Annotated in this window: 59 protein-coding genes and 2 pseudogenes (1 of these 61 running past the window's edge); 43 read left to right on the forward strand and 18 right to left on the reverse strand. The window is 45.4% G+C overall.

Going from position 1 to position 57671, the window contains the following annotated elements:
* Positions 1-104: 104 nt before the first annotated feature.
* The 4 genes from dfrF to FGS84_RS19010 all read right to left on the reverse strand — a co-directional run bounded on the left by dfrF (position 105) and on the right by FGS84_RS19010 (position 2368).
* The gene (gene dfrF / locus FGS84_RS18995) at positions 105-599 is read right to left on the reverse strand and encodes a trimethoprim-resistant dihydrofolate reductase DfrF (RefSeq protein WP_002322211.1); all 495 of its coding nucleotides are present in this window, start codon (positions 597-599) and stop codon (positions 105-107) included.
* 307 nt (positions 600-906) lie between these two features.
* Positions 907-1386 (reverse strand): MGMT family protein, encoded by a 480-nt coding sequence (locus tag FGS84_RS19000; RefSeq protein WP_002322212.1) that lies wholly within the window; start codon positions 1384-1386, stop codon positions 907-909.
* A gap of 158 nt (positions 1387-1544) precedes the next feature.
* Positions 1545-1685, reverse strand: coding sequence for a hypothetical protein (locus FGS84_RS30955; RefSeq protein WP_171042677.1), 141 nt, complete (start codon positions 1683-1685; stop codon positions 1545-1547).
* 11 nt (positions 1686-1696) lie between these two features.
* The gene (locus FGS84_RS19010; protein WP_002322214.1) at positions 1697-2368 is read right to left on the reverse strand and encodes a helix-turn-helix transcriptional regulator; all 672 of its coding nucleotides are present in this window, start codon (positions 2366-2368) and stop codon (positions 1697-1699) included.
* Between the two features lie 496 nt (positions 2369-2864).
* On the opposite strand from FGS84_RS19010, the gene FGS84_RS19015 reads away from it, so the two are divergent.
* From FGS84_RS19015 to ltrA, 6 genes are all read left to right on the forward strand, one after another.
* Positions 2865-3926, forward strand: coding sequence for a replication initiation factor domain-containing protein (locus FGS84_RS19015; protein ID WP_276508187.1), 1062 nt, complete (start codon positions 2865-2867; stop codon positions 3924-3926).
* Positions 3926-4129 (forward strand): excisionase, encoded by a 204-nt coding sequence (locus FGS84_RS19020; RefSeq protein WP_002610247.1) that lies wholly within the window; start codon positions 3926-3928, stop codon positions 4127-4129. Before FGS84_RS19015 ends, FGS84_RS19020 begins: the two co-directional genes overlap by 1 nt.
* A gap of 78 nt (positions 4130-4207) precedes the next feature.
* Positions 4208-5401 carry a site-specific integrase gene (locus FGS84_RS19025; protein ID WP_009243571.1) on the forward strand — a complete coding sequence of 398 codons (1194 nt, stop codon included), beginning with the start codon at positions 4208-4210 and terminating at the stop codon, positions 5399-5401.
* Positions 5402-5688: 287 nt separating this feature from the next.
* On the forward strand, positions 5689-6195 hold the full coding sequence (locus FGS84_RS19035) for an RNA polymerase sigma factor (RefSeq protein WP_002595406.1): 507 nt from the start codon (positions 5689-5691) through the stop codon (positions 6193-6195).
* Positions 6185-7111 (forward strand): zf-HC2 domain-containing protein, encoded by a 927-nt coding sequence (locus FGS84_RS19040; protein ID WP_002595407.1) that lies wholly within the window; start codon positions 6185-6187, stop codon positions 7109-7111. The genes FGS84_RS19035 and FGS84_RS19040 overlap by 11 nt, the downstream gene beginning before the upstream one ends.
* Positions 7112-7956: 845 nt before the next feature.
* On the forward strand, positions 7957-9261 hold the full coding sequence (gene ltrA / locus FGS84_RS19045; protein WP_024739147.1) for a group II intron reverse transcriptase/maturase: 1305 nt from the start codon (positions 7957-7959) through the stop codon (positions 9259-9261).
* A 70-nt stretch (positions 9262-9331) separates the two neighbouring features.
* Here ltrA and FGS84_RS19050 read toward each other — a convergent pair whose 3' ends face one another.
* From FGS84_RS19050 to FGS84_RS19075, 7 genes are all read right to left on the reverse strand, one after another.
* The gene (locus tag FGS84_RS19050) at positions 9332-9736 is read right to left on the reverse strand and encodes a hypothetical protein (RefSeq protein WP_138309999.1); all 405 of its coding nucleotides are present in this window, start codon (positions 9734-9736) and stop codon (positions 9332-9334) included.
* A gap of 358 nt (positions 9737-10094) precedes the next feature.
* The gene (locus FGS84_RS19055) at positions 10095-10913 is read right to left on the reverse strand and encodes an IS3 family transposase (RefSeq protein ID WP_242828604.1); all 819 of its coding nucleotides are present in this window, start codon (positions 10911-10913) and stop codon (positions 10095-10097) included.
* Positions 10903-11250 carry a transposase gene (locus FGS84_RS31580; RefSeq protein WP_002595409.1) on the reverse strand — a complete coding sequence of 116 codons (348 nt, stop codon included), beginning with the start codon at positions 11248-11250 and terminating at the stop codon, positions 10903-10905. The genes FGS84_RS19055 and FGS84_RS31580 overlap by 11 nt, the downstream gene beginning before the upstream one ends.
* A gap of 266 nt (positions 11251-11516) precedes the next feature.
* Entirely contained in the window at positions 11517-11966 is a 450-nt protein-coding gene (locus tag FGS84_RS19060) for a hypothetical protein (RefSeq protein WP_002595411.1), read from the reverse strand.
* Positions 11967-12033: 67 nt separating this feature from the next.
* A complete protein-coding gene (locus FGS84_RS19065; protein ID WP_002595412.1) occupies positions 12034-12720 on the reverse strand; it encodes a DUF4367 domain-containing protein in 687 nt (228 codons plus the stop codon).
* On the reverse strand, positions 12713-13252 hold the full coding sequence (locus FGS84_RS19070) for a sigma-70 family RNA polymerase sigma factor (protein ID WP_002595413.1): 540 nt from the start codon (positions 13250-13252) through the stop codon (positions 12713-12715). The genes FGS84_RS19065 and FGS84_RS19070 overlap by 8 nt, the downstream gene beginning before the upstream one ends.
* Before the next feature lie 6 nt (positions 13253-13258).
* The gene (locus FGS84_RS19075; RefSeq protein ID WP_002595414.1) at positions 13259-13603 is read right to left on the reverse strand and encodes a helix-turn-helix transcriptional regulator; all 345 of its coding nucleotides are present in this window, start codon (positions 13601-13603) and stop codon (positions 13259-13261) included.
* A 205-nt stretch (positions 13604-13808) separates the two neighbouring features.
* Between FGS84_RS19075 and FGS84_RS19080 the strand changes: the two genes are divergently transcribed.
* Positions 13809-14054: a BhlA/UviB family holin-like peptide gene (locus FGS84_RS19080; RefSeq protein ID WP_002595415.1), complete on the forward strand. Its 246-nt coding sequence runs from the start codon at positions 13809-13811 to the stop codon at positions 14052-14054.
* A gap of 15 nt (positions 14055-14069) precedes the next feature.
* On the opposite strand, the gene FGS84_RS19085 is transcribed toward FGS84_RS19080, so the two are convergent.
* Positions 14070-14606 (reverse strand): sigma-70 family RNA polymerase sigma factor, encoded by a 537-nt coding sequence (locus tag FGS84_RS19085; RefSeq protein WP_002595416.1) that lies wholly within the window; start codon positions 14604-14606, stop codon positions 14070-14072.
* Positions 14607-14874: 268 nt separating this feature from the next.
* Between FGS84_RS19085 and FGS84_RS19090 the strand changes: the two genes are divergently transcribed.
* The 17 genes and pseudogenes from FGS84_RS19090 to FGS84_RS19165 all read left to right on the forward strand — a co-directional run bounded on the left by FGS84_RS19090 (position 14875) and on the right by FGS84_RS19165 (position 34345).
* The gene (locus FGS84_RS19090; RefSeq protein WP_038292831.1) at positions 14875-15270 is read left to right on the forward strand and encodes a hypothetical protein; all 396 of its coding nucleotides are present in this window, start codon (positions 14875-14877) and stop codon (positions 15268-15270) included.
* A gap of 796 nt (positions 15271-16066) precedes the next feature.
* Entirely contained in the window at positions 16067-16525 is a 459-nt protein-coding gene (locus FGS84_RS19095; protein ID WP_002595419.1) for a sigma-70 family RNA polymerase sigma factor, read from the forward strand.
* Between the two features lie 620 nt (positions 16526-17145).
* Complete coding sequence (locus tag FGS84_RS19100) at positions 17146-17523, forward strand: type II toxin-antitoxin system PemK/MazF family toxin (protein WP_002595420.1); 378 nt, start codon at positions 17146-17148, stop codon at positions 17521-17523.
* Positions 17524-17540: 17 nt separating this feature from the next.
* Positions 17541-17891 carry a hypothetical protein gene (locus FGS84_RS19105; RefSeq protein ID WP_002595421.1) on the forward strand — a complete coding sequence of 117 codons (351 nt, stop codon included), beginning with the start codon at positions 17541-17543 and terminating at the stop codon, positions 17889-17891.
* A gap of 32 nt (positions 17892-17923) precedes the next feature.
* Positions 17924-18064, forward strand: a complete 141-nt coding sequence (locus FGS84_RS30960) for a hypothetical protein (protein WP_157405761.1) — start codon at positions 17924-17926, stop codon at positions 18062-18064.
* A gap of 225 nt (positions 18065-18289) precedes the next feature.
* On the forward strand, positions 18290-19405 hold the full coding sequence (locus FGS84_RS19110; protein WP_002595423.1) for a tyrosine-type recombinase/integrase: 1116 nt from the start codon (positions 18290-18292) through the stop codon (positions 19403-19405).
* Between the two features lie 18 nt (positions 19406-19423).
* A complete protein-coding gene (locus FGS84_RS19115; protein WP_002595424.1) occupies positions 19424-21154 on the forward strand; it encodes a tyrosine-type recombinase/integrase in 1731 nt (576 codons plus the stop codon).
* 4 nt (positions 21155-21158) lie between these two features.
* Positions 21159-22670: a tyrosine-type recombinase/integrase gene (locus FGS84_RS19120; RefSeq protein ID WP_002595425.1), complete on the forward strand. Its 1512-nt coding sequence runs from the start codon at positions 21159-21161 to the stop codon at positions 22668-22670.
* Positions 22636-23019 (forward strand): DUF6262 family protein, encoded by a 384-nt coding sequence (locus FGS84_RS19125; protein ID WP_002595426.1) that lies wholly within the window; start codon positions 22636-22638, stop codon positions 23017-23019. Before FGS84_RS19120 ends, FGS84_RS19125 begins: the two co-directional genes overlap by 35 nt.
* 296 nt (positions 23020-23315) lie before the next feature.
* The gene (locus FGS84_RS19130; protein WP_171042678.1) at positions 23316-25076 is read left to right on the forward strand and encodes an ABC transporter ATP-binding protein; all 1761 of its coding nucleotides are present in this window, start codon (positions 23316-23318) and stop codon (positions 25074-25076) included.
* A 106-nt stretch (positions 25077-25182) separates the two neighbouring features.
* Positions 25183-25437: pseudogene (locus FGS84_RS19135) on the forward strand (ABC transporter ATP-binding protein); the annotation flags it as partial.
* Between the two features lie 15 nt (positions 25438-25452).
* Positions 25453-26322 (forward strand): DegV family protein, encoded by an 870-nt coding sequence (locus tag FGS84_RS19140; protein WP_138310001.1) that lies wholly within the window; start codon positions 25453-25455, stop codon positions 26320-26322.
* Complete coding sequence (locus tag FGS84_RS19145) at positions 26323-27792, forward strand: HAMP domain-containing sensor histidine kinase (RefSeq protein WP_138310002.1); 1470 nt, start codon at positions 26323-26325, stop codon at positions 27790-27792.
* Entirely contained in the window at positions 27789-28730 is a 942-nt protein-coding gene (locus FGS84_RS19150; RefSeq protein ID WP_138310003.1) for a GerMN domain-containing protein, read from the forward strand. Before FGS84_RS19145 ends, FGS84_RS19150 begins: the two co-directional genes overlap by 4 nt.
* A gap of 26 nt (positions 28731-28756) precedes the next feature.
* The gene (locus FGS84_RS19155) at positions 28757-31333 is read left to right on the forward strand and encodes a ComEC/Rec2 family competence protein (RefSeq protein WP_138310004.1); all 2577 of its coding nucleotides are present in this window, start codon (positions 28757-28759) and stop codon (positions 31331-31333) included.
* A 143-nt stretch (positions 31334-31476) separates the two neighbouring features.
* Positions 31477-32880 (forward strand): PTS transporter subunit EIIC, encoded by a 1404-nt coding sequence (locus FGS84_RS19160; RefSeq protein WP_138310005.1) that lies wholly within the window; start codon positions 31477-31479, stop codon positions 32878-32880.
* 49 nt (positions 32881-32929) lie between these two features.
* Positions 32930-34345, forward strand: coding sequence for a glycoside hydrolase family 1 protein (locus FGS84_RS19165; protein ID WP_347563857.1), 1416 nt, complete (start codon positions 32930-32932; stop codon positions 34343-34345).
* A gap of 44 nt (positions 34346-34389) precedes the next feature.
* On the opposite strand, the gene FGS84_RS19170 is transcribed toward FGS84_RS19165, so the two are convergent.
* Entirely contained in the window at positions 34390-34869 is a 480-nt protein-coding gene (locus FGS84_RS19170) for a low molecular weight protein-tyrosine-phosphatase (protein WP_138310007.1), read from the reverse strand.
* A 185-nt stretch (positions 34870-35054) separates the two neighbouring features.
* Here FGS84_RS19170 and FGS84_RS31585 point away from each other — a divergent pair, with 185 nt between their 5' ends.
* From FGS84_RS31585 to FGS84_RS19195, 5 genes are all read left to right on the forward strand, one after another.
* Positions 35055-35132: a putative holin-like toxin gene (locus FGS84_RS31585; RefSeq protein WP_227126363.1), complete on the forward strand. Its 78-nt coding sequence runs from the start codon at positions 35055-35057 to the stop codon at positions 35130-35132.
* Between the two features lie 882 nt (positions 35133-36014).
* A complete protein-coding gene (locus tag FGS84_RS19180) occupies positions 36015-36617 on the forward strand; it encodes a DUF3592 domain-containing protein (protein ID WP_138310009.1) in 603 nt (200 codons plus the stop codon).
* Between the two features lie 192 nt (positions 36618-36809).
* The gene (locus tag FGS84_RS19185) at positions 36810-37460 is read left to right on the forward strand and encodes a response regulator transcription factor (RefSeq protein WP_138310010.1); all 651 of its coding nucleotides are present in this window, start codon (positions 36810-36812) and stop codon (positions 37458-37460) included.
* Positions 37453-38889 (forward strand): HAMP domain-containing sensor histidine kinase, encoded by a 1437-nt coding sequence (locus FGS84_RS19190; protein WP_243130017.1) that lies wholly within the window; start codon positions 37453-37455, stop codon positions 38887-38889. The genes FGS84_RS19185 and FGS84_RS19190 overlap by 8 nt, the downstream gene beginning before the upstream one ends.
* An 84-nt stretch (positions 38890-38973) precedes the next feature.
* On the forward strand, positions 38974-41334 hold the full coding sequence (locus FGS84_RS19195; RefSeq protein WP_243130018.1) for a glycoside hydrolase: 2361 nt from the start codon (positions 38974-38976) through the stop codon (positions 41332-41334).
* Between the two features lie 62 nt (positions 41335-41396).
* Here FGS84_RS19195 and FGS84_RS19200 read toward each other — a convergent pair whose 3' ends face one another.
* Both FGS84_RS19200 and FGS84_RS19205 read right to left on the reverse strand, forming a co-directional pair.
* Positions 41397-42458, reverse strand: a complete 1062-nt coding sequence (locus FGS84_RS19200; protein WP_138310011.1) for a DUF4179 domain-containing protein — start codon at positions 42456-42458, stop codon at positions 41397-41399.
* A complete protein-coding gene (locus tag FGS84_RS19205; RefSeq protein ID WP_138310012.1) occupies positions 42455-42937 on the reverse strand; it encodes a sigma-70 family RNA polymerase sigma factor in 483 nt (160 codons plus the stop codon). Before FGS84_RS19205 ends, FGS84_RS19200 begins: the two co-directional genes overlap by 4 nt.
* Positions 42938-43070: 133 nt before the next feature.
* On the opposite strand from FGS84_RS19205, the gene FGS84_RS19210 reads away from it, so the two are divergent.
* From FGS84_RS19210 to FGS84_RS19230, 5 genes and pseudogenes are all read left to right on the forward strand, one after another.
* Positions 43071-44540: a hypothetical protein gene (locus tag FGS84_RS19210; RefSeq protein ID WP_138310013.1), complete on the forward strand. Its 1470-nt coding sequence runs from the start codon at positions 43071-43073 to the stop codon at positions 44538-44540.
* Between the two features lie 132 nt (positions 44541-44672).
* Positions 44673-45085, forward strand: a pseudogene (locus FGS84_RS19215) (GyrI-like domain-containing protein).
* 131 nt (positions 45086-45216) lie between these two features.
* Positions 45217-46197 carry a DNA polymerase III subunit delta gene (gene holA, locus FGS84_RS19220; protein WP_138310014.1) on the forward strand — a complete coding sequence of 327 codons (981 nt, stop codon included), beginning with the start codon at positions 45217-45219 and terminating at the stop codon, positions 46195-46197.
* Between the two features lie 20 nt (positions 46198-46217).
* Complete coding sequence (locus FGS84_RS19225) at positions 46218-46790, forward strand: TIGR01440 family protein (protein ID WP_138310015.1); 573 nt, start codon at positions 46218-46220, stop codon at positions 46788-46790.
* 57 nt (positions 46791-46847) lie between these two features.
* The gene (locus FGS84_RS19230; protein WP_138310016.1) at positions 46848-47432 is read left to right on the forward strand and encodes a cytidylate kinase-like family protein; all 585 of its coding nucleotides are present in this window, start codon (positions 46848-46850) and stop codon (positions 47430-47432) included.
* A gap of 89 nt (positions 47433-47521) precedes the next feature.
* Here the strand turns inward: FGS84_RS19230 and FGS84_RS30965 are convergent, their stop codons facing one another.
* The 3 genes from FGS84_RS30965 to rpsT form a co-directional block, all read right to left on the reverse strand.
* Entirely contained in the window at positions 47522-47674 is a 153-nt protein-coding gene (locus tag FGS84_RS30965; RefSeq protein ID WP_171042679.1) for a hypothetical protein, read from the reverse strand.
* Between the two features lie 23 nt (positions 47675-47697).
* Entirely contained in the window at positions 47698-47898 is a 201-nt protein-coding gene (locus FGS84_RS19235) for a hypothetical protein (RefSeq protein WP_330640836.1), read from the reverse strand.
* 113 nt (positions 47899-48011) lie between these two features.
* Positions 48012-48275, reverse strand: coding sequence for a 30S ribosomal protein S20 (gene rpsT, locus FGS84_RS19240; protein WP_138310017.1), 264 nt, complete (start codon positions 48273-48275; stop codon positions 48012-48014).
* Between the two features lie 247 nt (positions 48276-48522).
* On the opposite strand from rpsT, the gene gpr reads away from it, so the two are divergent.
* The 9 genes from gpr to glpK all read left to right on the forward strand — a co-directional run.
* Complete coding sequence (gene gpr / locus FGS84_RS19245) at positions 48523-49533, forward strand: GPR endopeptidase (RefSeq protein WP_138310018.1); 1011 nt, start codon at positions 48523-48525, stop codon at positions 49531-49533.
* Between the two features lie 77 nt (positions 49534-49610).
* Positions 49611-50984: a stage II sporulation protein P gene (locus FGS84_RS19250; protein WP_138310019.1), complete on the forward strand. Its 1374-nt coding sequence runs from the start codon at positions 49611-49613 to the stop codon at positions 50982-50984.
* Between the two features lie 72 nt (positions 50985-51056).
* Positions 51057-52871 carry a translation elongation factor 4 gene (gene lepA / locus FGS84_RS19255; protein ID WP_138310020.1) on the forward strand — a complete coding sequence of 605 codons (1815 nt, stop codon included), beginning with the start codon at positions 51057-51059 and terminating at the stop codon, positions 52869-52871.
* A 21-nt stretch (positions 52872-52892) separates the two neighbouring features.
* Positions 52893-54167 carry a coproporphyrinogen-III oxidase family protein gene (locus FGS84_RS19260; RefSeq protein ID WP_138310021.1) on the forward strand — a complete coding sequence of 425 codons (1275 nt, stop codon included), beginning with the start codon at positions 52893-52895 and terminating at the stop codon, positions 54165-54167.
* A gap of 21 nt (positions 54168-54188) precedes the next feature.
* Positions 54189-54926 carry a DNA alkylation repair protein gene (locus FGS84_RS19265; protein WP_138310022.1) on the forward strand — a complete coding sequence of 246 codons (738 nt, stop codon included), beginning with the start codon at positions 54189-54191 and terminating at the stop codon, positions 54924-54926.
* A gap of 132 nt (positions 54927-55058) precedes the next feature.
* The gene (gene ahpC, locus FGS84_RS19270; RefSeq protein ID WP_138310023.1) at positions 55059-55625 is read left to right on the forward strand and encodes an alkyl hydroperoxide reductase subunit C; all 567 of its coding nucleotides are present in this window, start codon (positions 55059-55061) and stop codon (positions 55623-55625) included.
* Positions 55626-55629: 4 nt separating this feature from the next.
* Positions 55630-56295 carry a thioredoxin family protein gene (locus FGS84_RS19275; protein ID WP_138310024.1) on the forward strand — a complete coding sequence of 222 codons (666 nt, stop codon included), beginning with the start codon at positions 55630-55632 and terminating at the stop codon, positions 56293-56295.
* 258 nt (positions 56296-56553) lie between these two features.
* On the forward strand, positions 56554-57123 hold the full coding sequence (locus FGS84_RS19280) for a glycerol-3-phosphate responsive antiterminator (protein WP_138310025.1): 570 nt from the start codon (positions 56554-56556) through the stop codon (positions 57121-57123).
* A 99-nt stretch (positions 57124-57222) separates the two neighbouring features.
* Positions 57223-57671: the start of a glycerol kinase GlpK gene (gene glpK, locus FGS84_RS19285; RefSeq protein ID WP_138310026.1), read on the forward strand. The gene runs 1048 nt beyond the window's last position; only the first 449 of its 1497 coding nucleotides appear in the window; the start codon lies at positions 57223-57225; its stop codon lies beyond the right edge, outside the window.

Genomic DNA, 57671 nt, shown 5'->3' on the forward strand with positions numbered 1-57671 from the left:
GCCAAAACTGCTTTTTCGTTTACCCCATCATTGATTCTAACCTAAAGAATTTGTCTTACAACAATTTATATATGCATAAAAAGCAATATATTTATGAAAACACCCTAAATCCAAAATCTACTCAATTCATTTTTCCTTACATAAAATGTTCTCGTATATTTCACTTCCTCACCAAGTGTTTCCCCTATCAAAACTTCAAAATCATTGATATCAAATTCTGGAAAGAATGTATCTCCATCTTCAATATTTAAATCTACTTCTGTGATATACATTTTATCTACTATTTGCAAAGCTTCCTTAAATAGTCCATATCCACCAGATATGTATACATCTCGTCCTTTAGCCAATAATAATGCATCTTCTAATGATTTAACTGAAACTAAATTATCTCCTTGATACTCTGTTGTGGTGGAAACAACAATATTCATTCTATTAGGCAACGGATGACCGATTTCTTCATAAGACTTTCGCCCCATAATAACCACATTACCCGTTGTTAACTCTCTAAATTGCTTTTGTTCTCCCTTTATTTTCCATGGTATATTACCATTCTTGCCTATAACATTATTCTTTGACCTCGCAACAATCAAACCTATCATCTATTTCATCCTCCATAATATGATGTCGTACCTGTGATTCCATCAAGTGCACCACATCTTAACAAACTCAAAATTATCTCGAACTAACCAGCTCGACAAATTCTAATTTGTCCGTTTCTTCATATCCACATTATATCATTTTCATATCTGCACCACAATAAAATTTTATGCACCGATAATCTTATTGAACAGCTCTAACAAACACCATTTCATCACTCCAATCTGAAATTTAGGTATGAAAAAAGCAGTCAATCCTAAGACTAACTGCTTTGTGTATAGAGATATGAAATTGTGAAATAGAATTTGCCTATTTCAAATCAAAAAGAGAATTTTCATAGTCCTTTACATAGTATCGTATATTTTTACGCCCCTTTTGAATAATGGTATGTCCCTCTGCTTCTAATTTTTCTTTCTGTGCTTCAATACCATTTGGATATTTAGCATTTAATTCTCCGTTTGCTTTTAATGTTCTCCAATAGGGTGTTTCATCTTCGGAACGCTGATAACTCGCCCACGCTACAATAGAAACAAATATACCCGCTGTAATCGGCTCTGTAAAATCTGCACCACTCAATTTTGCAAAGTGTTCTCGTATTTTTCCAACCGTAATCACTTTACCATACGGAACTTTTTTCATTACTTTGTCATAGTCAATCGGGGGAGCAAAATACATTTTGTTTCCACCATATTTCTCAATACTTTTCTGGTCTATGATAATTTGAAATTTTGGCATATCCTTACTATCATGCAACATAGCATTAAAATCTTTTTTATCTTCATTTGCCATTTGTGCCACCTCCTACTTTAAGGATAGTCTGTTTCTTATTTCCATGCAATGAGGCTGTTTGAAAATTATTAACACTTTCAAATTTGTCGCTTTCTTCATATCCATATTATAACAGTTCCATATATCCGCCACAATAAAAATCAGCATACCCTTAGCATTTATGGAACAAAAATGCACACTTTTTCTTTCTTCCTCTTGATTACCCCACAACAGAAAAGAAAAAGCCCTGTCAAGAGCCTTGCCACCATTGGTGGTGCTTTGCACTCTTTACTGGGCTTTTTGTTTGCTGTATCTTCCATGCAAGAGGAAATTAAAGACCTCTGTTCCATTTCGCCTTTAGATAATCTTCATAGTCTGCTTCATTGAAGTCTACTTGTGGAGAAGTGTCGGGAATGTTGTTTCTGTTGTCTATATCCGCAAGCTGACGAAATATCCAATCATCATAAGGGTCATGGTATTTATACTCTTTGGGCTGTTCTCTGTATCGGTCTAACCCTCGCATTTCCTTATGCACTTTTATCATGCGTTCCAGTTTTTGACGCTGTATCAACTGCTTGATTTCCATAAGTTCTTCCAACTCCGTAACCTCATTGGTAATGTAGTTATGGATATACTGTATGAGTTTATATGCCTTGTAAAATGTGCATTCTTTTTCATCATCGAAAAATTCATTTTCAGACAGGTAATCTAAGGAAACATTGAAGTCTTGTTCCCGTTTGATAATATCCATGATATAGGGCTCGGTGTGGTCAATATACTTCCATTCTCCCGACAATAATTCATTGGGCGTTACACCCAGCACGTCCATTATCTTCTCTAACGTATCAAAGGTAGGATAATTCACGCCACGTTCAATCTTGGAAAGGCTCTGCATATTGATACCGATTTTGTCCGCAAGTTCCTGTTGTTTCATTCCTCTGTGTTTTCTTATGGTCTGTATGTTTTCTCCTAAGAAACTGATTTTCTTTTCATAATGCTCCATAACTTAGTATAACCGCTCCTTTCGTTGCTTTTCTTGGTATTTATAAGCATATCATACTTAATCTATATCTAAAAGTCAACAAAAACTTCTTGACAAGTAATTCTAATGGAGTTATTATCGTATTAGACAGAGTGATTAAGCACGCTAGGGTCAATCACACGCTTGAGTAAGCATATAAAATATATATTTTCACTTTGATAGCATGAATAAGCATGGACTATCAGACCGAAAATAAGGTTTCTGACTGGGGCTGTTCCGTTTAGCCACGAGCCTTACAAGGCTCGTGAGCGTTAAGAACGGGGCAGACACAGGAAGAAAGGGAACGCCTTTAGGCGTTCGTAAAGGGCGTATATGTAACACCGCCCTGCGTATACATGTCATAGTACCTAGAAACTGTGATAAATAAAGGAAAAAACACAATTTTTACCCCGCAAAAAAACGGGGCATACGAAAGGAGAAATGCACTATAACTACACACAAAAATTTATCCGTTAAGATTGATTACATCAGCATTGTATTTGAAACGGCAACCGCTGAAGATGTAATCATGCACATTTTAGATTTACCGACTGACATTTTCAATGTTTATCCAGCAATGATAAAATTCAAGACTTATCAAGCACGCTGGCAGATTGGAGATATTTATGTATCGGGGGACGCAAGAAAGACAGAGGATAACCCACAGGGGCTAGGCTGTTATCTTGTTATGACTGGCAGAGGTTGTGATGATATTTTCCGTATTCTCGACAGTAGGAATTATACCTTTGGGGATATGTTTCGACGCTGTGAGCGAAGATACGGACTGGATAACTTTCATTTCACAAGACTTGATATTGCCATTGATGATAAGAACGAAAAGCCATTCTTTACCATAGAGCAGATAAAGAAGAAATGCGAAAAAGAGGAATTTATTTCTAATAGTGAGGGCTACCACTTTGACGAAAGCAAGTTTGATGATTTCGACACCGCAAAGACTGTTTATATCGGTGCTGGTAAATCGGGATTATCCTACCGCTTTTATGATAAGGATAAGGAAGTCTGTTCAAAACATAATAAGACACTTGATGAAGTCGGCAGTTGGAAACGGACAGAAATGCAACTGCGTGATGATAAGGCTCATGTTTTTGCCATGACATTCAAAGACAGACCGCTGGAACTTGGGGAACTGGCTTTCGGGCTATTAGCAAACAACCTACGCTTTGTCGTGCCAAACAGAAATGAAAGTAATAAGAGCAGATGGAAAACGTGTCGGTTTTGGGAACGATTTTTAGGGGCTGTGGAAGTCTTGAAACTGCAAGTACCGAAACTACATAATTCCCTTGAGGAAACACAGCAATGGCTCACAGAGGGTGGCGTGATTTCTGCTGTCAAAAGTTTTTATTTCTTAGAAGAACATGATGCATTAGGTGGACTGGAAAAAGTGGGAACTATGCTTGACAGGGCAAGATACAGCAGTTCCCTTTCCAGTAAATTAACCGCCCACTTACAGAGGATAGACCGCACCGACCTTATCCCCTATATCCAGTATGACACGAAACATGGGAAAGGGGGTATCTGATGAATAACAACGATATTCCCGTATGGGAAAAATACACCCTTACCATTGAAGAAGCGTCAAAGTATTTCCGTATCGGAGAAAACAAGTTAAGACGCTTGGCAGAGGAAAACAAGGACGCTGGCTGGCTCATTATGAATGGCAACCGCATACAGATTAAACGCCGACAGTTTGAAAAGGTCATTGACAAATTGGACGCAATCTAATGCAAATGAGCCTTGTATGTGTTATGATGAATACAAGTCATATCAAGGCTCTTTCCAACAAGGAAAGGAGCAGACACCATGAAAGAAAAAAGACGGGATAGCAAAGGACGTATCCTGCATACTGGAGAGAGCCAACGAACAGACGGGAAATACTTATATAAATATGTGGACGCATTTGGAAACACAAAATATGTGTATGCTTGGAGATTGACACCCACAGACCCGACACCAAAGGGAAAACGGGAAAAACCCTCACTTCGTGAACTGGAACAGCAGATAAGACGGGATATTGAGGACGGTATCGACAGCACAGGCAAGAAAATGACGCTTTGCCAACTCTACGCCAAACAGAACACACAGAGGGCAAACGTGAAGAAGAGCACACAGAAACAACGGGAACAGCTCATGCGGTTATTGAAAGAGGACAAGTTAGGTGCTAGGAGCATTGATACGATAAAACCCTCTGACGCTAAGGAATGGGCGTTACGCATGAAAGACAAAGGCTTTTCCTATAACACCATTAACAACCATAAACGCTCGTTAAAAGCGTCATTCTATATCGCCATACAAGACGATTGTGTAAGGAAAAACCCTTTTGATTTCAAGTTAAGTGAAGTTATAGAAAATGATACCAAAGAGAAAGTCGCATTGACAGAGGAACAGGAACAAGCCCTACTCTCATTCATCAAGGCGGACAATGTGTATCACAAGTATTATGATGATGTGCTGATACTGTTAAAGACAGGACTTCGTATCTCGGAACTGTGCGGACTGACAGTAGCCGATATTGATTTCAAGAATGAAGTTGTGATTATCGACCACCAGTTATTAAAGAGCAAGGAACAGGGCTACTATATTGAAACGCCTAAGACAAAAAGCGGAGCAAGGCAAGTGCCATTAAGCAGAGAAACGATACAAGCATTTCAACGGGTTATGAAGAAACGCCCAAAGGCAGAACCATTTGTGATAGACGGACGGGGCAACTTTCTATTTGTAAATCATAAAGGCAAGCCCAAAGTTGCGATTGATTACAATATGCTTTTTGTCCGTATGGTAGAGAAATACAACAAGCACCATAAGGACAATCCCTTGCCACATATCACACCGCATACACTACGCCATACGTTCTGCACAAGGCTGGCAAGTAAGAACATGAACCCAAAAGATTTACAGTATATCATGGGACATTCAAACATCAGTATCACAATGAACTGGTATGCTCATGCGTCCATAGATACTGCAAAATCAGAGGTTCAGCGTCTAATCGCATAGAAGTATTTACCACGATTTTAACCACGCTTGATAGCGAAAATATAAGAAGATAGACCTAGATATGTGAGGTTTACAACAAAAGCAAAATGCCCGTAGAGCCGATAAAATAAGGCTTTACGGACATTTAAGAAGATATAAAAAGATAGTCAAAAAGACATATATAATTTACAGGTAATGTTTTACTGTTCCGTGTTAAAACATAATAAAAATATATAGAGTATTCTGTAACAATATAATAACTTAATTGTCTTATTGGTGTATTTACCTTAAAATAGAAAGGAGTCGATATGGAAAACGAAACATTTAGTGAAATATATGAAATATATGCCAAGCAGGTATATCATTTCTTGTTACATCTAAGTGGAAATCATAATACCGCCGAGGAACTTACGCAAGAAACTTTTGTAAAGGCATATCTGAATTTGGATAATTTCCGAGGAGAATGCCGCTTATATGTATGGCTATGCCAAATTGGCAAAAATCTATATTTTAACTATATAAAAAAAGAAGCCCGCTATGCTCCAATAAGTGAGATAATCCATATGCCGTCTGAAGGTCAAAGTGTGGAAGATATGGTCTTGTCAACGGATTCGGTCAACGAACTTATGCGCGCAATATCAGAATTACCCGAACCATATCAATCCGTTTTTGTATACCATGTTTTTTCACAGATGTCTTATAATGAGATAGGAACTATGTTATTAAAAACAGATACCTGGGCGCGAGTTACATATTATCGTGCCAAAAAAAAGTTACAGTCAATTTTAAAGGAGGAAATGCGCTATGAAATGTGAAATTATAAAAGACCTGTTGCCATTGTATATAGAGAATTTATGCAGCGAGGCAAGCAGGATAGAGATAGAAAATCATCTGGAAACATGCAAGGAATGCCAACAGGAATATACACAATTACGTCAAGATTATATATCAAAAACCAGTAGCCAGACGACAGAAGATTTTCTTGAGGAAAAAGCCTTGTTTGATAAAAGTAAGCAGGAAATCAAAGAATCATTTGTAAACAAAGTCATTAAAAAATTCTTTACAGTAATATCTATATTAGGTTCGTTTATAAATGTGGCAATGGTTATTATAACTTTCATAATATATCAATATAAATATCCCAAACTTTATTTTAAAGAACTGGGGTCTACGCAGATATTGATATTGATTTTACCGTTTCTTCCTACAATATTAGCATTAATAGGAAGAACTATTATTTGGAAATGTAAAAAATATAAATTTTTATCCAAAATAGTTTTGGTTGGTACAATACCTGCTATTTTGGCAGGCGGTTTTTGTACACTGTTTTTTATGTTAATTCCCCCGGTTAGTTCTACGACAAAAAACTTGTCAAACTATATGAAGATTGACGGCGATACGGAACAGTTTGAAAGCTGTGTAAACAGTTTTTTCCCTAACCAAATACCAGTTAGTGCTAAGCAGGCAGATTATTTCTACCAAAGGTACTCATCTTTTTTTGAGGAAGAGGTCAATATGGAAGCTTCTTGGATTTTGACACCATTGGAATATGATACCATTAAACAACAGGCATTGGAACTCAGGCAATTTAAAAATAGTCATTTATCCGAAAGTGGGGGAAATGGAACCATTCTAGGTACACTACAACCTGAGAATGTTACGATTGTATTTGAATATAATGATAATATTAAAAAAGTTACTTATCGGGCGTACACAACTAAAAATTATTAGTCAATTTACGGACAGCAAGCTGCTTTCATGCAACATGCTGTCCGCTTTACTAAGTAATTAAGCTATCTCGGTTCAGCAGGTTTGCTTCAACAATGATTTGCTCACTCTCTTTTCGGGTTAGAAAAACCAGATATCACATTGTCCTTATATGAAATCGTAAAATATCTTTGCGAGCAGGCAAAGCAAACAGCCTGGGGATATTGTTGTATGTGCTGTCTATCCTGAAGGAGCATTGGCTGGTCAAGCAACTATCATTTTCGATTCAAACCGACAGTTAAAAAGCATTGCATATGAATAACCAAAAAGTTGTCACGGAGTCACCGTGGCAACTTTTTTGATTTGTGTGCCAAGCATGGCACTAATCTTGCTGGTGAAAGTCCAGCCACGGGTTTTTACCGCCAAGTGTAGCGAATCACAAGTCGGTATCAGTAATGATATAGATGGAGGAAGTGGTGTAGCAAAGTTCTTGAGCCTACGAACAGAAACTTGATAAGGCGATTAGGTGGGGAAGGCTGCAAACCAAGCCGAAGCCCAAATGGTAAACGTAAACCGAAGTTGTAAATCAAGAGGTTGTGGAATGAAAGATTAGTGTCTTACCTTGGGAGACCCTACCCACATATCGTAAGATATGGTCGAAAAAGGTTTGGGGAGGGAGTCAGATGAAGTCATAGTAGGGGTAAAAGCCGAAGGACTGAAACGATTTATAGTACGAATCGTTATTAAAAGAATGATGCATTAGCCAGAAATCAGATGGACTGGAAAAGTAGGAACGTAACCGAGGAATACTGTCTGGATCGAGAGGGGTGATGTGCATAAATTTTGTGATAATAAGAGGAGTAACAACAATGGAATTAATAGATGTGATTACATCAAAGGAAAATCTAAACAGAGCTTATAAGAAAGTAGCAGCGAATAAAGGGGCAGGTGGAGTTGACGGAATGAAAGTCGGGGAACTTGGTGCATACATCAAAGGAAACAAAGACGAAATTGTTCAATCAATCAGAAACCGAACCTATATGCCCAAACCAGTACGAAGAGTTTATATTCCGAAAGATAATGGAAAAATGAGGCCATTGGGGATTCCAACGGTTTTAGATAGAGTAATACAACAAGCGATTGCTCAGCCAATTATAGATATTTATGAAGAAATATTCAGTGAATTTAGCTATGGTTTCAGACCTGGAAGAAGTTGTCATGATGCCATAAAACAAGCACTGGAGTATCTGAACGAGGGATATGAATGGGTGATAGACATAGATATAGAGCAATTCTTTGATAAAGTAAATCATGACAAATTAATTCAAATTCTTAGAGAGCAAGTGAATGACAGTACCACATTGCACCTGATTCGGAAATATCTGAAAGCAGGAGCAATGGAAAAAGGGCTGGAAAAAGCAGCAATAAGCGGAGTGCCACAAGGTGGTCCCCTGTCTGTTGTGCTGTCAAACGTATATCTTGATAAATTAGATAAGGAACTGGAACAAAGGGGACTTCGGTTTACGAGGTACGCAGATGACACAATAGTATTCACTAAAAGTGAAAAAGCAGCCAACAGAGTAATGAAATCCATAACAGAATGGATAGAAAGAAAGCTGTTCCTAAAAGTTAATGTTACAAAAACGAAAGTAGTCAGACCAACAAGAAGTAAGTATCTTGGCTTCACTTTTCTCAAACATGGAGGGGAATGGAAAGTAAAACCCACAACAGGAAAGAAAAAGAAACTGAAACAGAAGCTAAGTGAATACCTTAAAAGAAATAAAGCGATTGCACGACCGCTGGCTGAAACAATAAAACGAGTGAATGAAATAGCGAGAGGGTGGATTAATTATTTCAGAATCGGAATGATGAAACAATTTATGGAAGAGTTTGGAGCATGGCTAAGGCACAAGATGAGGGTGATTGTTCTAAAACAATGGAAAGTGCCTAAGAGAATATACAAAAATCTGTGCTATTTAAACCAGAAATATAAGTGTGGATTTGACCATGAAGCCATATATAAGGTAGCAAACTCAAGGCTCGGTTGGTATAGACGAAGCGGAATGAATGTTGTTAATTATATAATCAGTCCGGAAGTACTGGAAACAAGAATAAAGGACGGAGCAGGACTGCTCAATCCTTTAAACTATTATCTAAGAAATGTTGGAATATAGGTTGTAGAGCCGTATACGAGACCCGTACGTACGGTTCAATGAGAGGGAAATAACACTCGCTGTTATTTCTCTACTCTATTAAATCTATATGAAACAATAAAAATACAGAAAGCGAAAATAGGTTTTCTTTTGATATAAGACCTTTTGCCTCAAAACCGGGAAGATACAGAAGCTCAGAAGTAGAAAACAGCCAAAATGTTCGGGCTCGAATAAAAAGAAAAATTTCTAATAAGGGCCTGATAATTCCGATGTTTCCAAAATATAAATACATGGTCATTGTTACATTCATGATTAAAACAAATAGCCAATAATAAAATCCAATTTTAAGAAGCAAATAGTTCTTTATTAAAATCAATAATACAGATTGGCTAATCAATGTTGTTACTGTGAAAAACAAAAGTAATTCTTTAGATTGAATTATATCTATCCAAAACACGTGACCAGATATATTCATTACGGCAACAAAAATAGCCACAGGAAATTACTCTCAAGTAATGAACAACTACCTACCCGATGTTCCTATCATGAATTATATTATGTTTAAGAGACTGGTACTCTTTTGCTATGAGGCAATTAGGGTAGCAGGGTGTCAGTTTTGGGAAGATGGGATATGATTGATCAGAGCATAACAACTCCTCATTAAACATGACTTGTACGTATTACAGACAAGCACCATAGCTATCGGTTTGAAATTACTATTGGGTAGACGATGGTGGTGTTTGGCGGAAACCGTAGAATACCACTGCTCTATAGTGGTTCAGTTGTCAAGACACAAATTTAATCTTTTTATAATGAACCGATATATGTAGTTGAGAAGGGGAATAATGCTCCCCTTAGGCTGCATAGTCAATCAACAGTGCTGGATAATAACAGGAGGCCGGAGTTTGGTTATTGATGGCGGAATGGCAACGTTCAAAATTGTAGGTATGTATATATTTGCCAACCGCTTTCCGTGCCTCGCGGATATTGGCATACTGGGTCAGATATGCTTCCTCATACTTAAAACTGCGGAACCATCTTTCAATCATGATATTATCTGCCCAACGGCTTTTTCCATCCATGCTCTGACGGATGTGGTTCTCCTTGAGAAAATTTATATATTCGTTGCTTGTAAACTGGCATCCCTGATCAGAATTCAGGATAACTGGTTTTGCTGTTTTAAACGCTTTTTCCAATGCATTGATAACCATTCTGGTATCCAGGGTATCATCGAATTCCCAGCCTACAATGCAGCAGCTGTACCAGTCGATTACAGCTGTCAGATACAGGAATCCACGCTTGATGGGGATGTAAGTGATGTCGATTGACCATGCCTGATTTGGACGGTCGATAACGGCATTGCGAAGCAGATACGGGCAGACTTTTGCCTGTTGCATACGCTTAGAAAGGTTCATTTTTGGATAGATAGGATCAATCCCCATTTCTGTCATGTAGCGGCGTGCCTTCCGGCGGCCAACTTTATGACCACGCATTTTCAGTTGTGAAGACATCTGACGGGCACCCCATGCCGGATTGTCTGTGTGTAAACGGTCTATAATTGCTTTACAGTCCAGTTCTTCCTCAGAGACAGGAGTTCCATTATAATATATGCTGGTGCGATTAATATCAAGCAATCTGGCACCTGTTTTGACCGGGAGTTCTTTAGACTTCAAAAGGTTTCGGACTAAATTTACTCTCGTAGTCAGGTTCAAGTGTTTCTTCAGATTTTTTTTTCAACCAATCCACCTGCATGGTGAGTTGGCCAACTTTTTTGGCATATTCGGCTTTTTCCCTGCGTTCCGAAGCCAGCTTCTCTTTCAGGTTATCTTCCCGTGTATCGTCAAAGACAACGGAAGCTTTATCAAGGAATTCTTTCTTCCAATTACGGAGAAGATTTGGTTGAATGTTATTTTCAGTAGCAATCGTATTTAAGTCTTTTTCTCCCTTGAGCAGTTCAATAACAAGCTCAGATTTGAATTTAGCAGAGAAATTTCTTCTTGTTCGTGACATAATAGTAATCCTTCTTTCTGTATTGGTTACAGTATATCAGATTCATTATAAAATGTCTCGGAAAGTGTCTTAAATTACGATACCATTATGCTCCAGATCTGGGTCATGGAGCGGTTTATAATTTGTGAATATGTAATCTGGTTTTATACCTACATTAAGTATGAAAAGGGCGGTCTCGTAATTTAGAGAGCCGCCCTTTTAAAGATGATTTTCCGTTATTATAAAATAAAATGGGTTATGATTTTTATGTTAACGCTATATTCTGTTTAATAAGAACCATAATTACGGATACTGATGGGTTCTGACCCGTCAGCCGCATACGCCGTACCTGTAAATTCTATTTTGTATTTACCAGAGCCACTGGATTTCAGATAACCAGTATACCAGATGTCATTGCCCTCTAATCGAAGGGATTCTGAATCGATTTTCGTATATGTTCCGGATGCTGTCTGCTTGTATAAAACTGCTGTACCGGATACAGAGACAAGATTAGGTCCCTGTATATTTAAATCATACTCAGTACCGGAGGCGCTTGGATACACACCAGTGTCAATTGACAGTACATAACGATAACGAGGGGTTACGGTTCTGTCATCAGTTTTAGAAACAGTCGCATAGTCATTGCCCGTACTTGCTAACGCAGTTGTTACGGGTATGGTGGCTGTCATAATGGTTATTGCAGCCATGGAAAGAGGAATAAAGTGTTTGATTTTCATAGTAAATCTCCTTTCAAAATGTATTGTCACTATTTATAAACACATTTTCCTACTTTTCTTCTACAAACTAATTTATATTTTCTGCAATTTTTATCAAGATATCCTTATCTAAAGAGGATTGAAGAAAATAATATCTATTTTCCGTATTCCAGACTATACAATTATCATATGCGCTATTTTGAGATTCAAAAAATGTTCCGGAATAATGTCCTATGCTGATTTCACTGATTAAATAGTGTTCGTTATCAACTTGAGTGGTTCTGTTTTGAAAATAATAAGATAATTTGATGGTTTCTCCAATATCATTTTCAAATTTGACATATGCTTCTCTTTCATTGGAAAATGATTGCGCCATATGAAAGCCTTCCGGTAGAAAGCCAAATTCAACAGGAACCGCTTCATTGTTGGAGGTCGGCTCATAATCAAATCGAATATATTTTTCATACACATAGGTGATTACATTACGGCAGGCTGCTCTCACCTCATCAGACTGTAACAGCAATGCAAAACTTATTCCCATGGCAATAATAATCCAAGAAGCAACTTTACGACTGGATTTTAAAATAGCCTTTGCTTTGGACTGAAAACGATAGCGTTTAATTAGCCTCCGCATAATCAGGTCATAGTGTTTGGGTAAGATAATTTTGTTTATTTCATCTATTGGTGGGTAGTCTTTTATTTGATTTAGACAGTTTTCCTCAACAGCAGCTTTCAGTAAGGACTCCCAAATCTCATCATTAAGATTATTATACATCTTCCAGCGCCTCCAATTGTTTTCGTAACATTATTCTTGCTCGATAAAGCCTCATTTCAACAGTCTTTTTCTTGATATTTAAAATCGAAGCGATTTCTTCGTCTTTGAAGCCATTCATATACTTCAGTTCCAGTACAGCTTTGTAGATGTCATCCAATTTTTGTATTTCATCGGATAATCGGTGGATTTGCTCTTTATTGATAATGTACTCTAAAGTATCATCTGAATCTGTGTGTAGATAAGGCTGGTCTTCCAATGATTCCTCCTGTCTTTTATTACGGCCTCGCAAATAATTTGAGCAGTAGTTCCGGGTTATGGTAATGATGTAATTTTGTGTCCTTTTAGTATTGCCCATATCAATATCGTCCAAATGATCAGCCAGTATAATGTATATTTCCTGAGACAAATCTTCTATGGTATATTCATCCAGGGAATAGCGTTTTAATGTATAATAAATTGTTTTTCCGTAAGCTTCATATATAGCAACAAATTTATCGCGTTCCTGTTGGGTATCAAATACTAAAATCAACATCTTCTCTTACCCCCTTTTACTATAGTAATCCAGTTCAATGGTGATGGCCGAATCCATAATATCTAGGATTCTCTGCTGTTCTTGCTCTGGTAAGGGGGTTAAGCGTTTTTCGATGTGTTTTAATTTTTCCGAGCTATATTTTTTCAGTTCCTTTCCTAAAAGAATATCTACCGATACGTTTAAAGTATTTGATATACTGATTAGGGTATTCAGACTGGGAGATTTTACCCCACGTTCAATATACGAAATAAAAATAGAACTACATCCAACACATTCAGCTAAAGTTTCTTGGCTATAGCCTGCCTGTTCTCTGTACTTTTGTAATTCTTTTCCAAATGCTTTCTTGTCCATTATTGTACAACTCCTGTTCGGTTATTAAAATATTACTCTTGGTATTATTTTAAAGTATACAGAAGTTGCACTTTTTATTGAAATAACCATTGATATTATAAATAGTACTATTAGTTGTGCTTATAAAAAATTATATAATGTTTAGTTTCTATATTTGTGTTTTTAAACTTATTTAATCTATGTATAGAGAGGAGGTCATATAAAATTGGAAGAAATTATAATTCAATTAATACAATCCCAGGGGATATGGGCTGTGCTATTTGTCTTTTTGCTATTATACACAATCAAGAAGAATGATAAGCTGGATGAACTTCAGAATACCAGGGAGAAAGAATATCAGCAGCTATTGCTAGAGCTATCTGATAAACTTATGATTGTAAACGAAATCAATAGCAAACTCGACAATCTTTACGCTCTATATACCAATGGAGTGAATGAACAATCTCAATAAGCCGCCATCGGCGGTTTATTGAGAACCGTCGGTATGTAATATTTTTTTCTTTTTGCGGTTAATATATTGCCGGGTGTATCCTAATTTTTCTCCAATTTCCTCATCACTATATCCCTGCATAATCAAAAATATTATATTACGCTCCATCGGAGTCTTCGTTTTTAAACTGTTTATCAAATCGGTATGAGATATGCAGTGTTCCGTTTCATATTCCGGCGAAATAATAATATTGCTATCACAGTCTAAACTGAAACTGTCTGCCTGATTCTGTTGGGTATCTACACTTAAATGGTATAACTTTGTAAATTTATGTATAATCGACTTCTTTATGTAAGAAATACAGGCATATTCATTATCTATGGTTTTCATCTTGCTAATGGCTTCAAATAATGAAATGCTCAATTCCTGAAGGCTATCTTCATAATCAAGATAGTATAGCTTCCGTGCGTAGGCTTTGAGTAACGGTGAAAAGCGCTCTAATAATTGCTCAAAATATTTTTCGTTTCCGGTATCTAAAAACTTATTGATAAGTAATGATACAGAGTCTTCCATTTTTACTCCTTTTTATTTTATAAAAAGGAATAAATGAGGAATATAGAAACTACTCCATATATATTTTTTTGTCTGACGGATAAGATTACTATACTATTTTTTCACTTAGTTGGTAAGTGTCAATATGGTGCCGGTAAAAGTGCCAATATGGTGTCAATATAAGATTCCTTGTAGAAATAATTTCCAGATTAGTGTTTATTACTGTAAAGAATAGACGGGGCTGTCTATCAGCTACTGCTGCCATAAATAATATATGGGAAGGAATAGGATGAGGATGATGACGGAAGCAGAGTTAAAAGAAATATTATGTGATTTTCACACAACAAAAACACGGGTTGGAATTTTAAAGAGCTGCTTAGATATTCGTTACGATGAGGACACATTAGAGAAATACGATAAATGGTCATTTCAAGTTGAGATTATTATGGATGCTATGGCTATATTGAGTGAGGTGGAGAACTTCGTAATTGATACTCATTTGGTATGCCATCATACATGGGTGGAAACTACAAAATTATTTTCAGAAAAGTATGGGAACAATAATGGAAAATCAGAACGAACATTAAAGCGGATTCAGAGGAAGGCATTAAGGGATATGTTGAAATTTATTAGCAGTTTACCTGTTGAAATTTATTTTAATGATATGCAAATGTTTGTAAAATAACAAATCAATTAGTGGGGGGTTACACAGTCTCACCATGAGTATTTTGAGACAGAGTTCTTCTGTTGCAAGTGAGCTTTAAAGAGTGCATTATGGCAATGCAGCAAGGAAAAGTCAGAGAGAACAAATCCATATTAAAAATTAGTTGGCAAGGCCGCCGTCTACTTATGTGACGACGGTTTTTGCTTTTGTCTGGAAAAGGGGGACGCACATGAAACGATGGATATTGACAGTTGACAATGACAAACAGAGACTTCATGAGGCGCAGAATGACTGCCAGAAATCTAGCGTCCTGCTTTGCGTGTACTGTCCCAAAGTTTTGAACAGCAAGCCGGGAGCGAAGTTTAGCTTGTTATACTTACAGGCATCAAATTGCATCCCCATTCTTAAAATCCTATCCTCTCACTTTTGTGTAATTAGACAGAAACGGGAAGCCACGGCAGTATTCCATGTAATGCAAGCTATGCAGAACGTAGTTTTTGCTTCTGAAAAAAGAGATAACGTGAGTTGTCAAACAACTTGATTGGATGACTGTCAGAGTACAGGGAAACAAACGGGAAAAATATAAGTATGGCATTCCATATTGGACTGTACTTCTTGTCAAGGGAAGTGCAGTCTTTTTTGGTTTGGTAAAACTTTTATTTTTCATCATTGCAAAATATATACTGAAAAAGCCGCCATTCGAAAGAGTCACAGTGAAAACTCCCCGCTCCATTCCAGAGTACCAGCCGCTGCGGTGTCGTAGTCCACCGCTTGTCCTTCGTTTTCATCGCACTTGAAAATGAAGGAGGACAAGCCTATGGCAAAGCCAAACCGAATCCCGGATTACAGAAAGCTGTATCCGGAGGCCAGCGAGGAAGTCATCGCTGTGCTGAAAACCACAGAAAGAAAAATGCAGTACCAAGAGTATGACCTCAAGGCGGAGCAAACCATCGTGGATCAGGATGGGCAGACCGTTACCATCATCCCCAGCCGTGAGGATTCCTATGAACGGCTGTTGGAGCAGGATGAGCAGTTTGCGGAGGAAACCGACAGCGTGGAAGAAATCGCAATCCGCAGCATCCAGTATCAGCAGCTACATAAAGCTCTATCCCTTCTCCCAGAGGATGAGCGTACACTGATTGAGCAGCTCTATTTTGAGGAGCGCACAGTGCGTGAAATCGCTGATGAGAGGGGCATTTTCCACAATGTTATCCAGAAACAGAAAAACCGCATTTTGGACAAGCTCAAAAAAAATTTAAAAAGATTTCAATTTTAGGGTGTACAAGATGCTCTGCCAACGTGGAAGTAAGTGAGGGGGAAAATATCTCTCCCTGTTGATCCTTGAAAAACACTGCCTCCACGGCAGTCATATCCAGCAGCTCAGATACGTTAGCTGTTCATCCCGAAAGGGAAAGCGGCAAGGAGGATACGCCAAGACCACCTGCAGGCAGTCAGAGTGCCTGTCAATAAGATAGCATCAAAGGTGCCGAGCGAGAACTGTCCGTCCAAATGCGGCCTATGGTAAGCCGCCCCGCAATGACCTGAACAGCCTACCATGATACTTCCGTCCAGTCACAGCCCCGCAGACGCGGGAACACGCAATGAGGGCGGCTCCGGGAGATCCCCGGAGGGGTGAGAATCCCATGACGGCCTGCGCCACACCTTAAGTGGCGTCAACCAGAGGCCGGTCTGTGCCTGCTGCCCATAGAGCGCATTAGGGCGCTCTGCTCCGGGAAGTAGTGTCGAATAGGAGCAGGAGAAAACGAAGAACAAATGATTTGATTTCATGATAGAAACTACGGTGGCAGCCAATAAAAGCTGCTTTATCTTCTGGTGTTCGCGGCCGATGGAGGCTGCCGCCGTCCTTGTGTCATGAAATGAAAGGAGGACTATTTTATGCATATTAAAAAAGGCGATATTTTTTATGCAGACCTGACGCCGGTCATCGGCTCCGAGCAGGGCGGTGTGCGTCCTGTGCTGATCATCCAGAATGATATGGGGAACCGCTTTAGCCCGACCGTGATTGCCGCGGCGATCACCAGCAGATCCGGCAAGCACCGGCTCCCTACTCACATCAAGCTGGATGGCAGCTTTCATGGGCTGCACCAGAATTCGATGGTTCTGCTGGAGCAGGTGCGGACCATTGACCGCGCCCGGTTGAAAGAATACATAGGCCGGTTGAATGCAGTCACTATGCAGTATGTGGACAACGCCATCGCGGTCAGCTTTGGGCTGGACGGCATACTGGAGCAGTACAGCGCTTCAAACATATAGCCATAAGGAGGACAGAAATGGGAAAAGGAAAACGTGCTTGGATTTATTGTTCCATAGATGCGCCGGAGGATACACATGGCGCTTTGAAGGAACAGTTTAAAAGCCTCATGGATTATTCGGAGCAGATGCGTTTTGAGGCGGTTGGCAGCTCCAGCGATATGGGGATGGAACCGCTTTGGGAGAGGGAGGGATTTTTACGTTTTATAGCAGCTGTGAAAAATGATGGTGTGGCTGTTCTGCTGATCGTAAGCCGGAACTGCCTGTCGCATTCGTCCCTGCAATTGGCGCAGCTTCAGGCGTTGGCCAGCAGCTATGGTCTGGAAATCTATTCTCCGGCAGAAGGCCGGTATAACCTGTCAATGTTTTAAGAGGAAAGCGAGGCGAAAAGCGATGAAGCAGGATGATATTGAGCCACCTGGCGCCCATCCAGACGGGAGAGAAATCGGCCGGGGAAATTCTGGCGGTGGACAGGGCCGTGGCAGACCAATACTTTGCCGAGGGAGATCAGGCAGTGGCAATGGCAGAATTCATGATGGGTTAGGCCATAGGAAGTGGTCCAGCCCACAGAAGGGAGAAAAAGGCATGGCTTGAATTTTAGGAATGGCGGTCAGCGTTGTCGGAAGCTACGAGACAGACTGAGAGCTGTTGTTGGTTATGCTTGGGTTTCACTCTGAAAATTCAGTGGTTTTTCAGTGGTCTTTGTGATAGCTATGAACGCCGTAACACGGTATACTGTGTATGGCGTTAGGAAAGGAGGCGAGGGAAGTTGAAGCGATATACGGTAGAAACAGCACTAGAGGGAACAAGAAAATACTTTTATATCATGGACTGCGAGACACTGGAAATCGCCTTGCTTCCCAGTAAATATTTAAAGCACAAGATTAAGTCCAATCTATCTCCGAACACGGTAAAGCGGTATGCATTTTCTCTCTGCTACTATCTGGAATATATGGCAGAAAAAGAATGGGACTTTTCTACGGTGTGTGAAATGGAGTATGAGGAACAGAGCAGTCACTTTACCCAGTTTTTGTACTGGCTGAAAGATGGCCGCCATACTGAAAAAAATCAAATAGGGGATACGGATAACGGAACCTGCAACGCATATTTAAAAGATGTGTTCAGGTTCTATCTTTTTCTGACAGAATGTAATTTTGTGCAGGCTCTCCGGGTTCTGTCTTATAACCAGATTACGCTGGCGAATGCAGTCGGTGTAAAACGGACCCTGCGTTCGCAATCCTTTAAAGGTTATATGAAAGCCGAGGAACGGAATGTGCGGGCGGCAGGTGAAGAAGAAATTATAGAGACTTTGCAGGCATGTACCAACAGCCGGGATCAATTACTAATCCTGCTGCTTGCTGAAACAGGATTCCGTATCGGAGAAATCCTGGGCGTGGATTATAGCCGGGACATTGATTACCAGAATCATACGGTAGGAGTATATTTCCGTGACGACAATGAGAATGAAGCCCGTGCGAAGAACGCAGAGTACCGGAAAGGAAAAATCAGTGATGATGCCTTTGATTTTCTGATGCATTACCTGTCAGAGTACAGAGAACTGCTACAGTATGGAAAATATTTATTCATTAACATCTCAGGAAAGACAGCGGGACAGCCTCTGAATGCTGATAGTGTCTATGCCATGCTGGAAAGAGCGGAAAAAAAGACAGGAGTAGAACTAACGCCACATATGTTAAGGAGATATTTTGCAGTCACAAGGTGGAATGCCGGCTGGCCTCTTGAGTTAATCAGCCAGGCGCTGGGGCATAAGCATTTGGATACTACAATCAAATACCTCGGTATCCTGGATGACAAACTGCTAGAGGCAAGCCGTGAATTTTATGCAAAACACTCCATAAATTACGGTATCGGAAGGGTGCCATAGAAGCGGAGGTGATGGTAAATGCCAGCAAGCCAGTTATTACGGCTGGAACTAAAGGAAGATACAAAACAGCTTCGGGAGCAACTGGAGGCGGAACTGGCAGAGTGTAGCGAGGTAGAATCTACCTATCGGAATAAAGTGGAGATATTCATGATGGAATATGGAATCTGGCATATTTCTGAACTGGATTATCCATTAAGGAGGGAGTTTCGGCAGTTCCTCACGGGGCAGATTAAACCGGCCTGTTATTCCATATACGAAAAGGCATTTGATAGGATTAAACAACACTCCATACACAGCCAGATGCGCGTGGTAAACAGCAGAAGGATACAGTTAAAATATGAGAACCAGGTATTTTTTCTGCCTTACCACCCGAACCAGGAACTGGTCAGGAAACTGGATAAGGCTCAAAGGAAGGATGAACTCGCTTGGGACTTTGGAAGGAAAGCTCCTGAAAAGATGAAACGGCAGGTGTTCAGCGTACTGAACTATTTGCTGGAACAGGACAAGGACCGTGAAACGTTACGAAAGCATATAGATTCTTTAAAGATGTTCTATGATTTTTGTGCAGGGGAAGCGATTGAAGATATCGAGCTGCTGGAACTTCAACAATATCAAAGATTTGCGGACTTGCTGAAACCGGGGAAAGAAACAGAAAAAAACATTGGTATCGTGGATTTGTGCCGAAAAATACTATTTCTGCAGGCAGAGGAAATTCATTGGGAAGCCCATGTATGGTACCTGGAACGGTTCCATTTCCAGCCGGAGCGAATCGATTTGTCAAGCCCGGTGGTTACGCTGTCCTTTATAGAAGTTACACATAAAAGGAATCGTGAACTGCTGAAAAAATATATGCGCTATGGGCTTGGAATTACGAATCTGACAATTAAGAATCTGCGTTCAGAAATGTATCATGTGAAGAACTTATTGGTGGAGCTGATGCAGGATGAAATGGCAGATATATGTGCCATTTCATCGGAACAAATGGACGCATATTTCAGAAAACAGCAGGAACGAAGGATACAGGCCGCAACTTTCAATAAAATGGTTATGGGTATCCAACATTTCTTTGATTTTCTGCTGGCTCGAAGATACATTGAAAAAGTGCCGTTCTGTGCAGATTATTATCTGAAAAAAGCTGTCCCCCAGCATCTGGACAGGAGCGTGGAACTGGAGGTTTCCCGCGAAATTTTGCAAAAGCTATATCGGTTTCCAGAGAAAACCCGCCTAATGTATCTGCATCTGTGGAGCATCGGCCTGCGAATCAGTGAGGTATGTACGCTGAAAGGGGATGCCTATTACATACAGGGGAGAGATGCTTGGATTCAAGTTTACCAGATAAAAATGAAAAGCTATAAAAGAATCCCTATTCCTGACGCACTGTATAAATTGATGAAAGAGTATTTAAAAAAGTATGAGATAGGCCCGGCAGATTATGTGTTTCAGAATCAGAAGGGGGGAGCATATAAAAGCAGTACCTTCCGAAGCAACATGCAGAAATGCTGCGTTGAGAACAGTATTCAGAATGGGGAGTACCTGTTTCAATCCCATGATTACCGGCACAGTATAGCGACCTTATTTTATGATAACGGCGTGTCTCTGCAGGGGGTGCGGGATTACCTGGGACATGTTTATGAGGAAATGACACGCCAATATATTGATTATATGCCGAGGAAGCTGGCGAATGCAAATGAAGAATATTTCAGTAAGCATAACAGTCTGGCAGCCAGTTTAAAAAAGGGGAAGGAGTGAGAGGATGGAAAACAGAGTCTATTTATATGATTTATATCAGACAGTTACGGAAACCGATAAAAAATATGTGGCACAAAATCCATACTATGACCTGCAGCTTCTAACATCGCCGGTTATGCAGCGGGAAATGGCGGCTTTTATTAAATACAGGGCCAGCCAGGTAGTACTGTCCACTCTTTATGGAGAGCGTCAATTTTACATCAAAATGTGTACTTTTTTACAGAAACGTGCCAGGCGGATAAGTAGCTTTCATGACCGAAGCATGGAAATATGGCTGCGGCAGTTTAAGGGCTGGATGCTGGAAGAAGGTATCGCCATAATGCATGAGAACCACGGCGTATATGGCAATGTAAGTATGGTGCAGTCCAAACTGGTATGCTATCTGAAGTGGGTGTTGGAATTTTTAGGACAGCAAGACAATATAGTAGAGCAGGAGAAGGATATCTGGGAATTGGATAAACTGGATATACGGATACAGAAAAATCTGGTAAAGAACTTCAAAACGATAAACTTTACAAAGATTTTTCAGCCGGAGATGCGGAAAGAATTAAAAAGAGGGATTTATTTGAATCTGCAGGGCGAGGCAATATCATGTGTACAAAGAGAAATGACGGCTATGCGGCGATTCTCAAAATATCTGTCCGAGAAACAAAAAGGGGTAAAATCCTGCCGGGATATAGACCGGGAAGTTATGGAGGAATACCTGATATTTTTAAAAACGGAAGAAACCACAACAAAGCATTTCCACACAGAGCTGAACCGGCTTAGGGGTATTCTGGAAACTATTGGGAAGATATGTGCATACCCGAATTTGGAAGGACTGTTTTTGAACCGTGATATACCACCCACTCCACGGGCAGAATTCAAGGTTTATTCTGACGGGGAACTGAAGCGGCTTAACGCCAGTATTGTAAAGCTGGATGAACAGTTTGCCAGGGCGATGATAATTCACCAGATGCTGGGTACCCGGATATCTGATACTTTAACGCTGGAAACAGACTGCCTGTATGAATACAGAGGCGAAACCATCATTAGAATACGGCAGATGAAAACCAAGACCTACGAGAAGCCAATCAGTGAAGAACTGGCTTCTTTAATACACAAGGCTATCGATTATACAAGAGAGCGGTATGGGCGAACAAAATATGTCTTTGTAAACGACAACGATCCAACAAGACCTTTGCAATACAATACAATCCAGATAAGGGTAGTGGCCATGATTCACAAGAAAAATCTGAGGGATGATAATGGCCGGTTATTCGGATTCGGAAGCCATATGTATCGGCATTACTATGGAGTAAAGCTGACGGAGATGCACCTGGACGATTTCACAATCTCCAAGCTTCTAGGGCACAGCGGTGTGCGAAATGTAAAATATTACAGAAAGATGAGCAATCAGGTTCTGGCTGATGAAACGCGGCAGGTCAGGCATATGCTGTCAGAGATTATCCTGCAGAATTTAGACGGATGGGAGGCGGAATATGAGCAAATACGAGAAGATGCTGGCCTTGAATAAAAGGGTGAGCGATGAGAAAATTGAGCGGGCAAGGAAAGCAATTATTCAACTGATGGATGAGGGAGAAAGGCTTACAGTCCCAAGATTGATGGAAAAGACCGGACTTTCACGGGGCTTCTTCTACAAAAATTCAACTGTGCGGAAAGAACTGGACCGAGCGCTGGAGCAGCAGGCAGGTATGAGTAATCCCAGAAAGAAAATACTGGATATGGCTATGGACAGTGAAATAGAAGCACTTCACCAGCAGTTGCGAGCCGCACAGCAGGAGAAAGAGAAATTGGTTAAGGAAAATGAAAAACTAAAAAAAGCATTGGAACGGAAAAACAGGGATCTGCTCCGTGGACTTTAAAATATGAAAACCCATAGCCGGCATGCATCGCATATATTTGCTGGTAGTTGTAAAGATGAACAGGTACATATCCTGAAACCGTTAAAAGGAGGGGGATGAATAATATTGCGGTTCAGGATAATCACAAACAACATAGAAGAATAAACGGCACAGTCGAAAGGCTGTGCTTTTCTGGTGGAAAAAAAAGAGGTTTTATGATACACTAGAAAACATCACATAGTGTAGGTCAGTGAAGGCGCTGGATTATACATTGGTGAAATATATAGATGATATGCAGGGATGCGAAAGTAAAAGAGATGAAAACGAGTACATTGCTGAAACGATTTGCACCATATTACCGGAAATATTTAGGAATCATGACAATGGATTTATTTTGTGCCGCGCTCACAACCATCTGTGAGTTAGTGCTGCCATTGATTCTGCGCTATATCACGAACATTGGAATGACCGATTTGTCCGCGCTGACCATACGCACGATTGTGACAATCGGCGCGCTTTATTTCCTGTTACGAGTTATTGACGGCCTGGCCAGTTTTTATATGGCCTATACAGGTCATGTGATGGGAGCGGCCATTGAAACGGATATGCGGGAGGATGCATTTGCACATCTGCAGAAGCTGTCGGATAACTATTTTAACAATACAAAAGTGGGGCAGATCATGTCCCGTATTACCAGTGATTTATTTGATGTGACGGAATTTGCACATCACTGTCCGGAGGAATTTTTCATTGCATTTCTAAAGACGGTGGTGTCTTTTGTGATTCTGTCACGAATTAATCTGCTTTTGACGGTAATCATCTTTGTGCTGATTCCGGTAATGGCAATATCCTGTTCTTACTTTAATATACAGGTTAAAAAGGCATTTAAGCATCAGAGAAATCACATTGGCGAACTGAACGCCAGAATTGAGGACAGTCTGCTGGGAAATAAGGTGGTCCGGGCCTTCGCCAATGAAGATGTGGAGATTGGAAAATTTAACCGTGACAATCAGGAATTTCTGAAAATAAAGCGCCAGACTTATAAGTATATGGCTGCATTTCAGAATACCATCCGTATGTTTGACGGACTCATGTATGTGGTGGTTATTGTGGCTGGCGGTATTTTCATGATAAAAGGACTGATAGCACCGGCAGATCTGGTGGCATATACGTTATATGTGACAACCCTGCTGGCAACCATCCGCCGTATTATAGAATTTGCAGAGCAGTTCCAGAGAGGAATGACCGGCATTGAACGTTTTACAGAGCTGATGGATGCCAATGTTGATATTTTTGATGAAGAAGGGGCGGTGCCGCTTCAAAATGTAGAGGGAGAAATCACCTTTAAACATGTATCTTTTGAGTATCCGGACGACCACACACCGGTGCTTTCCGACATTAACCTGACGATAAAACCGGGAGAAAAAGTGGCCTTGGTTGGTCCGTCAGGAGGCGGGAAAACAACACTGTGCAATCTTATCCCGCGCTTTTATGATCCTACGGAGGGAGAAATCCTGCTGGATGGACAGAATATTAAAAAGGTAACACTCCAGAGCCTGCGAAGTAATGTAGGAGTGGTTCAGCAGGATGTATATCTCTTTTCCGGCAGTGTTTACGAAAACATCGCATATGGGAAACCAGAAGCGACACAGGAAGAAGTCATCAGGGCTGCAAAAATGGCTGGCGCCCATGAATTTATCGAAGAATTAAAGGATGGCTATGACACTTATGTGGGAGAACGGGGGGTGAAGCTTTCTGGTGGACAGAAGCAGCGGATCAGCATTGCCAGGGTACTGCTTCGAGCTCCAAAGCTTGTAATACTTGACGAGGCCACCGCCTCGTTGGATAATGAGAGCGAACATCTTGTGGCTGAATCGCTGGATAAGCTGGCGGCAGGAAGAACAACACTCACAATCGCCCATCGGCTGACCACTATTCATGGAGCTGACCGGATTCTGGTACTTTCAGAAAACCGTATTGTGGAAGAAGGAAACCATGAGACACTGATGAAGCAGCGGGGGATATATTATCAATTATATACTTCAGCCAGCATAGTGGATCAGGCGGTGGAAGGTTAAAATAGAGATTATGCCTTTTATTTTTTGTTGCAAAGCACACAATACACAAATGTGCCTGCCGTTAAGCGCAGAGTTTACAAGGGGTTGCGGGGACGAGGTACATTTTATGGACGAGGCCACATCAGCCCTTGACAATGAGAGCGAATTCCTGGTTTCCCAGTCACTGGAGAAACTGGCCGTGGGCCGCACCACACTTACCATTGCCCACCGTCTGACCACCATACAGGGGGCGGACCGCATTCTTGTGCTGGCGGGAAACCAGATTGTGGAAGAGGGAAATCATGAACAGCTGTTGGAAAAGAAGGGCATGTATTACCAGCTGTACACAACGGCAAACAGGCTGAACCAGGGGATTGCATAAAGGAGAACATTTAATATGAAGATAGCGATTGTTGCGGACAGCAACAGCGGAGTGACGCAGGAAGAGGCAAAGGAGCTGGGCATATACGTGCTTCCCATGCCTTTCATGATAGACGGTCAGGTATTTTACGAGGGAATTGATTTAAGCCATGAGGAATTTTACAGAAGGATGGAAGAGGGAGCTGACATTACCACATCCCAGCCGTCTCCCAAGGATGTGATGGAGCAGTGGGACCAGCTTCTGGAGGACCATGACCAGGTGGTCTATATCCCGATGTCCAGCGGACTCAGCGGTTCTTTTCAGACAGCCCGTATGCTGGCGGAGGATTACGATGGGCGTGTCCAGGTGGTAAATAACCAGCGGATTTCCGTTACCCAGCGGCAGTCAGCCCTGGATGCCAGGGATTTGGCAGAGATGGGATGGAGCGGGGAACAGATAAAGGAAAAGCTGGAAGCCACCCGGTTTGAGAGCTCCATTTACATTACAGTGGACACACTTAAATATCTGAAAAAGGGCGGCAGGATAACGCCTGCTGCTGCGGCCCTGGGAACCCTGCTTAAGATAAAACCAGTGCTCACCATTCAGGGGGAAAAGCTGGATGCATTTGCAAAAGCCAGGACCATGAAACAGGCCAGAACCATTATGCTGACTGCCCTGGCCCACGACCTGGAGGAACGGCTGGCAGACAGGCAGGCGGAACACACCTATCTGCAGATTGCCCATACCTGCAGTGAGCAGGCGGCACGTGAGCTGGAAGAGACGGTAAGGGAACTGTATCCGGGTGTACCTGTGTTTGGTGCGCCTCTTTCCCTTAGCATCGGATGCCATATCGGCCCTGGAGCCCTGGCAGTTGCCTGTACCAGGAAATTAAAGGAGCTGGAATAAGTGTCGGAAAAGAAATTTGTTAAAAAGCTGCGCACCTTTGGCATGAGCATGAAGGTTCCTCTGGCAGCCATCATCATAGGCGCAGCCCTGATACCGCTTTTTCTGGAGGCAGGCATTCTGGTGGGAACATTCCGGCAGAGCCAGCTGGATGCCAGGTCCATAGAGATACAGAACCAGTGTGTCATACTCAGCAATAAAATGACCCGTTCCGGCTATATGACGGCAGAGAAAAAGAACAATGCCGGCCTGGACAGCCAGATGCAGACACTGTCCGATGTGTACAACGGCAGAATCGTCATTGTGGGAAGCAATTTCCGGGTGATGACAGATACCTTTAACCTGGCCACGGGAAAGTACTATTTATCGGAAGAGGTCATCAAGTGCTTTAAGGGTGAGAACAGCAGCCACTATAACAAGGACATGCAGTATTTTGCCCAGACCATTCCGGTGTATGATGCAGCGGATGGAAAAGCGGTGAGCGGTGTTATTGTGGTCACTGCATCCACGGAGAATATCCTGTCCCTGACCGACAAGGTCATGGGAAAATCCCACTTGTTCCTGGTGTGTATGGTGCTTGTGCTCAGTGTTCTGGGAGTGGTGGCAGCCCATCTGCTGCTGCGCCCGTTTAAGAAACTGCAGATGTCCTTTGACCGGGTAGCCCAGGGAGATTTGGATGCAGACATCACGGAGGAGACTTACAGGGAAACCAGGCTTTTGTCCCAGTCCGTCCAGAAGTCCCTAGGCAAGCTCAAGGCCGTGGACCAGTCACGCCAGGAGTTTGTTTCCAATGTGTCCCATGAGCTGAAGACTCCCATCACCTCCATCCGTGTGCTGGCTGATTCCCTTATGGGGATGGAAGACGTGCCTGTGGAGCTGTACCGGGAGTTCATGACGGATATTTCGGACGAGATTGACCGGGAAAACCAGATTATAGAGGATTTGCTGATGCTGGTCAAGATGGATAAGACAGCCGAAGACCAGATGAATATAGAACAGGTGAATATTAACGGGGAACTGGAGCTGATTCTAAAGCGCCTGCGCCCCATTGCCAAACGGGGAAATGTGGAGCTGATTCTGGAGAGCATCCGGGAGGTGACAGCGGATGTGGATAAGGTGAAGATCTCCCTTGCAATCACCAACCTGGTGGAAAACGCCATCAAATACAACCGGGATTCAGGGGTGGTCCGCGTGACCCTGGATGCAGACCACAAATATTTTTACATCAAGGTGGCGGATACCGGTATCGGAATACCGGAGGATGCGCTGGAGCATATATTTGAGCGGTTTTTCCGGGTGGATAAGGCGCGTTCCAGGGAAGTGGGCGGCACCGGCCTGGGACTGGCCATCACGAAAAATGTTATCCAGATGCATCACGGTATCATAGACGTGGAGAGTGCAACGGGAGAGGGAACCACATTCAGCGTGAGAATACCTCTCAACTATGTACCGAGACAGGAGGCGAAGCCATGAGCAGACGTACCGTGAAAAGGCTGATTCTGCCCTTAATGGCGGCGGTAATACTGCTGGCAGGCTGCGGAGAGGGTGAGGCACCTGTCTCAGACCCTGCTTCGGGCAGATATCTGATTTACTATCTGAATGCATCCATCACCAAGCTGGTTCCCCAGGTGTATGAGACAGAAACAAAGGATAAGGGCGAGCTGGTGAAGGAGCTGATGGAACAGTTTTTGAATGTACCAAAGGATTTGGACTGCCAGCCTGGACTGACGGACCGTGTGACCTATCAGGGGAGCCGTCAGGAGGAGCAGGTGCTGTACCTGTACTTCGACATGAACTACACGGCCATGAAGGCAGAACGGGAAATACTCTGCCGGGCAGCCCTTACCAGGACCCTGACGCAGATTGAGGGAATTGACTATATCAATATTTACTGCGGGGACCAGCCTCTTATGGACAGGCAGGGAAATCCGGTGGGAATGCTGTCATCCACGGATTTCATCATGAATACCAGCAATGTAAATGCATACGAGAAAACAGAGCTGACCCTGTACTTTGCCGATGAGACAGGGAACCGCCTGGTGCCGGAGCAACGGGAGGTGGTCCATAACATCAATACCTCTCTGGAGCAGCTCATAGTGGAGCAGCTCATAGCCGGGCCTGGTCAGGAGGGACATAGTCCCACCCTTCCGTCAGACTGCAAGATACTGAGCCTGTCGGTGACAGATAATGTATGTTATATTAATTTTGATTCCGCCTTTGCCAATACCACCCTGGCAGTGAATGAATATATACCGATTTACTCCATTGTGGACTCCCTTTCAGAGATGACCACAGTGACAAAGGTGCAGATTATGATTAACGGCTCCCAGGATGTAATGTTCCGGGATGTGGTTTCTTTAAATACTACGTTTGAGAGAAGCCAGAATTATATTGAAGGGGAGAAGGAATAGCAGGCTGGGAGGTAAGTCAACCGAATATGAAGAGACCGCTAGTTGTACTGGCAGCAGGTTACGTACTTGGAGAGGTGCTGGCCCTGCAGGTTAATACAGCGGTGGACATAGGGATTCTGGCGCGGCTGTTTGCAGCCGCAGCAGGAGTCCTATGGCTGTTGGAAATGGGAAGAGACATTTTGTGTCTCCCTGTTTCCAAGAAAAAGATGCAGGGCAGAAGTAACCGTAAACATAAGGTGCTTCTGCTCTTTTTGGTATGTATTCTGGCTGGGGCGTCTGCGGGCCTGGCCAGAGGGCGGCAGGAAAAAGAAATTCTGGACATTGAAGAGTCCGGTGCCCGGGCCATGGCCAATGGGCGGGTACTGGTAAAGGGACAGATTAAGAAAATTGAACAAAAGAATGAAACAATTACCCTTACGTTGGAAGGCGTGACAGCTGAGGCGGGGAAGAAAACTGCGGAATTTAGAAGGATTATGGTGTATGCGGAAGATGAGGTAAAAGAGAGGGATGGGGCGAAAGAGAGGGGGGAAACGAAAGAGAAGGATGAGTATGGCTTGGGAGCAATCCTGGCGGTTGGCCAGCGCGTTCAGGTGAGGGGGAAAATAACGCCGGTGGAGGGACCGAGAAATCCGGGAGAATTTGATTTCAGGACCTATTACCGCACAAAGGGAACTGCCTGCAGGGTGTACGGCGAGAACCTGACCGTGACGGGAGGAGAGGAAATTCCATATTATAAGGGAATAACAGGATTCAAAAAGTGGTGTGCCGGAATCCTTGATAAGATATGTGTGCCGGAAGATGCGGCGGTTTTTAAGGCTGTGCTTCTGGGCGATACGTCTGATATGAATCCGGAGATGCGGGAGATGTATCAGCGCAACGGAATTTCCCATCTTCTGGCTGTCAGCGGGCAGCATCTGGCTATTATCGGCGGTGGGATATACCTGGTAATCCGGCGAACAGGAGCCGGCTATGGCAGGGCCGGGATGATATCGGCTGTACTGGTTGTCAGCTATGGAATTATGACGGGAAGCTCCGGTTCCGCTGTGAGAGCGGTTATCATGACTTTGTGTCTATGGCTGGCAGCTGTCAAAGGAAGAAGCTACGATACCTTGTCGGCATTGGGGCTGGCAGCCTTAATTCTCCTGTACAGAGAGCCCTATCTGCTGTACCACAGCGGGTTTGAACTGTCCTTTGGGGCGGTTCTGGCAATCAGCGGATTAGGGGGATGGATGCAGTCGTTCCTTCGATTGGAACGTGCATGGGAAAAGACGCTTCTTATAAGCCTGTGTGTACAAATCCTGCTGACTCCCATTGTGCTGTATCACTATTTTCAACATCCCCTTTATGGTATTTTTTTAAATCTGCTGGTTATACCGCTTGTTTCTGTATTAATGTATTCCGGTATTCTGGGGATTGCTGTGGGAAGCTTCTGGATTCAGGGTGGTATGGCAGCAGTGGGGGCCGGACATTATATTTTAAGGTTTTACGAGCTGCTGTGCAGGGTGGTGGAACGGTTTCCCGGATATAGCCTGGTACTGGGACGCCCGTCGCCGGCGCAGCTGGGAATGTATTTTGGGATATACGGGATGGGAACGGCTGTTATGCTGTTTGGAATCAGGGGATGGATTAAAAATGGAATTATATCTGAACCGGAGGAAAACGCCTCCCATGCCGGCCTAAAAGGATTGGCATCTGCGGTCCGCCGGAAAACACTGCTCCTGGCGTGCTTTTTTGCTTTGTATGCCATCAGTTTCCTGGCACTGCTCCCGGGTCCTGCCAATGGACTGGAGGTTGTCTGTCTGGACGTGGGACAGGGAGATGGGCTGCTGCTTCGGACCGGAAGGAAGACGGTCCTGATAGACGGAGGAAGCAGCAGCCAGAAAAAGCTGGGAAATACTGTTCTGGAGCCCTATTTAAAAAGCAGGGGAATTGCAGGGATTGACTATGCTGTGGTAAGTCATGGAGACAGTGACCACATAAACGGTCTGATGTATCTGATGGAGGAATCAAAGGACATAGGTATAGGCACACTGATACTTCCGGTTATGGGAAAGGGGGAGGAGGTGTATGAGAATCTGGCAGCATTGGCCCGCAGGAAAGGAGCGGATGTGGTTTATATGAAATCCGCGGACTGTGTGAAAGCAGATGAACTGACGCTCACTTGTCTGTATGCTGGTGAAGATTTCAGGGGAAATGACCGCAACAGCCATTCACTGGTCCTGTGCGGAGACTATAAGGGATTTCATATGCTGTTTACCGGTGACATGGGAGAGGAGCAGGAACGCAGCCTTGTCAGGCTGGCAGAACAGGAAGGAAATGTTCAGAATATACATCTGAATCATGTTAGGATATTAAAAACAGCCCATCATGGTTCCCGGTCATCTTCATCAGAAATGTTTCTGAAACAATTGAGGGTTCAGTTGGCAGTTGTTTCCTATGGAAGAGGAAATTCTTACGGACATCCGTCTCCTGAAGCAATGGGGCGTTTAGAGGAACAGGGGATTACGATTCTGGAAACCGGGAAAAGAGGGGCCATAACACTTGAAACAGACGGTATATCGCTGAAAGTCCATACATTTTTAGAGGAAAAATCTCATCAATAGCACTGTTAAGACAATCAGAAACATACATCTGATGAGGTGCATGGTATACACGTTTGGCGGATTCAAGATAGCTGGATGAAATACACTCCTGACAGCCATATTATAAATATGGAAACGAGTATGAAATCTTGGAAGGAGCAGGGATGAATTATCAAAAAACAGCTAATGAGATTTTATCTCATGTAGGCGGGGCGGAGAATATCGAAGAAATGACACACTGTTTTACCAGGCTCAGGTTTGTGCTGAAAGACCGGAAAAAAGCAGAACGCAGTGAGATAGAACGGGTGGAAGGCGTGATTGCGGTTGCGGAAAGCAACGGTCAATTTCAGGTTGTCATGGGAACAAAGGTGGGCAGGGTGTATGACCTGCTGAAGGAAATGACAGGTACAGAACAAAAATCAGAAGAAGAGGCCGGTCCGGTCCGGCATACAGACAGGGGATATAGTGAGAATAAATCACACGAACCTGGCTGGGGAAACAGAATCATCATGTCTGTCTCCTCCATGTTTACACCTATGGTACCTGCCATAGCAGCATCCGGACTTTTAAAAGGATTTTTAACCATAGCCAGGATGCTGGCGTCAAATCAGGGCATTGATATTACGGGGAACCATACCTATGTAATCTTTCTGGCTGCCACGGATGCAATTTTCTATTTTATGCCGGTTATCCTGGCCTATACCAGTGCAAACGTATTCGGAGCCAATGAATTTGTGGCAATGGCTCTAGGGGGAACCATGTGTTATCCCACAATTCTGAATCTTATGACAGGAGAGGAAGAAGTCCGGATGTTCGGTGCGGCGCTGACCAGAGCCAATTACACATCTTCGGTCATTCCCATCATAATAGGCGTGTTCATCCTGGCCTATGTGCAGCGGTTTCTGGAGCGGGTGGTACCGGAGGTACTGAAAATCATCTTAGTGCCCGGAATTTCTCTTTTTGTCATGGTTCCTGCGGTATTTCTGGTTTTTGGGCCGGTGGGAATATATCTGGGAAATATGATACATGTTATCTATACAGGACTGATGGATATAAGCCCTGTTTTATGCGGCGGCTTTATAGGAGGCATGTGGTGTGTATTTGTTGTGTTTGGGGCGCACAGGGCTTTGGTCCCCATTGGCATCCAGGATGTGGCCCTGCACGGCCAGCAGAATTTACTTGCATTTGCAGGTGCTGCGAATTTTTCTCAGGGAGGTGCTGCCCTGGGTGTTATGATGAGGACCAGGAACCACGGACTGAAGGCAGTGGCGGCATCAGCTTCCGTAACAGCCTCTGTCTGCGGCATAACAGAGCCGGCTATCTATGGATGCAATCTGCGCCTTAAGCGCCCTATGGTATATGCGGTTATCTGCGGAGCCGTTGGAGGTGCTGTCATGGGAGCAGGAGGAGTATATGGGGATGCATTTGCAAATAACGGCATCCTTACGCTGGCAACCTATGCTGCTTTTGGAATTAGAAAATTTCTATTCTATCTGGCGGGTATTTGCATCTCATTTTTCGGGGCTGCCTTTATGACATTTCTGCTGGGCTTTGAGGACTTGGATTAGCAGCTTCATCCGGCAGGATTTAAGTTGAGGAGGAAAAAGGATGAATCAGATAAATACAGAATTTCCGGATGGTTTTTTGTGGGGGGCCTCATCCTCTGCATTTCAGATTGAGGGAGGATGGAATCTGGGCGGAAAGGGAATGACAGTGGCGGACTTTAATTCCTTTAAACGCTCCCATATACAGGCAGATACCAAGGTCGCCAGTGATTTCTATCATCACTGGAAGGAGGATATTGACTTAATGGCAGAGCTTGGACTTAAAATGTACCGGTTTTCCATTGCATGGGCCAGAATCATACCGGATGGCGATGGGGCTGTCAATGAGGAAGGGATTAATTTTTATCATGGAATCATTGACAGCCTGCTGTCAAAAGGGATTCAGCCTTTTGTGACCCTGTACCATTTTGACCTGCCCTATGGGCTGGTGGAAAAATACAATGGCTGGGAATCCAGGCGCTGCGTCATGGCTTTTGAACGGTATGCCAGGATATGCTTCAGGGCTTTTGGGGACAGGGTGAAATACTGGCAGGTCCACAACGAACAGAATCTGATGGTCCGGGTAGATGAGAGGATGAATATTGATACGGCAGATAAATGGGAGGCAGACCGGCTCAGGGCCCAGATGGATTATCACATGTTCCTGGCTCATGCTCTGGCTGTAAAGGCATGTCATGAGCTGGTTCCGGGAGGGAAAATAGGCCCGGCCCTGTCCTCCTGCTGTACCTATCCTGAGACTTCCCGTCCTGAGGATGTATGGGCAGCGGTGAACAATGACTGGTTTAAGGCGGAATACTGTCTGGACATGCATCAATACGGAGAATATCCGGGATATTACAGCCGGTACCTTGAAGAAAGGAATATAAAGCCGGCTGCTGAAGAGGGCGATAAGGTGATACTGAAATGGGGCGCCCCTGATTACATTGCACTTAATTATTACAGGACGCTTTGCGTCAGGTATCTTCCGGCAGATGAGATGCATCCGGCAGGAGAACGGTGTTTTCCCGGCAATGAGGTGGATTTTGACCAATATGGATACTTCCGCCATGTGAAAAATCCTCATTTGATTTCTACAGAGTATGGAGCGCAGATTGACCCCATGGGCCTCAGGATAGTGCTAAACCGTTATTACCAGAAGTACCGGCTTCCGCTTCTCATAACAGAAAATGGTCTGGGGGCAGCGGATTTTCTTACGGAAGATGGTAAAGTGCATGACAGCTACAGGATTGACTATCTGCGAAGACATATCCAGGCTTGCAGACAGGCCATGGACGATGGAGTGGAGCTGATGGGATACTCGCCCTGGTCCTTTATGGATTTGCTGAGTTCACATGAAGGATTTAGAAAACGGTATGGTTTTTTGTATGTAGACAGAAATGAGCAGGAAACGGGCAGCTTTAAGCGTATTAAAAAAGACAGCTTTCACTGGTACCGCCGTGTCATAGAGACAAATGGGGCACTGGTATAGGCTGTCAGTGAGGCGCGGGTATTCCCGGTGACGGGAGGCGTTATTTAAATCCGCTCTAATATATAATCCAGCAGCACAGCACAGCCTTCCGTCACGTCGGACCAGGTTGCGTCAAAGTCACCGGTGTACCATGGGTCGGCAACATCTCCTCCGGTACCACAAAATTCCATCAGCTTAAAAATCTTGTGGTCAGGGTCTCCGCCGGCAACTCGCTGCATATTGCGGATATTCCAGCTGTCCATGCCAATCAGATAATCAAATGTTTTATAGTCTGCCCTGGTCATCTGCCTTGCACGGTGTCCGTCGCAGGGGATGCCGGCCTGCTTTAACTTAGCGCGGGTTCCGTGGTGTACTGGATTACCGATTTCTTCGGTGGACGTAGCAGCAGAATCCGCCTGAATTACTCCGGACAGGCTTCTTTCTTTTAGAAGGCTGCGGAAGTAGTAGAGGGCCATGGGGCTGCGGCAGATGTTGCCATGGCAGACGAAAAGGATATTGATGGTGCCTTTGTTTTGGTTGGTCATACTTGTATCTCCATTTGAATTTGATAGGTAAAGTTTACTATAAATTCACAGAATGAACAAGGCCGAAATAGACAGGGGAGATTTTTCTAATTGCACCCTTTACATCCGGTTTACCATTTTATATACTTTATGTAGGCAGTTCCTACTGCTGGGTGGCTTCCATCTCCGAAAGGGGGTGGTATAACATGAGTACATATGAGACACTTTCATTGATGATTGCGTTTGGGGTACTTATCGTTATGATTATAGGTACAAAAAAATAGTCACCCGCCTCCCAAAGCAAATGTGACTATTTTTTAAGTTATTATTCTTTGGAAGCCGCTCACTGGAGTGAACTGCCTTTTTGTACCTTTATTATAAACCGATTTCAGTTCATCTGTCAATCATGATTTTTTAGCTCTTCTCTTCTTCTCTTGCATTTTTCAGTCCATATATTCAATCCTATTGGAATGCCTCGAGAAATATTACCGTAACAAACGAAAAGGATATTGATGGTGCCTTTGTTTTGGTTGGTCATACTTGTATCTCCATTTTAATTTGATAGGCAAGGTTTACTATAGATTCAAAGAATGGACAAGGGAGAGATTTTTAATATCATCCTTTACATCCGGTTTATCATTTAATATACTTTATACAGGCAGTTCCTGCTGCTGGGTGACTTCCATCTCCGAAAGGGGGTGGTATAACATGAGTACATATGAGACGCTTTAATTGATGATTGCGTTTGGGGTAGTTATCGTTATGATTATAGGTACAAAAAAATAGTCACCCGCCTCCCAAAGCAATAGTGACTATTTTTAATTAAGCTATTAACTTGGAAGCCACTCACTGGAGTGAACTGCCTTTTTGTACCTTTATTATAAGCCACTTTCAGTTTATCTGTCAATCATCATTTTTGTGTGACTCTTGCATTTTTCCTGTGTTTCCGTCCACCTCCGTTTTGAAAAGATAAAACCCGCCAGAGTCAATGGCCAATAGCAAACAGCCGGTTATCATCAAGGCGGGCATGATTGTTCTGTAAACAAAATTTAGTGGATGTGATTATTTTTTGTGATATAATACGTCAGTAATATCCATTACAATAACTGTAACGGAAGGAAACCATGTTTAGTAACGAACCAAATTGAGCCGCGGTGTAACATATATTGAAGGCTCTTGAGGGGGATAAGGAAATAGGGAAGGAGAAAATGGGGATGCTAAATGGACTTTTTAAGAGGTATTGGCGTACAATCGGAGTCTTTGCCGCATGGCTTTTATTGTCAGCGTTTTTCTTTGGGGTATTGAAGGAGGAGCCAGATGCAGTAAAGTCGGTCGCTTTCCTAATTCTCCTTGTTATGGGTATTGGATATATGCATCAGACGCGGCACATTAAGGATGTATGTACGGTTATGACTACTGCGAAGGTAATTGGAAATATAAAGAGCCTTATGGATACGAAACAGGAGCAGACCAGCGACCTCTCTATTCCCACCTATCAGCCGGTTTTGGAATACTATGTTGAGGGCGAACAAAAGCAGATGGTCTGCCGTGATGGATTCCCCACACCCTTTCCCTTAAATGAGTTTTACAGTATTTATTACAATCCGGAGAAACCGGATGAAGTTAGGTTTGCTGACCGCAGGACAGCTGCTGAACGATATATAGGCCCGGTTTTCCTGGGAATCGGAGCTGTTTTGATGGTTTTAGCCGTTGTCCTCCTAAAGCTGATGTCTCCACATATTGAATCCTTCTATAGATTTTATCTGTGATGCATGATAAGGAGCTGTTACAAAATAGCAGAGAATTCAGTGAAGGGGCAGTAGCTCCATTTTGTTTCATTCAAATTAAGGAATACACCGGACTTGGCCGGATGGAACGAAGCGTACAAAAAATGATACCGGCACCGTCAATGCGGGCATTGCCCGGTGACGCTGCGTTTGTTGATGTGACAGGAGGGATTTATGAATATATTGATTGCTGAAGATGACCCTGATATGCAGAAAATACTTGCCCTCTATCTCAAAAAAGAAGGATATGATGTGGATACCGTATCAGACGGGCAGGCTGCGGTCCAATACCTGGCAAAACATGGTGCGGACCTGGTTCTCCTTGATTGGATGATGCCGGTTCAGGATGGTATTGAGACCTGCCGTCAAATCCGGGACCTGAATATTCCGGTTAAGATTCTGATGCTGACGGCAAAAGGGGAAAATAAACATGAGATTACAGGTCTGTCCTGCGGTGCGGATGACTACATGCGAAAGCCCTTTGATATACAGATTCTTCTGCTTCGGATTAAAAAGCTGTGCAATCTGGAAGGGGTCCTGCGGTTTAGGGACATTTCCCTGAATCAGAATACATTTGAAGCAAAAAAGGGGGACAGTCCACTTGTCCTCACCCGAATCGAGTTTGGGCTGCTTTGCTTTTTTTTAAGGAATCAGAGAATGATACTGACCAGGGAACAGCTGCTTAATAATATCTGGGGGATGGACTTTGAGGGGGATATCCGTACTGTGGACACCCATATTCGCAGACTGAGAAAGAAAATAGGGGAGGATTATATCAGGACACGCATTGGGATTGGATATGTGATGGGGGAACAGAATGGGTAAATGGATGAACCGGTTATGGAAAAAGTTTACATGCGGGATTGTTGGAATCATGGCATTTACGCTGATTCTTGCCCTTGCGGTGAACTCGGCTGTTGTTGAGCGGTATTATCTGCACAGACAGTCGCGTTACCTGCGCGGTGTTGGAGAGCAGCTGGAACGGTATTTGTCGGAGGGAATGTCTCCCGAAACAGTAATTGAACGGTTGGAGGCGGAAGAAAAAGTTTTGATTGTATATTCGGAACGTGCGGTTGACAGCAGGCCGAATCATACGCCGCAGGGAGATTTGGACAGCGAAGCCTTAAGCAGTGAACTTCGGGAAAAGTTCCGGCAAAAGGGGCTGGGCTTTCAAAGGTTCTGGCTCTGGGAGAAGGATTTTGAATCAGCCCTGGAACATGGAAACAAGCTGCGTCTTTACCGGCAGGATAAGCTGAATTATGGTATTCTGGCAGAATACATTCCGACGGAAAACGGTATGTTTGCCATTGCGGCCATTGTACCTGACACAGGCGAAGCCGTGGGAATTGTTAACTATTTTCTGGTCATTCTGTGTATTGCATCCTCTCTGCTGGCAGCGGTTCTTATGTATATACTTGTGCGCCATATTACCAATCCTTTGAAACAGATGGAGAAGTTTTCCGAAGATATATCCTCCCATACATGTCATGAGCTGCTTGATATACGCACCGGCGATGAGCTGGAGTCAGTGGCGGACAGTATGAACCGGATGAGCAGCAGCCTGGAACAGTATCAGAATATGCTGCTGGATAAAAACCGGCAGATGGAAGAACTTTTGGATAATGTGGCCCATGATTTGAAAACCCCCATCTCTCTGGTAGGAATGTATGCTGCCGGAATCAGGGACGGCCTGGATGACGGAACCTTTCTGGATACGATTATCCGCCAGAATCACCGGATGTCACAGCTGGCGGAACGGCTCCTTGCCCTGTCGCGGATTGGACAAAAGGAATATCCCGGTGAAACAGTGGAGCTTGACCGGCTTCTGGCGGAGGAGATAGAGGCGCACCGCGCGGTGATGGAACGGCGGAATATGTCCGCGGATTCTCACCTGGAAATCCATACCTCCATCCAGCAGGGACTGACGATTATGGGAAATGCAGGTCTGGTCAGCACCATATTTTCCAATCTTCTGTCCAATGCGGTTAAGTATGCTTCTTGCGGCGTGATTGATATTTGCCTCCAGAAAAATGGTTCTGTCTGCCGGTTCACCATAACCAATCAGATTCAGCAGGAAGGATTGGACACGGACCGAATCTGGGAACCGTTTTATGTAGGCGATTCTTCGCGCAACCAGTCCCTGGCAGGGACCGGACTGGGTCTTGCGATTGTGAAGCGGATTGCGGACCGGTGCGGATATACGGCTGTCTGTGAAGTGCGGGATGGTATAATCTGGTTTGCCATCATTTTTTGATTTTCTATTTTTGTCAAATGAATGTCACATCATGGATGTATAGTGATTGGCGTCAGAATGATTTGACAGAAAAGGAGAGCAAAGATGAAGCGAAACCATATTTTATTCCGCTGCAGCAGTCTGTTGATGGCCCTTGTGCTGACCGGATGCACGGTCAGCAGCCCGGGTGACGGTAAACGCAGGACAGACATACAGGAACGCCAACAGGGACAGGATGTGCCGGAACCGGTACATGGGATTGGGTTTGACCCTGAAATCAATCCGGAAAGTTTTTCCATTTACCTGCACACGGAGAATGGGACGGTGCAGGTAAATGCAGCGGACAAGAAACGAACTGTGGAACAATATAAAACGGATGGGGATAGGATTACGTGGGAGTATCCCGGGGATGAGGTATCTGTTTCCGTAAAACAGGCAGAAGACTATCTGAGCGTATCCATCACTTCCCTGACAGCTCAGGACAACGGGTTTTCATGGCCCGGGGTTTTGGCAGACAGCTATTACCTTCCCTTTGGAGAGGGCAAACGGGTTCCGGCGGATGACCCGGTCTGGAAAGAATATCTGGAGGGGCAGGAATTTCCCGTGATGGAGAAACTGTCCATGCCGTTTTGGGCAGAGGTTCACGGGGATTATGCAGTGTTATTTATCATGGAAAATCCATTCCATACCATGCTGGAATTTCAGACACAGCCGGACCTGGCCTTTGATGTTCGTTATGAATACCCGGCGATTGAGAAGGAAAAGACAAAACGGTTTCGCATTTATCTGACGGAAAATAACCCTGTAAGTGTGGCTAAAATATACCGGAGATATGTGCAGGAGAAGGGGACATTTGTTACACTGGAGCAGAAAGCAGACGATAATCCGGATATCGGGAAGCTTTTTGGCGCGCCCTTTATCTATCTGTGGGGGGAACGTGTAATCTCGCCGGAGGACGTGGACTGGAAGGCGTTCAGGGAGTCGTTTGACACCCCGGTTATTGAGTATACCAGGGTGTTTGGGGAGCGGCAGCCCAGGGACGGGGGAACGGCAGAGTACCTGTCGGCACTTCAGGAGATTGGTTCGCAGGATTATGTGGCGGAATACCAGAAAAATGTAATCTGCAATTATCTGAGCCATATGCTGGTGCAGCCTGATTTTTACAATCCATCCGTGTTTACCGAAACAACGCCCAAGCTGGATGTCTATTTGGACAGGGGGTATGGAAGCTTAAACGACTCTGAGCGTATTCAGGCCAATAAACAAATGCTTGCTGCTAATCTGCCGCTGGTATTCAAAGACCCGGACCGCTGGATGCATGGGGATACGGTTGGATTCGTGGAGGAATTACAGGAAGCAGGTATCGGCCGGGCCTGGATTGGGCTTAACAGCTGGGAACAGGCCTATGCAAAGCCAGAGCTTGTAAAGGCGGCGGCAGATGCCGGTTATCTGATTGGCAGCTATGATTCCTATCACTCAATACATGAACCGGGACAGGAACAGTGGATTACAGCCCGGTTTGATGATGCGTCTCTCTATGAAAAGGCCACAGTCACTGACAAAGATGGAAACAGCGTGAAGGGGTTCCAGGGAGTGGGACGTAAACTCAACCCCACATTGTCGCTCACGGCAGTAAAGGAACGGATGCAGGGGATTATGAAGCATAATCTGCCCTTTAATTCCTGGTTCATAGACTGTGATGCCACCGGGGAAATATATGATGATTATACACCGGAGCATATAACGACGCAGCGGCAGGACATGGAGGCCCGTCTGGAGCGGATGGCTTATATCCGGAATCAGTTCCGGATGGTGATTGGTTCGGAGGGCGGCAACGACTTTGCGGCATCCACCATTGCATTTGCCCATGGAATCGAGATGCAGAGCTTTTCATGGATGGATGAAGACATGAAGAATAACAGGGACAGTGAGTTTTATATTGGAAGATACTACAATCCCAAGGGCGGGGTAGCGGAACATTTTTCCAAACGGATTCCTATAAAGGACAAGTATTATACATTGTTTGCAAATCCGGGATATGATGTCCCGCTGTTCAGGCTGGTCTATCATGATTCGGTTATCACCAGTTATCATTGGGACTGGTCTACGTTTAAGATTCAGGGACTTACCGGGCAGCGCATGGTCCGGGAAGTTCTGTATGATGTTCCGCCCCTGTATCATCTGGACGGGGAACAATGGAAGGAGTACAAAGACGATTTGGTCCGCCATACCACCGTATGGTCCGGCTTCAGCCAAAAAGCGGCTGCGAGGGAAATGACGGACTTCCAATACCTGACAGAGGACGGCCTGGTACAAATGACAGAATATGGGGAGAATCTGCGGGCAGTGGCTAATTTCAGCGATAAGCCGGTCCGGTTCGGGGAAAAGGAACTGCCGGCCTGTTCCGTATTGATGGAGGTTGATGGGCGGAAATCGGTTTATACTCCGTCACCGGAGCATACCTGAGTTCGGATGGATGTAGTTAAGCCCGCCATAAGGCGGGCATAACTAGAATATCCATTGACAGCTTATGATTCCAGCCGGAATGTAACTGTCCAATCACCTTCAATTAGCTCACCTGAGTTATGGAATATACCGTACAGCCTATAATCCTCCAGCTGATTAAAAGGACCCACAAACCAAAACTCATAATATGTGTATCTGGAATTCCCGGTTTCCTCCTTCCAGCTCACGGAGTAATCTTCATGGCGTTCCCTGCCCTGACCATCCACAAGAAATGGCTGTACATGCCTGTCTGCCTTTGTATTATCTCCCATGCAAATTTGCAGCCGTAAAATATCATCCTCATACACCAGCCCAGTGACTGTAAAGTCATCCGGATTACAACTGTCCGGTCCCTCTGACGAAAGCACCTGGAACGTCCTGCGTGGATCATCCGGCTCCTTTTTTCCGTCCAGCACATCTAAATGCGGGGAAATGGCCTGAGAGCTGCCCCCGCTTCCCGACACAAAAACGCTTTTAGTCTCCCCGTGATTCTGTAAGCGGTCCATGCCAATGTCACGTTCTTCCTGAGTGATGCCGCACAACAGGCTGTGCACATAGAATGTCAGCTTGTTACGGTCAAATGCATCATTTGCCTGTACAGATAACAAGTAATATGCCTTTTCCTCCGCCTCATTGTACTGGATAAAGCTGCACCCAGCCAGACTGCTGTCAGCCCCATAACTCTTTAAACCATAGCTGTCAAATAAATCAGCTTTTCCCTGCATCCGGTCAAATCCTTCTGCATTTTTTAAAGACAGAAGAATTTCTGCCCGGTTTTCCACCAGATTCACGGCCTCCACCTGCAGGATGATTCCCTGGCTGGTGCTCTGCTTTTGTACCGGTAAAAACAAATCGGACATTCCGGGAGAAATGGATTCAATCACCTTATAAAATCCCGGAATATTGGCAGCGCAGACAGGAAGGACATTCCAGATACAGATACAGCAAACTGCTGTAATGGCAGTTTTCCATATGAAGCGTCTGTTACGGCACTTTCTTCCTGCTCCGGACAGGATACAGTCCACACTGTTTTGGTTAGGCCTGATTTTATCATATGCATTTTTATAATCTTCACGAAACATCATCTTTCCTCCAACCTCCTTCTCAGCATATCCCTTGCCCTGGTAAGCCGGGTCCGTACCGTGGAAGGCTTTACGCCAATTGTGTTGCTGATGTCATCCACGGACATATCCTCATAGTAAAATAGATGCACCACAATCCTATATTTTTCCGGAAGCTTTTTCACTGCCTCAATAACTGTCAGGTCCCGTTCCTCCAGTTCGAACACAGTGCCGGAATCCTCCGGTCCCAACCCGGTGATTTTTCTCATCCAGGCCGATTTCCAATGATTTTTGCAGCAATTGATTGTGACACGCAGGAACCAGGCTTTTTCATTCTCCTGGTTTTGAAATATTGGCTTTTTCCGCAGATAACGGATGAATACCTCCTGATGTATGTCGTCCGCGTCAAACTTTTGTTTTACCAAGGAATAAGCTAACCGGTATACCATATCTGAATAGCGTTCAATCATGGCCAGTTGAAAATCCTCCTTGTCCTTTTCCATCCTCTCACCACCCTTTCATTGATAATACAATCCAGATAGCCAAAAAGCTACAGAAAAAAGATTTTGAGGAGTAAAAAGGGCAGAAGTCATGCTATACTGGTGTCATGGTATTGAATGGAGGAGGAATAAACAGATGGAGTCATTGTATGAGTTAATCCACCGCGCATTGACATCGGAGGGAATGCTTCCGAAGGGCTTCAGCCTGCCGAAGCCCAATGCAGAAAAGATTCACTTTGCGGATGGTGCCATGGACGGGATAGCGATTTTTCATACGTCCAACAGTGCACAAGGCGTGGAATTGCTGGAACAGGCTGTATGTGCCGCAAACCGGGATGACGCAGGCGGGGCCCGGGAGCTGGTGAGGAGATTCTGTGAGACAGGCTGCATGATTGGCGCTATTGACGAGATTCAGCAATACATCATTGGACATCAGGAAGAACTTGCAGCTGGTAAGCTCTATCAGCTGGGCAGGGATTTGATGCTGGGCGGCACTCACCGGGAGGAAGTAAAGTTTGGCATGGCTTTGCTGGAATTGTTTAATACAAATGGAAATGAGGAGATTAAGCAAGCAGTACGTGAGTTAGCCTGTTCCGACGAATTCACGATTTTCGCCCTATTCCTTATGCAGTCATGGGATAATCCGGAGCTGGAGATTTATCAAGCTGCCAGGAAGGTGAGAGGATGGGGAAGAATCCATGCGGTGGAGCGGCTTACCCCGGTGGACGAAGAGATGGAAAGGTGGATTCTGTCTGAGGGATGGGATAACACAGTCCTTCCGGCCTACTCTGCATTGGAATGTTTTCAAAAGGCACGTTGCGCCCAGCTGCTGGAAGAAGAGATGACCAGGGAACAGTACATCTCCATGTCCGGGCTGATGTCCGGGCTGTTAGACGAGGGTCCGGTCAGGGGAATCTCTGCATGCGATAATCCGGAGCAGGTTCTGATATCCTTCCTGCGCCAAAGCGGCCGATTTGATTTGACGGCAGCAGAATACGCAGTGGCTGCCCAGATTCTGGACTATGCCAGGGACAATAAAATGGAGCCTGTAGTCCTGGCAGCGGAGCGTTTGTTAAAAAGCAGGGGCTGCATGCTGGTTCTGCAAAGGGATATGGAGCGCGGGGAAAGTCTGCGGCTGGCAAAGCAGCTGGGCCTGGACTACGCACCTTACGCTATGGCTGCAATCAATGAGGACTTCCAACGAAATTACCATTATATAGACCTGCTCATGTCTGAGGAGGAATATGCCGTAAGGCTAATCCACCTGTTTGAGGAAAAACTTCCATTGGATGAAATGGCCGCCGGGAGCGCGGATGAGATGGGATTAGGAGAGGCCTTTACGGACTACCGGATTTTGGTCTATATGATACAGCATCTGAAAAACCGTCCCGGGATGGGTGTGAGGCTGATTCAAACCGCATTGAAGGCGCCTGTAGTCAATAACCGGAATATGGCGCTGACCGTACTGGAAGAGTGGGTGAAGGACAAAGGATGTTCCCTTGGGAAATGTTATCCGGACCTGCATCAGCTGCTGCTGGAGCTGCGGGAATCTGAAGTGCGCCATGATATCCGGACCCGTATGGATGCCCTGGCTGGCCTGAAATAAGTGCGGGCTTGAAATAAGGTGCGGTTTTGTCTTTTAGGTGATTTCGCTAAGTGTTTCAACATTGTTATTATGGCGGAACATAAATCCCAGCCGGCGGGGTAAAAATTTAAATTTGTAAGGGAGCAGAGAAATATGGCATTTGACTTCAAAAAGGAATATAAAGAGCTTTATATCCCTAAAAATAAGCCGCAAATTGTAAATGTTCCAAAGATGAATTACATTGCAATTCGTGGAAAAGGCAATCCATCACAGCGCAGGACTTTGAATGGGCTGTGGCTGCCGCCGCAAAGAAGAAAAAAACGGACTGTTACAGCGCCGTGTTTCTGACTGTGAACGAAGGACTGTGTGTGCAAATGATGCACATAGGTTCTTATGACAGAGAGCCTGAAACAGTGGCACTTATGGACGAGTACCTTACCCGGAATGGGTATGTGAATGATATGGAAGATGGCAGGCTGCATCACGAAATCTATCTGTCTGACCCAAGAAAGTGCAGTCCGGAGAAAATGAAAACCGTAATCAGACATCCCATAAAAAGAGTTTGACAACTCCACTCATAAGATGCACTTTTCAATCACTTTTCAATCACGCCCTAGTGACAAAGCCCCCGGCACTGTGCTATACTGAAATTGGAAAACATCAGCTAATTGACGGAATATGGAAGGACGACCTTTACATGCAGACATTGAACCAGGACATAAAAGACCGGACATTTAAGCCTGTATACCTTCTGTTCGGTGAAGAGGCCTTCTTAAAGAAAAGCTATAAGAGCCGTCTGAGAGAAGCCCTTACCGACGGTGATACTATGAATTACAATTATTTTGAAGGCAAAGGGATGAATGTGAATGAAATCATCGGCCTTGCGGACACCATGCCTTTTTTTGCGGAGAAGCGGCTTATACTTATGGAGGACAGCGGATTCTTTAAGGGCGGGGCAGGAGCGGACGAGCTGACTGAGTATATGGGAGGAATCCCTGAATCCACCTGTCTTGTATTTGTGGAATCGGAAGTGGACAAGAGGAGCAGACTATATAAGGCAGTGAAGAAATATGGCTATGCTGCGGAGCTGAGCCACCAGGAACCGGCCCAGCTTGCCAGATGGGCTGCAGGCATCCTGTCTAAAAACGGTAAGAAGATTACCGGCCGGACCATGGAATTCTTTCTTAGCAAGGCTGGGGATGACATGGAGAACATCAGCTCGGAGCTGGAAAAGCTTATAAGCTATACCCTTGGCCGGGATGTCATCACAGATGAGGACGTGGAGACCATCTGTACCACCCAGGTAACCAATAAGATATTTGACATGATAACAGCCATAGCGGCACGTCAGACCCGCAAGGCCATGGACCTTTATGAGGACCTTCTGACACTGAAGGAACCGCCCATGCGCATCCTGTTTCTGATAGCAAGGCAGTTTAATCAAATCCTCCAGGTCAGGGACCTGATGGGAAAGGGGATGGATAAAAGCACCATAGCGTCCAGGCTTAAGCTTCAGCCCTTTGTGGTGGGGAAGATTATGCTGCAGGCCAAGACATTTTCCAAGGAACAAATCATGTCGTATGTGAATCTCTGCGTGGATGCCGAGGAAGGCGTTAAGACCGGTAAGCTGCAGGACCGGCTGGCAGTGGAACTGCTTATAGCAAACAAATATGAATAAAAATAAGAGGAACGAAGGCGATGGATATGATGGAGACAATTGAACTGGAAGATTTGAAAAACCAGGCCAGGCAGGTGCTGGAGGAGCTTATGGAGGCCGCCCGTCTGAAGCCGGGACAGATTCTGGTGGTGGGCTGTTCGTCCAGCGAGATAGACAGCTTTAAGATTGGGTCCCACTCAAGCGCAGAGATAGGGATGGCCGTGTATACGGCTCTTTACCAGGAGCTGAAGCCCAGGGGGATTTACCTGGCCGCCCAGTGCTGCGAACACTTAAACCGTGCCCTGATTCTGGAGGCAGAGGCCGCCCGTGCTTATGGCTATGAGCCGGTAAATGTGGTCCCCCAGTTAAAGGCCGGCGGCTCTTTTGCCACAGCTGCTTATGCAACCCTGGAACATCCTGTGGCAGTGGAGCACATAAGGGCCCATGCGGGGATTGACATCGGCGATACCCTCATTGGCATGCATATGAGGGATGTGGCAGTTCCTGTACGGATTAAGACAAAGGAGATTGGAAGCGCCCATGTGGTATGTGCCAGGACCAGACCTAAGTTTATCGGCGGTATCAGGGCCCGCTACGATGAGGAGAATATGTAAGGACCGCAGCCGGTTGCTGACATAGAATATGAAAATGGGATATGAGGAGGTATGGTTATGAACAGAGCGATTACAATCAGCCGCGAGTACGGAAGCGGGGGACGGGAGATTGGCGAGAAGCTGGCTCAAAGGCTGGGTATTCCTTTTTATGATAAGGAATTGATTGCCATGATTGCAAAGGAAGGGAATATTGAGACTTCCGTATTGGAGGCCAACGATGAAGTGGACCCGGATTTAGATAATTATTCACCGCGGCAGGTCCCGCCGGACTACCAGATTGCCATGACCCAGCGAATCTACGCGGCTCAGGCAACCGTCATCCGTAACCTGAATGAGAAAGGTCCCTGTGTCATTGTGGGGCGCTGTGCAGATGCCATACTTCCGGATGCCATCAACATCTTTGTATTTTCGGATATGGAAAACCGTATCAGACGTATCATGTCCCTGAATCCCGGGCTTTCCAGAGAAGAGGCCAAGGCCAGCATCCTGGCAGTGGACAAGAAGCGCAAGGCTTACCATGAATATTATTCCACCACACAGTGGGGAGATATGGATGCATACGATATCTGCCTTAACAGCGGACTGGCCGGCGTGGAGGGATGTCTGGAGGCTGCGCTCACCTATATTAAGTACGTCAGATAGCTTACAACATCAGAGTTGGAAGAAGACCGAAAAATCCCAGACAGGGAAAGCAGGAAAACGCTTATCTGTCTGGGATTTTTTTAAAAGCCCTATTCTCCGCCGGGGCCGTCACGGCGCGGCCTGAACGATTCAGGCAGGGGCTCTGCATAAGAGCCCTTGTCTTTCCTCACATGGTCTGTATCGTTGGAACAGTCCCTGTTTTCTGCGTTTTCTGCCGTATCCTGATTCATGGTATGATTCATGATTCTGCCTCCTTTGACTGCTGTCAGCTGCCCTCTTTCACGATTTCATCCAGAACCTTAATCAGGTCCTGCAATGTCTCCAGGTGCACATTTCGCTCCAGGATGCAGTTTTTCAGGTCGACGGAAAGGGTTTCGAATTTGTCCCGAATTTTCGGGGAAACATAGGATGCCATATCTATCACCTCAATGATAGTATGGGCCGGAATCAGCATTTTATGCACCATGTAAAATGGGTTACATGGCTAAGGAGCATATTCAGGGCATAAAAAAACCTTCCGGTGGGTTGGTCCGGAAGGAAGAGTGTCTGAAATTCCTTAACAGTGAATATCTCTATGAATTAAGCGATGGAATTAACAGCCTTGGATAAACGGGATACCTTGCGGGAAGCATTATTCTTATGATATACTCCCTTGGTGGCAGCCTTGTCAATCTCGGTAGTAGCAGCCAGCAGTGCAGCCTGGGCAGCAGCCTTGTCCCCAGAAGCAACAGCAGCGTCAACCTTCTTGATTGCAGTTTTAACCTTGGATCTAATCGCCTTGTTTCTTGCAGCCTTAGTCTCGTTTACTAAGATTCTCTTCTTTGCAGATTTAATGTTAGCCAATGAAATACACCTCCGTTCTTTAATATTATTATCTTTGTGTTTTCCATCAAAGCCTGGACACGGACAGTTCAATGTAAACATACTATTGTATTCTAGCTAATCTGACCCGGAATGTCAAGTCATATTTGGCTAAAATTTGAAGAAATTTGGCATGTGGGATTTGGCATGGCTGAATTGCTTCACACATACATATTTCCGGCCATAATCGCAGAAACTGATAGGAGAATGATATGAGAGGTGGATGAATATGGAGGAAAATGCAGCTGTCAATGCTGTCAATGAAGCCGCGGCAGGTACGTTCCAGGTGAGGACGGACCTGGCGCTGGAACAGCGGGAGAGTTCCATGGGGGAAGGCGGGGACGTATCCGGCGTCCGGCTGAAGGAATGGCATCATCAAAAGAGCGGCCTTAAGCTGACCGAAGTAAAGATACTGAATGAGCAGGGGGCCAAATCAATGGGAAAACCCAGAGGAACCTACCTGACCCTGGAGGCGGACCGTCTGTCCAAGGCGGACGAGGATTACCACAGTGAGATATCGGAAGAACTGGCCCACCAGATACGCAGGCTTATGACGGAAATGATTGGGTACAGGGAGGAGGATTTGCCTTCGGTCCTGGTGGTGGGACTGGGAAATGACTCCGTCACCCCGGATTCCCTGGGTCCAAGGGTACTGGATAACCTGCAGGTGACGAGACATCTGGACGGACAGTACGGAAATACATTCCTGAGGGACAGGAAGCTTCCCGCTGTCAGCGGCATAGCGCCCGGTGTCATGGCGCAGACCGGCATGGAAACTGCGGAGATATTAAAGGGAATCATACATGAAACCCATCCGGACCTGATTATTGCCATTGATGCTCTGGCGGCCAGAAGCGTGCGGCGTCTGGGGACTACCATCCAGCTTACGGATACGGGAATCCATCCCGGTTCCGGGGTTGGGAATCACCGCCACAGCCTGACCAGGGAGAGCCTGGGCGTGCCGGTAATGGCCATTGGGGTGCCCACCGTAGTGGGAGCCGCCGCCATAGTACACGACACAGTGTCCGCCCTTGTGGGAGTGCTGGCAGAGAACGAGGGTACCAGGGGAACCGGCAGCTGGATTGAGGAAATGGACCCGGATGGCCAGTATCAGCTTATACGGGAACTGCTGGAACCGGAATTTGGTCCTCTTTACGTCACGCCGCCGGACATTGACCAGTCTGTGAAGCAGCTGAGCTATACTATATCCGAGGGCATACACCAGGCTGTTTTTCCATAGGGGGTTTTACGAAACAAGCAATATCCTTCACATCCCTGCATATCATAATAATAGTATGATGACAGGTGAATGAATTGATGAGAATAAGACGTGGAGGCGTGGACCGGCTCGTACGCCGGTTTCTGGCCGGCACGGTCCTTATGTTGCTCTTGCTTTTGTGCGGCCGGTATGTAAGCCGGGGCGCCGCAAGCATAACAAAAAATGATTACAGGGATATGATATGCGCAGGAGGGCAGTGGCTGGTGGAAGCCATCTGGAGCCAGGCCCATCCGGAGGATAATGCCTGGGAATCAGGCCTGTGGTCAGATGCCTGGGGAAGCAGGCAGGGAACCAATGACCCTGACCCTGCTTACCGCAAATACAATGCAGTAAAAACATTTTATGAAGAACACCAGTATCTCGCCTGGTACGGCAATGAAGAATCCGGCCAGCAGACCCCGGAGGAATCTGGCATCCTGGCTTCAGGAGAAGCAGGGATGGGATATGGTCCGGGCACAGGCACAGCTGGCCCTGCCGGAGCAGGCGTTTCAGGAACAGGAGCCTCAGGGGCAGACGGTGCCCAGGGCCGGGATTTGGCCGCCGGAACAGGCGGTATGGGTGCAGCCGGACTCCAGGGTGCAAACCAGTCCCTGGAGACCATCACAGGAACTCTGGAGCGTCCCATTACCGGCAGTACATATGTGTTGGAACAGCTGATGGATTACGATTTTCTTATAAAACATTTTTACAGCATCCATACTTCTACTACAGCGGGCCGCGACCTTATGAATGCAAAGGACCTGCTGGGCCGGGACATGACCATGAAGGGCGATGACTCCAAACCCCAGATACTTATATACCACACCCATTCCCAGGAAGCCTATAAGGATTCAGGTCCGGGACAGACCGTGGTGGGAGTGGGGGATTACCTGACCCGGCTTCTGGAGGCCAAGGGATACAATGTATACCACGACAAATCGGTTTATGACCTGAAAAACGGCCAGCTGGACCGGAGCAAGGCATATAATTACGCCCTGGACGGCATTACAGGCATACTTCAGAAGAATCCCTCCATTGAAGTGGTGCTGGATATCCACAGGGATGGGGTGGGGGAGAACCTGCACCTGGTTACCCAGGTGGACGGCCGGGATACGGCGCAGATTATGTTCTTCAACGGTCTGAGCCAGACGCCGGAGGGCCCCATAGAGTATCTGCAAAATCCCTACCGGGAGGATAACCTGGCCTTCAGTCTTCAGATGCAGCTGGGAGCCGCTGCCTATTATCCCGGCTTCACCCGCAAGATATACCTTAAGGGACTGCGCTACAATGAGCACCTGCGTCCCAAGTCCAGCCTGATTGAGGTGGGAGCCCAGACAAACACGTACCAGGAGGCATTAAACGCCATGGAGCCCCTGTCAGAACTTTTGGATATGGTGTTGCAAGGAAATAGAAAAGATAGTATAATTCAGTAAGCAAAGGAAGCGTCTGCCATAGGGATACACGCACGTTTCCAGTGAAGAAATACCACAGAAAGAGGATAAAGCATGCCAACAGTTGACCAGAGTAAAATTCGCAATTTTTGCATCATAGCACACATTGACCACGGCAAGTCCACCCTGGCTGACCGTATTATTGAGAAAACAGGGCTTCTCACCAGCCGTGAGATGCAGGAGCAGGTTCTGGATAATATGGACCTGGAGCGGGAGCGGGGAATCACCATTAAGTCCCAGGCAGTCCGTACCGTATATAAGGCCCAGGATGGAAATGAGTACATTTTCAATCTGATAGACACCCCAGGACACGTGGATTTTAACTACGAGGTATCACGAAGCCTGGCAGCCTGCGACGGCGCCATACTGGTGGTGGATGCCTCCCAGGGAATTGAGGCCCAGACCCTGGCCAACGTATACCTTGCCCTGGACCATGACCTGGATGTGTTTCCGGTCATCAATAAAATCGACCTTCCCAGCGCGGAGCCGGAGCGGGTGGCAGCGGAAATTGAGGATGTCATTGGTCTGGATGCCGGCGACGCCCCTCACATTTCAGCGAAAACAGGGGTTAATATAGAAGAAGTGCTGGAAGCCATTGTCCATAAGATACCAGCTCCAAAAGGCGACCCTGAGGCACCCTTAAAGGCCCTTATCTTTGACTCCACCTATGATTCCTACAAGGGAGTCATCATTTTCTGCCGCATCATGGAGGGAACCGTGAGAAGGGGAACCCCCATCCGCATGATGGCCACGGGTTCTGAGGAGGATGTGGTGGAGGTGGGGTATTTCGGCGCAGGCCAGTTTATTCCATGTGAAGAACTGAGCGCCGGCATGGTAGGCTATATCACTGCCAGCATCAAAAATGTGCGTGATACACGCGTGGGCGATACCGTTACGTCCAGGGACAACCCCTGCGCCTCACCCCTTCCGGGTTACAAGAAGGTTACGCCCATGGTATACTGCGGCCTCTATCCGGCGGACGGGGCCAAGTACAATGATTTAAGGGATGCGCTGGAAAAGCTTCAGCTCAATGACGCCTCCCTGTTTTACGAGCCGGAGACATCCATTGCCCTGGGCTTTGGATTCCGCTGCGGTTTTCTGGGGCTTCTGCACCTGGAAATCATAGAAGAGCGTCTGGAGCGCGAGTACAACCTGGACCTGGTGACCACGGCCCCGGGCGTTGTATACCGGGTGCACAAAACTACGGGTGAGATGATGGAATTGACCAATCCCTCCAACCTTCCGGACCCCACGGAAATCGAGTACATGGAGGAGCCGATTGTCAGTGCGGAAATCATGGTAACCACAGAATTCGTAGGTTCAATTATGACACTCTGCCAGGAGCGCAGAGGCAATTATCTGGGCATGGAATACATCGAGACCACCCGCGCCCTTCTGAAATACGAACTGCCCCTAAATGAAATCATCTATGATTTCTTTGACGCCCTCAAGTCCCGCTCCAGAGGATATGCTTCCTTTGACTACGAGCTCAAGGGATATGAGCGCTCCAGCCTGGTGAAGCTGGACATCCTGGTGAACCGTGAAGAGGTGGATGCCCTTTCCTTCATCGTACATGCCGATTCTGCTTATGAACGGGGCAGAAAGATGTGTGAGAAGCTGAAGGACGAGATTCCAAGGCATCTGTTTGAGATACCGATTCAGGCAGCCATCGGCGGCAAGATTATTGCCAGGGAGACAGTGAAGGCCGTGCGCAAGGACGTGCTGGCCAAATGCTATGGCGGTGATATCAGCCGTAAGAGAAAGCTGCTGGAAAAGCAGAAGGAAGGCAAGAAGCGCATGCGCCAGATTGGAAATGTAGAGATTCCGCAGAAGGCATTTATGAGTGTGCTGAAGCTGGATGACGAATAAATAGGTGGGATAAATCATAACATGACAAGCTTACAGAGGAAGCCCCTGGAGCTGTATGTCCATGTGCCCTTTTGCGCCAGGAAATGTCTTTACTGCGATTTCCTGTCCTTCAGGGCGCTGGCGTCTGTCCAGGAGGCTTATACCGAACAACTAATAAGGGAAATAGAAGTCCAGGGTGCCTGCTGCCGTGAATACCAGGTCAAGACCGTGTTCATAGGAGGAGGCACTCCTTCTGTTATGGAACCGTGTCTTATCCGGGACATCATGCAGGCCCTGAACAAAAATTTTGACATAGCAGCAGAGGCGGAGATTACCATTGAGGTCAATCCCGGCACCCTGCTTCAGAATAAGCTTCACATCTACCGTGCGGCGGGAATCAACCGGCTGAGCATTGGCCTTCAGTCTGCGGACAACCAGGAGCTTAAGGACCTGGGGCGGATTCATACCTTTGAGGAATTCCTGAAGAGTTACCAGTGCGCCCGCATGGCCGGGTTCACCAACGTAAATGTGGATTTGATGAGCAGCATTCCGGGCCAGACACTGGAGAGCTGGAAGAATACCCTTAAAAAGGTGACTATGCTGAAGCCGGAGCATATATCCGCATACAGTCTCATTGTGGAGGAGGGAACCCCTTTCTGGGACCGCTACGGAAAGAGGGAAGGGGAGGAGACTGGTCTTAAAACAGACGATGTCTGCTTTCTGCATCCCCGGGGCGGCCGCCTGGAGTCAAATACCGTCCCCAGAAAAAGAGCGGCTCTTTATCCCCCCCTTCCGGATGAGGAGACAGAGAACCGCATATATCATTTTACCAGGACATATCTGGAGGAACAGGGATACGGCCGTTATGAGATATCCAATTACGCCAAGCCGGGCAGGGAGTGCCTGCACAACACAGGCTATTGGAGGGGAGTTTCCTATCTGGGACTGGGACTTGGCTCCTCATCCTGCATGAACGGGACCCGTTTCTCCAATGAACGGGATTTAGATACCTATCTGCACCTGGATTTTTCCCAAGAAGGTGGAGCCTCAGCCCTGTCCTCTCTCAGGGGCCCGGTGGAGGAACTGACCAGGGAAGCCCAGATGGAGGAATTTATGTTTCTGGGCCTGCGCATGACAAGAGGCGTATCAGAGATAGACTTCGTATCCATGTTCGGAGTCAAAATAGAAAGCATATACGGCCCTGTAATAGAGAGGCTTATTGCCAACGGCCTCTTAAAACGCGAGGGCGTCCGGATATCACTGACCGAATGGGGAATGGACGTAAGCAATTTTGTGCTCAGCGAATTTCTGCTCTAGAATTCTAAACGGGGAGGAAAAATGTCAGAGAATAAAACCATACGGGAAACCGTAAGAAAAAGACTGGAGGAAGCATCCGACCCGGAATACAGGGACTTCCACAGCCGTCTTCTGCCGGGAATCACCGGCATAGCGGGAGTGCGCACGCCCGTACTCCGGGGAATCGCAAAGGACTTAAAAAGGAACGGATGGCAGGAATACATAGAAGAGGTGTCAGAGGCCTGGAAGGAAAACGGCCAGGGAGCAGAGGGCGTCCTCTATGACGAGATGATAATCTGGGGGCTGTGTATCTGCGGAGGCTGCCGCGACTGGGACACTGCCAGGAAATACATAACCGGCTTTGTCCCGGCTATCAATAACTGGGCTGTATGCGATATCTTCTGCGGCTCACTTAAAATCACCAGCCGTTACAAGGAAGAAGTCTGGCAGTTCATCCTGCCCTATTTCCGGTCGGACCGTGAATACGACCTGCGGTTTGGAACCGTCATGCTGTTATCCCATTACGCGGACCAGGACCATCTGGACCGTGCCCTGACACTGCTGGACGGCATCCATCATACCGGATACTATGCCAGAATGGCAGTGGCCTGGGCTGTTTCTGTTTATTTTGTCAAATTTCCGGACCAGGTGATGAAATACTTAAAGCAGAGCAGCCTGGATGACTGGACCTACAATAAAGCTCTGCAGAAAATCACAGAGTCCTTCCGCGTGGACAGGGAAACAAAACAGCTGATACGGGAAATGCGCAGAGGACGCTGACAAAGAACCCGGCTGCGTACCCCTTGTTCTCTCTAAAAACTTGTGCTACAATCAAATTGATATCAGAAAAGTCAGTTTATTCACCGGAAAACTGGCGTTGTTGTCTTTACAATTGGAGAAAGGAGCATTGTTATGGGGAATCTGATTAACAGAACCATCGGGGAATTCAGGGTACAGGCCTTTTATCAGGGGAAGTTCATGGATGTGACCAGGGAGGACACCCTGGGACACTGGTCTGTATTTTTTTTCTACCCGGCTGATTTTACCTTTGTATGTCCTACGGAGCTGGGGGACCTGGCTGATTATTATGAGGAATTTAAGGCGGCCGGATGTGAGATTTATTCCGTGTCGGAGGATACCCATTTTGTCCATAAGGCGTGGGCAGATACCTCGGAAACCATCCGGAAAATACATTATCCCATGCTGGGGGACCCGGCCGGGAAGCTGGCCAGGGAGTTCGGCGTGCTGGATGAGGAGGAAGGACAGGCGTTCAGAGGAACCTTTATCCTGAATCCGGAAGGTAAGATTAAGGCGTATGAGATACATGATATGGGAATCGGCCGGAATGCAGAGGAACTGCTGCGCAAGGTCCAGGCTGCCCAGTTTGTGGAGGAGCATGGAGACCAGGTGTGTCCCGCCAAATGGAAACCGGGAGAAGAGACACTGACGCCCAGCCTGGACTTGGTGGGGATGCTGTAGGGAGGTGGATGCTACGATTGATTTAAATACGATTCCCGGAGAAAGCAGCCTGGTGGACCAGGGGCTTAAGGAACAGCTGGCCGGTATCTTCGGCAGGATGGAGAAACCGGTGACAATCAGGGCAGTGGTGGATTTATCCGGGGAAAAGGACCGGGAAATGGCCTCCTTTCTCAGGGTCATTGTCTCCCTGAGCCCGAAACTGGGGCTTGAGCTATACGGTCCCGGCGAGGCGGACCAGGTGCCTGAACTGAATACAGCATGGCTGCCTGTAACCGGGCTCTACAAGGATGGGACCTATGGCAGGGCTGCTTTTCACGGAGTGCCGGGAGGAAAGGAAATCAATTCCTTTGTGCTGGCCATCTATAACCTGGCAGGACCCGGGCAGGAAGTGCCAAAAGGAACCAGGAAAAAGATTGAGCGGCTGGACAAGAAGACGAATATCAAGATATGCGTGTCCCTTGCCTGCCATCACTGCCCTTTGGTGGTGACGGCCTGCCAGCAGATTGCTTTTCTGAATCCGAATATTGAGGCTGAGATGATAGATGCAGCCCTTTACGATGACCTGGTGGCTGAGTATGATATTAAGCGGGTGCCCATGATGATTATGAATGACAGCAGGATTGTTATGGGTAGCAAGACCATGGATGAAATCGTCACTTTGTTAAAATAATAACTAAAAAATGGTAAAAACACGTTAAAAAGTTGTTAAATATGAATGAAAAAAGTGCTCAAATTGGTAAAAAAATGTACATTGTGTGAGAAATAAAATTCTTCTATTGAATTTATATGTGCAATGTGCTATATTGGAAACAGGTAAAGAAAGACAAATAAAATTGCTGAGATGATGAGAGCATAGTAAAACGACAGAAATGTTGATTTAGAACTATGCTCTTTTTTATTGGTAAAATCGTGTGAGGGGGTGATACCGATGAATCAGAAACTGTATGATTTGATTGAGGCCAATCCAGTCATAGCAGCGGTAAAGGACATGGATGGCCTTGACGCCTGCTGCAAAAGAGATGAGATTAAGGTAGTGTTCATCCTCTTTGGGGATATCTGTAATATCAGCGCCATTGTCAGACAGATTAAAGATGCAGATAAAGTTGCCATGGTACATATCGACCTGATAACCGGACTCAGCAGCAAAGAGGTTGCAGTGGATTTTATCAGGAATAATACCAGTGCAGACGGAATCATCTCAACAAAACCGGCTTTGATTAAACGGGCCAGGGAGTTGTCCTTATATACTACACTGAGGGTTTTTGTACTGGATTCCATGGCATTTGAAAACATTGAGAAACAGATGAGCGTGGCAAGGCCCGACATCATAGAGATACTTCCGGGCCTCATGCCCAAGGTGATACGCAGGGTGTGCAGGCTGGTGAAGGTGCCTGTCATAGCGGGGGGACTTATATCAGACAAGGAAGACGTGATGGCCGCCCTTTCAGCCGGGGCCATATCCGTATCGACCACGAATCAGAAAGTATGGCTGATGTAGATGAGGAAACTTAAGTCCGTTCTCCTGGGGAAGGAAAATGGGTTTATGTATAAATGATACATATGGTATGTATCAGAACAACAAGAAGGAGGGTTTTTTATGGCAAAGTATGTAATGGCACTGGATTCGGGTACGACAAGCAACAGGTGTATCCTGTTCAACGAGAAGGGGGAAATGTGCAGCGTTGCTCAGAAGGAGTTTACTCAGTATTTCCCGAAGCCAGGTTGGGTAGAGCATGATGCCAATGAAATCTGGTCCACACAGTTAGGCGTTGCAGTGGAGGCCATGTCCAAAATCGGGGCTACCGCAGAGGATATTGCCGCCATCGGCATTACCAACCAGCGTGAGACCACCATTGTATGGGATAAGGAGACTGGGGAGCCCGTATACCATGCAATCGTGTGGCAGTGCCGCAGAACCTCCGAGTACTGCGATACACTGAAGGATAAAGGATTGGTCGATACCTTCCGTGCCAAGACAGGACTTGTGATTGATGCTTATTTCTCAGGAACAAAACTGAGATGGATACTGGAAAATGTGGAAGGAGT

Source organism: Clostridium sp. 1001271st1 H5, assembly GCF_005845215.1.
Lineage (GTDB): Bacteria > Bacillota > Clostridia > Lachnospirales > Lachnospiraceae > Enterocloster.

What these genes read in the sequence shown, in the direction of transcription:
- dfrF (WP_002322211.1), bottom strand. Translation starts at nt 599, where the DNA reads ATGATAGGTTTGATTGTTGCGAGGTCAAAGAATAATGTTATAGGCAAG.
- FGS84_RS19000 (WP_002322212.1), bottom strand. Translation starts at nt 1,386, where the DNA reads ATGGCAAATGAAGATAAAAAAGATTTTAATGCTATGTTGCATGATAGT.
- FGS84_RS30955 (WP_171042677.1), bottom strand. Translation starts at nt 1,685, where the DNA reads ATGGAAGATACAGCAAACAAAAAGCCCAGTAAAGAGTGCAAAGCACCA.
- FGS84_RS19010 (WP_002322214.1), bottom strand. Translation starts at nt 2,368, where the DNA reads ATGGAGCATTATGAAAAGAAAATCAGTTTCTTAGGAGAAAACATACAG.
- FGS84_RS19020 (WP_002610247.1), top strand. Translation starts at nt 3,926, where the DNA reads ATGAATAACAACGATATTCCCGTATGGGAAAAATACACCCTTACCATT.
- FGS84_RS19025 (WP_009243571.1), top strand. Translation starts at nt 4,208, where the DNA reads ATGAAAGAAAAAAGACGGGATAGCAAAGGACGTATCCTGCATACTGGA.
- FGS84_RS19035 (WP_002595406.1), top strand. Translation starts at nt 5,689, where the DNA reads ATGGAAAACGAAACATTTAGTGAAATATATGAAATATATGCCAAGCAG.
- FGS84_RS19040 (WP_002595407.1), top strand. Translation starts at nt 6,185, where the DNA reads ATGAAATGTGAAATTATAAAAGACCTGTTGCCATTGTATATAGAGAAT.
- ltrA (WP_024739147.1), top strand. Translation starts at nt 7,957, where the DNA reads ATGGAATTAATAGATGTGATTACATCAAAGGAAAATCTAAACAGAGCT.
- FGS84_RS31580 (WP_002595409.1), bottom strand. Translation starts at nt 11,250, where the DNA reads ATGTCACGAACAAGAAGAAATTTCTCTGCTAAATTCAAATCTGAGCTT.
- FGS84_RS19060 (WP_002595411.1), bottom strand. Translation starts at nt 11,966, where the DNA reads ATGAAAATCAAACACTTTATTCCTCTTTCCATGGCTGCAATAACCATT.
- FGS84_RS19065 (WP_002595412.1), bottom strand. Translation starts at nt 12,720, where the DNA reads ATGTATAATAATCTTAATGATGAGATTTGGGAGTCCTTACTGAAAGCT.
- FGS84_RS19070 (WP_002595413.1), bottom strand. Translation starts at nt 13,252, where the DNA reads ATGTTGATTTTAGTATTTGATACCCAACAGGAACGCGATAAATTTGTT.
- FGS84_RS19075 (WP_002595414.1), bottom strand. Translation starts at nt 13,603, where the DNA reads ATGGACAAGAAAGCATTTGGAAAAGAATTACAAAAGTACAGAGAACAG.
- FGS84_RS19085 (WP_002595416.1), bottom strand. Translation starts at nt 14,606, where the DNA reads ATGGAAGACTCTGTATCATTACTTATCAATAAGTTTTTAGATACCGGA.
- FGS84_RS19090 (WP_038292831.1), top strand. Translation starts at nt 14,875, where the DNA reads ATGAGGATGATGACGGAAGCAGAGTTAAAAGAAATATTATGTGATTTT.
- FGS84_RS19095 (WP_002595419.1), top strand. Translation starts at nt 16,067, where the DNA reads ATGGCAAAGCCAAACCGAATCCCGGATTACAGAAAGCTGTATCCGGAG.
- FGS84_RS19100 (WP_002595420.1), top strand. Translation starts at nt 17,146, where the DNA reads ATGCATATTAAAAAAGGCGATATTTTTTATGCAGACCTGACGCCGGTC.
- FGS84_RS19105 (WP_002595421.1), top strand. Translation starts at nt 17,541, where the DNA reads ATGGGAAAAGGAAAACGTGCTTGGATTTATTGTTCCATAGATGCGCCG.
- FGS84_RS30960 (WP_157405761.1), top strand. Translation starts at nt 17,924, where the DNA reads ATGATATTGAGCCACCTGGCGCCCATCCAGACGGGAGAGAAATCGGCC.
- FGS84_RS19115 (WP_002595424.1), top strand. Translation starts at nt 19,424, where the DNA reads ATGCCAGCAAGCCAGTTATTACGGCTGGAACTAAAGGAAGATACAAAA.
- FGS84_RS19120 (WP_002595425.1), top strand. Translation starts at nt 21,159, where the DNA reads ATGGAAAACAGAGTCTATTTATATGATTTATATCAGACAGTTACGGAA.
- FGS84_RS19125 (WP_002595426.1), top strand. Translation starts at nt 22,636, where the DNA reads ATGAGCAAATACGAGAAGATGCTGGCCTTGAATAAAAGGGTGAGCGAT.
- FGS84_RS19130 (WP_171042678.1), top strand. Translation starts at nt 23,316, where the DNA reads ATGAAAACGAGTACATTGCTGAAACGATTTGCACCATATTACCGGAAA.
- FGS84_RS19140 (WP_138310001.1), top strand. Translation starts at nt 25,453, where the DNA reads ATGAAGATAGCGATTGTTGCGGACAGCAACAGCGGAGTGACGCAGGAA.
- FGS84_RS19150 (WP_138310003.1), top strand. Translation starts at nt 27,789, where the DNA reads ATGAGCAGACGTACCGTGAAAAGGCTGATTCTGCCCTTAATGGCGGCG.
- FGS84_RS19155 (WP_138310004.1), top strand. Translation starts at nt 28,757, where the DNA reads ATGAAGAGACCGCTAGTTGTACTGGCAGCAGGTTACGTACTTGGAGAG.
- FGS84_RS19160 (WP_138310005.1), top strand. Translation starts at nt 31,477, where the DNA reads ATGAATTATCAAAAAACAGCTAATGAGATTTTATCTCATGTAGGCGGG.
- FGS84_RS19170 (WP_138310007.1), bottom strand. Translation starts at nt 34,869, where the DNA reads ATGACCAACCAAAACAAAGGCACCATCAATATCCTTTTCGTCTGCCAT.
- FGS84_RS31585 (WP_227126363.1), top strand. Translation starts at nt 35,055, where the DNA reads ATGAGTACATATGAGACACTTTCATTGATGATTGCGTTTGGGGTACTT.
- FGS84_RS19185 (WP_138310010.1), top strand. Translation starts at nt 36,810, where the DNA reads ATGAATATATTGATTGCTGAAGATGACCCTGATATGCAGAAAATACTT.
- FGS84_RS19190 (WP_243130017.1), top strand. Translation starts at nt 37,453, where the DNA reads ATGGGTAAATGGATGAACCGGTTATGGAAAAAGTTTACATGCGGGATT.
- FGS84_RS19195 (WP_243130018.1), top strand. Translation starts at nt 38,974, where the DNA reads ATGAAGCGAAACCATATTTTATTCCGCTGCAGCAGTCTGTTGATGGCC.
- FGS84_RS19200 (WP_138310011.1), bottom strand. Translation starts at nt 42,458, where the DNA reads ATGATGTTTCGTGAAGATTATAAAAATGCATATGATAAAATCAGGCCT.
- FGS84_RS19205 (WP_138310012.1), bottom strand. Translation starts at nt 42,937, where the DNA reads ATGGAAAAGGACAAGGAGGATTTTCAACTGGCCATGATTGAACGCTAT.
- FGS84_RS19210 (WP_138310013.1), top strand. Translation starts at nt 43,071, where the DNA reads ATGGAGTCATTGTATGAGTTAATCCACCGCGCATTGACATCGGAGGGA.
- holA (WP_138310014.1), top strand. Translation starts at nt 45,217, where the DNA reads ATGCAGACATTGAACCAGGACATAAAAGACCGGACATTTAAGCCTGTA.
- FGS84_RS19225 (WP_138310015.1), top strand. Translation starts at nt 46,218, where the DNA reads ATGGATATGATGGAGACAATTGAACTGGAAGATTTGAAAAACCAGGCC.
- FGS84_RS19230 (WP_138310016.1), top strand. Translation starts at nt 46,848, where the DNA reads ATGAACAGAGCGATTACAATCAGCCGCGAGTACGGAAGCGGGGGACGG.
- FGS84_RS30965 (WP_171042679.1), bottom strand. Translation starts at nt 47,674, where the DNA reads ATGAATCATACCATGAATCAGGATACGGCAGAAAACGCAGAAAACAGG.
- FGS84_RS19235 (WP_330640836.1), bottom strand. Translation starts at nt 47,898, where the DNA reads ATGGTGCATAAAATGCTGATTCCGGCCCATACTATCATTGAGGTGATA.
- gpr (WP_138310018.1), top strand. Translation starts at nt 48,523, where the DNA reads ATGGAGGAAAATGCAGCTGTCAATGCTGTCAATGAAGCCGCGGCAGGT.
- FGS84_RS19250 (WP_138310019.1), top strand. Translation starts at nt 49,611, where the DNA reads ATGAGAATAAGACGTGGAGGCGTGGACCGGCTCGTACGCCGGTTTCTG.
- lepA (WP_138310020.1), top strand. Translation starts at nt 51,057, where the DNA reads ATGCCAACAGTTGACCAGAGTAAAATTCGCAATTTTTGCATCATAGCA.
- FGS84_RS19260 (WP_138310021.1), top strand. Translation starts at nt 52,893, where the DNA reads ATGACAAGCTTACAGAGGAAGCCCCTGGAGCTGTATGTCCATGTGCCC.
- FGS84_RS19265 (WP_138310022.1), top strand. Translation starts at nt 54,189, where the DNA reads ATGTCAGAGAATAAAACCATACGGGAAACCGTAAGAAAAAGACTGGAG.
- ahpC (WP_138310023.1), top strand. Translation starts at nt 55,059, where the DNA reads ATGGGGAATCTGATTAACAGAACCATCGGGGAATTCAGGGTACAGGCC.
- FGS84_RS19280 (WP_138310025.1), top strand. Translation starts at nt 56,554, where the DNA reads ATGAATCAGAAACTGTATGATTTGATTGAGGCCAATCCAGTCATAGCA.